Genomic DNA, 56,023 nt, shown 5'->3' on the forward strand with positions numbered 1-56,023 from the left:
CGACGGCTACTACGCGGGCGAGACGCTGACGGTCGTGCGCGGCGCGGACGGTGCCGTGAGCCATCTGGACATCGGCACGTTCGTCTTCACCCGCGAGCCCTACGAGGTCGGGGGCGCCGTGCCCGGTGGCGTCGACACGGGCGGCTGGCGGTAGTCGGATTGTCGGCATGGGTAGGAGGGCGGACGTAGAGTCGACGGGAGATCGGCGGCGCCGGACCACGGCGCGAAACCACCTGGAAGGCACCGTGACCGCGAACACCGCACCGGACCTGCTCGACCTCGCGCCCCTGGGCGCCGCTCAGTTCGCCCGCATCGAGGACAAGGTCGCGGCGCTGATGCGCACCCGCGAGACGGTCGTCGCGATGCAGGGCGAGGCGCTGCTGCCCCTGGAGGCGTGCATCCGCTCGGCCGTCCGGCCCGGCAGCACCGCGCTCAACGTCATCACCGGTCCGTACGGCGAGACGTTCGGCGGCTGGCTGCGTTCCTGCGGCGCCGAAGTGATCACGGTGTCGGCGCCCTTCAGCGGTGCCGTCACCGCGGCGCAGGTGGCCGAGGCGCTCCGGGCGAACCCCGCCATCGACTTCGTCAGCCTCGTCCACGCCGAGGCCGCCACCGGCAACACGAACCCCGTCGCCGAGATCGGCGCCGTCGTCCGCGAGCACGGCGCGCTGCTGATGCTGGACGCGGTCGCCTCGGTGGCCGCGGAGCCGCTGCTGACCGACGAGTGGGGCGTCGACCTGTGCGTCATCGGCGGCCAGAAGGCGATGGCGGGGCCCGCGGGGGTCTCGGCCGTGTCGGTCAGCGCCCGCGCCTGGGAGCGGATCGCCGCCAACGAGCAGGCGCCCCGCCGCTCCTACCTCTCCCTGCTGGACTGGAAGGAGCGCTGGATCGACGGCGGGCGCACGGCGCTGCCGCACGCCCCGGCGCAGCTGGAGATGCTCGCGCTGGAGCAGGCGGTCGACCGCATCGACGCGGACGGCCTGGACAACGTGATCGCCCGTCACCGTGCCGCCGCTGCCGCCACGCGGGCGGGCGTACGGGCCCTGGGCGCCCTCGCTCCCTACGTCGTACGGGACGAGGACGCCGCCCCCGCCGCCACCACCCTGCGCGCGCCCGAGGGCGTCGACGCGCGGGACGTCGTGGCGGCGGCCCTCGCCGCGGACGCCTCCGTGCCGGTCCAGGCGGCGGCCGGGGCGCTCGCCAAGGAGATGATCCGCGTCAACCACTACGGGCTCGACGCGGACCGGGAGACCGTCCTGTCCACGCTGTCGGCGCTGGGAGAGGGACTGCGGGCGCTGGGCGTTCCGGCAGGGGAGGAGAGTGCCGCTCTGGCGGCCGCCGGCGCGGCGTGGGACGCGGTGATTCCCGCCTGACCTCGGTGATTCCGGCCTGACCTCCGGGTAGGGCTGCACGGCAACGGCTTCTTCGGGCCGCCGCCGGCGCTTCTGGCGCCGACGGCGGCCCTTTTCATTGCTTTTCTTCCCTTTAGTCACTTATGAACCGTTATGCCGGTGCAGGCCCTCCGTCATATGCGCGGATAGAATCGGAACCTCCAGCCCGTTTCGTCATCCGGCCCGTGGAGGCCCGCGCGCATGGCACACCGCAGGAATCCGCCCCCGTCCTCGAGGGCCTCCTCACAGTTGCGCGCCGACGCGCGGCGCAACCGGGTGCTGGTCCTGCAGGCGGCCCGATCCGCCTTCGCGGAAGCCGGGTTGGCCGTGCCGCTGGGCGAGATCGCCCGCCGGGCCGGGGTCGGCACCGGCACGGTCTACCGCCATTTCCCCACCAAGGAAGCCCTGTTCAGGGCCACTGTCGTGGACCGGGTACGCCTTTTCACCGATACGGCAAGGGAGTTGACGCAGGCGGAGGACGCCGGTGGGGTGTTCTTCCGCTACCTGGCGGCGGTGGTGCGGCTGTCCGCGCGCAACAAGGGGCTGTGCGACGCGCTGGAGGGCAGTTTCGAGCCCTCTCCCGGGGTGGAGGACGACTTCCGCGCGGCCCTGTCCGTCCTGCTCGCACGGGCCCAACAGGCGGGCGCCGTACGCAAGGACGTGACCATCGGCGATGTGATGGCCCTGCTCGTGGGCTGTCTGTCGATGGAGCAGCGGCGGGGGCCCGGCGTGGCTCCCGGCAGGATGACCGCCCTGGCGTGCGACAGCCTCCGTCCGGGGCGTCGCGTGACGAAACTCCCCCCGAACCCGGCACCAGGCCGTAACGAAACGGGATGCGCCGTGTGCGGCGGGGCGATGCCGTCCGCTCGTACGGGCCGGCCCGCCCGGTACTGCGGCGCGGCCTGCCGGCAGAAGGCGCACCGGGAGCGGGCCCGGGCCCGCGGTGCGTCAGAGGTGGTACGTGAAGCCGAGGTGTGAGGCCTCGAAGCCCAGCCGCTCGTAGAAGCGGTGCGCGTCCACGCGCGTGCCGGGATGCCGGCCGGTGGTTATGGCGCCGGTGCGAGGGACTCCACGGCGGCGACCAGGGGGGCCAGCTCGGCGCGGCCCGAGGCTTCGTCGAGCGCTTCGCGCAGGGCGGTGTCGTTGGTGGGGCGGGCGTCCTCGAGGAGGGCGCGGCCGGCGTCCGTGACGTCGGTGTAGATGCCGCGGCGGTCGGTGAGGCAGAGGTGGCGCGTCAGGAGTCCGCGGTCCTCCAGGCGGTTGACCAGGCGGGTCGTCGCGCTCTGGCTCAGGACGACGGCGTCCGCGACCTCGTTCATGCGCAGGTGGCCGCCCTCGCCGTGGTGCTGGCGGCTCAGAACGTCGAGCACGGAGAACTCACGCACGCTCAGCTCGTGGTGGGCCTGCAGCGCGCGCTCTATGTGCGTCTCGATCCGGCTGTGCAGGGCGGACAGGGCGCACCAGCCCTGCGCGAGCCCGACGGGAGCGGAGTCCGGGGTACGGGACATGGGGGTGTGCCCTCCTTCGCGGTCGTACGCGCGTGTCGTCCGATGCCGTGCGGACGTGCCGTACCAAAAGGATAGCTCTCTTCCGCAATAGCCAGCGCTTGCAAGTAAATGCGTCTGCAATTATTGTGGAGGCCGGTAAAAGTCTGCCGCAAAGACCTGGCCGGACCCCTGTCCCCTGCCCGATCTCCCCTGCCTGAAGGACCCCCGTCATGCCTCTCGCCCTGCTGGCGCTCGCCATCGGCGCCTTCGGTATCGGCACCACCGAATTCGTCACCTCGGGCCTGCTCCCCGAGGTCGCGGACGAGTTCGGCGTGTCCATCCCCACCGCCGGCTACCTGACCACCGGATACGCGCTCGGCGTCGTCGTCGGGGCCCCGATCCTCGCCATCATCGGCAGCCGCGTCCCGCGCAAGCAGATGCTGATGGGCCTGATGGGCCTGTTCATCGTGGGCAACGCCCTCTCCGCCGCCGCCCCCGTCTTCGGGGTGATGCTCGCCGGGCGCATCGTCGCCTCGCTCGCGCACGGCGCGTTCTTCGGGATCGGCGCGATCGTCGCCGCCGGCCTCGTCGCCCCGCAGAAGAAGGCCGGGGCGATAGCCATGATGTTCACGGGCCTGACGGTCGCCAATGTCGTGGGCGTGCCCCTGGGCACCCTCATCGGCCAGAACGTCGGCTGGCGCGTCACCTTCTTCATCATCTCCGGCCTCGGAGTGCTCGCCGTGCTCGGCATCGCCGCGCTCGTACCGCGCCAGCCCCTCCCCGAGCACACCCGCGTCTCCGGCGAGCTGGCCGCCTTCCGCAACCCCCAGGTCCTGCTCGCCATGGCGATGACGGTCCTCGGCTTCGGCGGCGTCTTCACCATGAGCACCTACATCACGCCGATGATGACCGACGTCACCGGCTACGCACCGGGCTCCGTCACCTGGCTCCTCGTCCTCTTCGGCCTCGGCCTGGTCGGCGGCAACCTCATCGGCGGCAAGTACGCCGACCGCGCGCTGATGCCCATGCTCTACACGGGCCTCGGCGGCCTCGCGATCATGCTCGCCCTGCTGCCGCTCGCCGCCCACGACAAGATCGCGGCCGCGATCACCATCCCGCTCATCGGCGCCTTCGGCTTCGCGACCGTGCCGCCGCTGCAGAAGCGGGTCCTCGACCAGACCGCCGACGCCCCCACGCTCGCCTCTGCCGTCAACATCGGCGCCTTCAACCTCGGCAACGCGATAGCGGCCTGGCTCGGCGGCCTGGTGATATCGGCCGGCTTCGGCTACACCGCCCCCAACTGGGTGGGCGCCCTGATGGCCGCGTCGGCGCTGCTGCTCGCACTCCTCTCCGCGCGGCTCGAGCGGCGTACGGGCCGGGCCGGGCGGATCACCGCAACGGGCGTGGCGACCGTGGCCGCCGAGCCGGAGGCCGTACCGGCCGGCCGCTGAGGCACCACCGAAGGGACCCGGGCGCCCGCACCACGCGGGCACCGCGCTACCCAGCCGCCGCACCACTGCACCACCACACCACCTCGCCCTTCGGCGAGTACGCACCACAGCAAGGAGCACCCACCCATGACCGCCAACACCCCGGTCCTTCCGCTCGCCACGGACGAGGCGGACGCCCTCGTCGCCGCCGCCCGCCGCGCCGCCGACGAGCAGGGCATACGGACGGCCGTCACCGTCCTGGACGCGGGCGGCCATCTGCTGGCCTTCCGGCGCGACGACCGGGCGGTGCTGATCGCGGGGGAGACCAGCACGCGCAAGGCGTTCACCGCCCTGCAGCTGGGGACGCCCACCGCCGACCTGGTCGACGCCGTCCAGCCGGGCGCGCTCTTCCACACTCTGCCCACGGCCCTGGACCGGCCGCTGCTGTTCATCGCCGGAGGGGTTCCGCTGCACCGCGACGGCCGGCTCATCGGTGCGGTCGGGATCGGCGGCGGAGCGCCGGAGCAGGACCACGGCATCGCGACGGCGGCCATCGAGGAGGTGCTGGGCGGCTGACGACAGCCGGGGGAGCGGCCGGCCTGGGCGTCCGCACGCGGCGCGTACGCCTAGGCTCGGCGGTCATGAGCAGACTGCACTTGTTTGATCTGGACGGAACGCTGATCCACGGCTCGGCGGCGGCGGTCGAGATATCCCGCCAGCTGGGGCTGGAGCCGGAGATAGGCGAGCTGGAGCGGGCGTTCGCGGCGGGGCAGCTGACGCCGCCCCGGTTCGCCGAGCTGGCGGTGGAACTGTGGAGGGAGCTGACCGAGGCCGAGGTCGCCGCGGCCTTCGAGGGCGCGCCCTGGGTGGCCGGCATCCGCGACGTCTGGGCCGACATCAAGGCGCGCGGCGAGCGGTGCGCCGTGATCTCGCTGTCGCCGGGGTTCTTCGTGGAGCGGCTGCTGGACTGGGGAGCCGACGCCGCCCATGGCTCGCTGTGGCCGTCCGTGCCGTTCCGGGACCCGGTGGATCCGGCGGGCATCCTCGACGCCGCGGCGAAGGTGCGCGTCGCGGACGAGCTCTGCGCCCGCTTCGGACTGACCCGCGCCGACTGCGTGGCGTATGGCGACTCCATGTCGGACGCGCGGCTGTTCGCCATGGTCCCGGTGTCCGTGGCGGTCAACGCGGACCACCATGTGCGGGACCTCGCCTCGCACCACTACACGGGGCTCGATCTCCGCGAGGCCTACGAACTGATCAGCGGGCCAGCCTAGCCCCAACGGGCGTGCTCTCGCACGGACTTCCGGTGAAAACGCGGGCGCCGCGACGAGCGGTGGCATGCTGCGCGTACGGGAACAGCGACGCATCACCAGAGCGGGGAATCGCGGGTACCTTCCGTCTCCTTCGACGGAAGCGCGCGGTCCGACCGAGAGATGTTCGAGGCGAGGCAACGATGAACGCTCCGACCACCCCATCGGCCGATGGAAGTACGCCCGGGGAGGACATCGGGCGCCCCGCCGCCCGGCCCGCGGCCCCGGAGCCCGCGGCCTCCCCCGTGCCCCGCTGGTCCCGTGAGACGCAATGGCCCCCCGGCTCGCGCTGGCAGCCCCTGGCCTACCAGGAGCGTGAGCATCGCCGTACCGCCGAGGACGTGCCGGGCGGGATCGTCCGGCACGACGAGCCGCGGAGCCACGCGGCGGGGCCTCACGAGCCGGGGCATCACCACCCGGGGCACCCCGGGCCATCCACCCCCACCCCCTCCCCCGACGCCCTGCTGATCCGCGCCACCCTGGCCGAGATCGAGCCGATCGCCGACAAGGTCACGTCGTACTTCTACGCGCTGCTGTTCGTCCGCCATCCCGACCTGCGCGCCCTCTTCCCCGCCGCCATGGACGTCCAGCGCGACCGGCTGTTCAAGGCCCTGCTGGCCGCGGCCCAGTACGCCGACGACGCGGCCACGCTCACCGCGTACCTCTCCCAACTGGGCTGCGGCCACCGCAAGTACGGCACGCTGCCCTCCCACTACCCGGCCGTCGGAGAGTGCCTGGTCGACGCGCTCTCCCGCTATGCGCCGCAGACGTGGGGCGAGGAGGCCCAGGCGGCATGGGTGCGGGTGTACACCGCCGTCTCGCAGATCATGATCGATGCCGCGGCCGAGGACGAACGGACCTCGCCCGCCTGGTGGCAGGCCGAAGTCGTGAGCCATGAGCCGCGCACGCCGGACATCGCCATCGTGACCTTGCGGCCCGACCAGCCCTACCCCTTCCTCGCCGGCCAGTACGCGAGCGTGGAGACGCCCTGGTGGCCGCGGGTCTGGCGGAACTACTCCTTCTCCTGCGCCCCGCGCGAGGACGGCCTGCTGTCCTTCCACGTCAAGGCCGTGCCGGCCGGCTGGGTGTCCCGTGCGCTGGTGCACCGCGCCCGCCCCGGCGACGTCATCCGGCTCGGTCCGGCCACGGGCTCGATGACCGTCGACCACAGCAGCGACAACGGGATGCTGTGCCTGGGCGGCGGCACCGGCATCGCCCCCATCAAGGCGCTCGTCGAGGACGTGGCCCGGCACGGCCGCAGCCGTCCCGTCGAGGTCTTCTACGGCGCCCGTCACAACGGCGACCTCTACGACATCGACACCATGCTGCGATTACAGAAGACGCACCCCTGGCTGTCGGTCCGCCCGGTCGTCTCCGACGGCCCGACGCTGGGCCTGAGCGGCCAACTCCCCCAGGTGGTGCGCAAGTACGGGCCCTGGAACGCATACGACGCCTATCTCTCCGGGCCCCCCGGAATGATCCGCAGCGGTGTGGACACCCTGGTCGGTATAGGCATACCGTCCGACCGCATACGACACGACTCGATCGACGAACTGACGGCGTCGGCGACATCGTCGGCGACTGGCTGAGACAAGAGCTGATCCGGACGGGTGGTGGTCTCATGAGGGCCGGCAGCGATGGCGAGCACCGGCTACAGCAGCGGCTCGGCACCTCCGACCGCGCGGCACGGTTCTACGACGACCAGGTGCTCTCCCATGTCAACGCGCGCATGCGCGCGTTCGTGGCCCGGCAGGAGATGTTCTTCCTGGCCACCGCCGACCGGCACGGGGAGTGCGACAACACCTTCCGGGCCGGCCCGCCCGGCTTCCTGCGGGTCCTGGACGAGCGCACCCTCGCCTATCCGGAGTACCGGGGCAACGGCGTCCTCGCCAGCCTCGGCAACATCGAGGAGAACCCGCACGTCGGCATCCTGATGATCGACTTCTTCCGGGACCGGATAGGCCTGCACGTCAATGGTCGGGCCCGGGTGGTCGACGACGCCGCGCTGCGGGCGGCGCACCCCGGACTGCCCGTCGACGAAGTGCCCGGCCGCCGGGCGGTGGTGTGGGTGGAGGTCACGGTCGAGGAGGCCTACATCCACTGCGCCAAGCACATCCCGCACCTGCGGAAGGCGACCCGCGAACCGGGCAGGGAGGGCGACGGCCGTGCCTGGGGCACGGACGACACCCGGCGCAAGGGCGGCGACTTCTTCGGAGCCGCCGCCGGTACGCCCTGAGCACCGGTACGCCCTGAGCGGTGCCGGACCGGGCCGGTGCCGGGTCAGCCGAGGTCGTGGGCGAGCAGGGCTCTGACGCCCTCGATGTTCTCGCGCAGGTACGACCGCAGGGAGGGCGGCACGACCTCCACCGAATCGATTCCCTTGCGGGTGAAGGGGATGCGCACCACGTCGTACGTGCCGACCGGCTCGTCGACCTCCGGACCGTGGCGCAGCGAGAGGTCCATCGAGGCCAGCCGGCAGACGAAGAAGTGCTGCACCTTCACGCCGTGGGCGGCGTGGTGCAGGGAGTGCGAGACGGTGTCGACGAATGCGGGGACCACGTCGACGACCTTCGCCCCGAGCTCTTCGTCGACCTCGCGGTGGAGGGCGGCGACGACGGTGGTGTCCTGCGGTTCGACGCCGCCGCCTGGAGTGATCCAGTACGGGGCCTCGCCGGGCTTGGTGCGTTTGATCAGGATCATGTCGAGCGCGTCGGAGCCGGGCTCGCCGTCGAGCAGGATGGCGCGGGCGGTGCGTTTGACCACGGGCCGTTCGGTCATAGGGGACATCTGCCGCGCAGGCCCCCTGGTGAAACCCCTTGTCACCAGGAAACGGCGGCGCGCAGCAACCACTCGTGCGCCCGCGCCAGATGCGGATGGGCGAGCGTTCCGGCCCGTACGAGCAGGAAGTAGGTGCGCAGGGGAGGCACCGGAGGGTCCAGGAGGGCGACGACCTCGCCGGTGTCCAGGGCGTCTCCGCACAGATAGCGGGGCAGGACGCCGATGCCGGCCCCGGCCGCTATGGAGGCGAGCACGGCGCGCAGATCGGGGACGATGACGGCGCCGGCGGACAGGGGCTTGGCGTCGAAGACGGAGGACCAGTAGCGGGAGACGAGGGGCAGGCTCTCGTGCACCTCGACCACGGGCAGGTGTTCCAGGACCTGGACGCCCTTGTCGCGGACGACGGCCGCGCCGCCGAGGCGGGCCGCCCAGCGCGGGGCGGCGACCAGGACGTGTTCCTCGTCGCACAGCGGGGTGGCGGTCAGCAGGCGGCCGCGGGGGCGTGAGGTGGCGATGGCGAGGTCGTGGTGGCCGGCGGCCAGGCCCTCGAAGAGCTCTTCGGCCATTCCGTGGGACGCGCGCACGGTGAGGCCCTGGGCGATGAGCGGGGTGAGCGCGGGCAGGGCGCGCAGGGCGGTGAACTCGGGCGGGCCGGCCAGGTGCAGGGTGCGGTTGGCCCACTGCTCGTCGAGGTCGGCCTCGGTGATCTCCAGCAGCGCGTCGACGTGCGGGGAGATCTTGTGCGCCAGTTCGTCGCCGATGGTGGTGGGGCGCACCCCGCGGGCCAGGCGGAGGAAGAGGGGGCGGCCCAGCTGGCGCTCCAGCGTCCTGATCTGGCTGGTGACCGCGGGCTGGGACAGGCCCAGGAGTGCGGCGGCACGGGTGAAGGAGCCGGCCCGGTGCACCGTGACGAATGTGCGCAAAAGGGCCAGATCCATGCCATCTCCCCGGGTTCGCCGCCACCCATCGTAGGGGGAACTATAAATAAGTCGATAGGGCGCTGCCGTCGGCGTGATTGGACACTGACGCAGAGTCAACTAGCCTGGGTCGCGCGGTTCTTCGTGCGGCATTCCGCGCCTGGACCGTGACGGCTCGAGCCAAGAGGGGGGAGGCTCGAGCCGTCCTTCGTGTTCCCGTCAGTCGTTCTCGTCCGGCAGGATCACATGCATCGCCCAGGCCACGATCGAGATGATCACGCCGCCGACCAGTGCCGCCCAGAAGCCGTCCACGTGGAAGGCCAGGTCGAGCCGGTCCGCCAGCCATGAGGTCAGCAACAGCATCAGTGCGTTGATCACCAGCGTGATCAGGCCGAGCGTGAGAATGAAGAGCGGGAACGACAGCAGCTTCACGACCGGCTTGACGAGGAAGTTGACCGCGCCGAAGACGAGCGCGACGAGGAAAAGCGTGACCACCTTGCGGGCGGTGTTCTCGCCGGACAGTGTGATGCCCTTGAGCAGCCAGATGGCTACCGCCAGGGCCGCCGCATTGGCGATCGTCTTGACTACGAAATTCTTCATGGTGAGATCGTTGCAGACGCGCGCGTCCGATGAAGATCAGTGCAAAGAGCGCGACCGGCACAGGTGAGGGGTGAACGGCGCATGAAGGCGTTCCGGCTGGATGAGCTGGAAGCGGAGCGGGCCGCGAACGAGGGCGCGTATCTGCAGTTCCTGCGGGAGCGGAACATGTCCGTCGGCCTCTACGCGCTGAACGCCGGGGACACCGATCCCCAGGCGCCGCACGCCGAGGACGAGGTGTACGTGGTGGTGAGCGGCCGGGCGTCGATCACGGTCGGAACGGAGACCACCCAGGTGGGCCGGGGCAGTGTGGTGTACGTCCCCGCCGGGGTGACGCACAGGTTCCACCACATCAGCGAGGACCTCAGGGTCCTGGTCGTCTTCTCTCCGCCCGAGAGCTGAGCCGGACCCCCGGTATCCCGTAGGGGGACGCTCAGGGACGGACGGGGGCTGCGGGGCCCCCGCGGGCCCACCTGCCCGTCCTAGCATCGAGAGCAGGCCGGGGCATTCCGCTCCGGGCGGCCGGTGGCTCATGGCGTCGCATTCGCGCGCCGGGCCGCGGCGGTCGTGATGTGACAAGGCCGCGTGAAAGCACGCACGAAGCGGAGAGCAGGGGTCGAGATGGCTGAGAAGGGGATATTCGAAGGACTGCCGTGGTGGGTGAAGTGGATCGCCGTGCCGGTTCTCGTGCTGGTGGTGTTCGGCAGCCTGATCCTGAGCGTGCTCGGCTTTGTCATCAGCCTGCTCTTCAAGGCGCTGCTGCTGGTGGCTCTCGTCGGTGGTCTGATCTTCGTGGTCAAGAAGTTCACGTCGTCCTCGTCGTCGAGGGGCGACTGGTAGGAACCGGCCGACCCGGGCGAAAGGGGGACCGCCCGGGAACGTCCCACCGGCAGGCCGCGTCGCCCACGCCGTCGGCCGGTGTCCGCTCGGTCAACTCAACGAAGCGGAAGGCCGGGAGTTATCTCTCCCGTCAACTTCTCTCCTCCATCTCGCCGTCAACTTGAACGAGACGCCCGCTGCCCAAACGGTAATCCGTGTGCCCTCGGGCCACTTTGGCCAGTTCTCGGCCGTTCCGTGCCATCAAATCCCACGTTACGACTCCAGCCAGTAGTCGAGTCGCTACGCTCCAGAGTCGGAGAGCTCGTATGCTCACCCTCGGTCTCCATGAGTAACTGGAAAATCACTCCTTGTGATCCACTGGGCGTTCTTGTCAGACTATGGCGTCATTGGGGCCATCAGGCTTCAATCCCTGCCAAACCGACGAAGACGGGGCATTGGGCGATGCGCGACACAGTTCAGGCAGAAGTGGTCATGACCTTCCTCGTCTCCGAGGAGCTGTCCTTCCGGATCCCGGTGGAGCTGGGCTACGACAGCAGCGATCCCTACGCCGTGAAGTTCACCTTTCACCTCCCCGGCGATGCCCCGGTCACCTGGGCCTTCGCGCGGGAGTTGCTGCTGGACGGGCTGAGCCAGCCCTCCGGCGAGGGCGATGTCCACATCGCCCCCGCCTCCGCGCAGCACCTGTCGGACGTGTTCATCCGGCTGCAAGTGGGTGGGGAAGGGGCCCTGTTCCGGGCGGGTGCGGCGCCGCTGGTGGCCTTCCTCGACCGGACCGACCGGGTCGCCCCGCTGGGCGAGGAGCACTCGGTCGCCGACTTCGACTACGACCTGGCCGCGGCGCTGGACAGCATCCTCGCCGGCAACCCCGAGGGTCAGAACGCCGGTTAGCCGGCCGCGGCCGACGGGCGCTTGGGCCCGCTGCCGCCGCCGTCCCCCTCGCCCCCCTCGATCGGCACCCGCTCGGAGCGCGGTGCCGCACCCTGGGCCGCGGGCGCCGGAATCCTCACCCCCGGACCGCTGCCGCCCTGCTCGCCGGTGGCTTTGTCGACACTGTCACCGTTCACGCCCGTGCTCGCCCGGGTGCCCGGCCCGTCGGCCGTGCCCATGGTCGCGAGCAGCTGCCGAGCGAGCCCCAGCCCCGTACCTCCCATCGTCAGCGCCTTCGCGAACAGGTCGGACATACCGTCCGCCCCGTTCAGCAGCACCATGTGGTCCACGTTCCCGAACGCCTGAGCCCCGGCCCGCACGATCTCGGGCCAGTTCTCCGCGAGTTGCTGCGCCACCACCGCGTCCTGGTTCTCGGCCAGTGCCGCGGCCCGGGCCTTGATGGCCTCGGCCTCGGCGAGGCCGTTCGCCCGGGCCGCCTCGGCCGCGGCCAGACCCTTGGCCTGCGCCGCCGCGGCCTCGGCCTCGCCCGTCGCGCGGGTCGCCGCCGCCGCGGCGGTGCCACGTGCCGTGGTGGCCTCCGCCTCGGCGGCGGCCGCCGCCTTGACCCTCGTCGCCTCGGCGGCCGCCGCCAGCTCGGTCTCCTTGGCCTTGGCCTGGGCCGCGGAGATGCGGGCGTCGCGCTCGGCCTCGGCCAGCGTCCGCTTCTCGTACGCCGCGGCGTCCGCGGGCTTGCGCACGTCGGCCTGCAGCTGCTGCTCCCGGCGCTGGGCGGCCAGCTCCGCGACCCGGGTCTCCTGGACCACGACCTCCTGCTGGGCCGCCGCCTCGGCGAGCGGACCGGCCTGGCGGGCCTTGGCGGCGGCGCTGTCCCGCTCGGCCTGATAGCCGGCCTGCAGGATCTCGCTGTCGCGGGTCGCCTGGGACATCCGGGCGGCGGCCTGCTGCTCGGCCTCGGTGGCCAGCCGGTCCGCCTCCGCCTGCGCGATCCGGGCGTCCCGCTGGACCGCGGCGGCGTGCGGGGCGGAGAGGTTCTTGATGTAGCCCGTGGGGTCCTGGATCTCATGGATCTGCAGCGAGTCGATGATCAGGCCCAGCTTCTCCATCTCCGTGCCCGACGCGGCCCGGGTCTCGCCCGTCAGCCGCTCCCGGTCGCGGATCATGTCCTCCACGGTCAATCCGCCCACGATCGAGCGCAGATGACCGGCGAAGACGTTGTGCACCCGCTCCGCCATGAACTTCTGCTGGTCCAGGAAGCGGCGGGCGGCGTTGGCGATGGAGACGAAGTCGTCCCCCACCTTGAAGATGACCACGCCATGCACCTTGAGTGGAATGCCCTGTTTCGTCACGCAATCCACGTTCAAATCGGCCTCGTTGAGGTCGAGTGACAACTTCCGCACCACCTGCACCCCCGGCAGCACGAGCGTTCCCCGCCCCGTGACGATCCGGAAGCCCATGCCCTCCTCCAGGCCCTCCGTGCGGTGCTTGGAACCGGAGATGACCAGGGCCTCGTTCGGCTCCGCGACCCGCCACATGAGTTTGAACAGCCCGAGCAGGATGCCGACCGCGACGAGCGCGACCCCCGCCACGATGCCAATGAACATGCGTAGCCCCCCTTTTTGCGGCCCGTCCCGGGCCGTGTGATCAAGAAGAGTCCGCCCGGGCACACCCGGGCGAAGACGCCCCTACCCCCTCGACTGGATCTTGAACGCCCGGAACCGGCAACACCACGTAAGGAAAACCCGGCATCACCGGGCCATCACCCGGCCGTCGCGCCTCAGCCGTAGGCAGGTGTCACATAGACCGTGCGGGGCGGCAGATACTCCACGACCACGACGACCGTGCCCCGCTCGATGCGCCCGTCTCCCTCGGCCGGATAGGCCAGGAACGCCTCGGCGCCGCCCCGCACCCGCACCATCACCTCGCCGACCAGCCCCGGACCGACCGTCCCCGTCACTCTGCCCAGCGCACCGACCACAGGAAGCCCCCCCGTTTCCTCACTTCGCGCGGCGGCGCCTGCCACCCCGCGACCGCGTTCTCCCCGTGCTCGCATTGTGCCGGTCGGCACTGACAACGAGCGCCGCCAGCAGGGTCGTCACCGGGACCGAGGCCACCAGTCCGATGCTGCCCACCAGCGTGCGGACGATCTCCTCCGCGACGATCTCGCTCGTCGCCACCGTCCCCACCCCACTGTCGGCGATGGTGAACAGCAACAGCAACGGCAGGGACGCGCCGGCGTAGGCGAGCACGAGCGTGTTCACCACCGACGCGATGTGGTCCCGCCCGATGCGCATCGCCGAGCCGTACAGTTTGCGCCAATTCGCGGTCGGATCGGCGTCCTTCAGCTCCCACACCGCCGAGGTCTGGGTGACGGTCACGTCGTCGAGCACGCCCAGCGAGCCGATGATGATGCCGGCCAGCAGCAGGCCGCGGATCTCGATCTGCGGATAGAGCCCGTGCACCAGGCCGGTCTGGTCGTCGGTGTTGCCCGTCAGATGGGCCCACTCGATGAACAGCGACCCCAGCAGGCCGATGACCAGCAGGGACATCAGCGTGCCCAGTACCGCCACCGAGGTCCGGGCCGTGAGCCCATGGCACATGTACAGCGCGATCAGCATGATCGCGCTGCCGCCGATCACGGCGACCAGCAGCGGATTCGAGCCCTGGAGGATCGCCGGCAGGATGAACAGCGTCAGTACCCCGAAGCTGATCACCAGCGCGATCAGTGCGAAGAGCCCGCGCAGCCGCCCCACCACCACGACCGCGAGCGCGAAGACCACGGCGAGCACCACCATCGGGAAGGTCCGGTCCACGTCCGTGACCGAATAGCGCAGATTCTCCGGGGCCTTCGGCGCGTACGCCAGGACCACCTTCTGCCCGACGTCGTAGCGGCGGGAAGCGCTCGGCTGTACGACCTCCGTGAAGGTCTTCCCCTTGTCGGGGCCCGAGGTCACCTCGATCGTGGCTTTCTCGCACGGCCCCTGGTCGGCCGGCGGCGCACCCGGCGGCGCCTGCTGTTGCTGCGGCGGCTGCCCGCCCGACCTGGGGCAGGTGAACTCCTCGATCTTCACCACCCGCCCCGACTCCGTCTTCTGGTCGAGGCCCACACCGGTGTGCTGGTGCGGAGGGGCGCCGCCCGGCCAGAGGACTATGAGGCCGGTCACCACGGCGACCGCGAAGGGGATGAGCACCGCCGCGATCACCTTGCGCAGATGCGCCGAAACGGGTGACGCGGGGCCGTGGCCATGGGAGTGGCCATGCCCGTGGGAATGGCCGTGTGCGTGGGGGGTGTGGGGGCTGGGGTCAGTGGGGGTCACCCCCCGATCATCGCAAGCCCCCCTGGCAGCTCCGCGCCGGAAGGCGCTAGCGTGGTGCCACCTTTGCAATCGCGGGAGCTCGGAGCACCGGGCTGAGAGGGCGCTGACCTCCGTACGGAACACGTACGGACGCCGCTGCGTCGACCGCCGAACCTGTTACCGGGTAATGCCGGCGTAGGGAGACTGGTCTGATGACCTCGCAGGATGCACGCACGTCCGAAACCGGCCGGGAGATCGGCTGGAACAAGGACTACGTGACCGGCTCGCGGCCGGACCTCAGGGTTCCGGTGCGGCGAGTGCACCTCACCAACGGGCAGGACGTACGGCTGTACGACACCTCCGGCCCGTACACCGATCCGGCCGTCGCGACGGACGTCCGGCGCGGCCTCCTCCCGCTCCGGGAGAACTGGATCATCGGCCGCGGCGACACCGAGGAGTACGCGGGGCGCCCCATGCGCCCCGAGGACGACGGCATCAAGCACACCTCGCCCCGCGGCGGCCTGAAGAACCTGGACGCCGTCTTCCCCGGCCGCCCCCGCCAGCCCCGCCGGGGCCGCAGCGGCGCCGCGGTGACCCAGCTCGCGTACGCGCGCCGCGGTGAGATCACCGAGGAGATGGAGTACGTCGCCCTCCGCGAGAACGTCTCCCCCGAGACGGTCCGCGAGGAGATCGCGGCCGGCCGCGCCGTGCTCCCGGCGAACGTGAACCACCCGGAGATCGAGCCGATGATCATCGGCAAGAAGTTCCTGGTCAAGGTGAACGCCAACATCGGCAACTCCGCTGTGACCTCCTCCATCGAGGAGGAGGTGGAGAAGATGACCTGGGCCACCCGCTGGGGTGCCGACACGGTCATGGACCTCTCCACCGGCCGCAACATCCACACCACCCGCGAGTGGGTGCTGCGCAACTCCCCCGTCCCCATCGGCACCGTCCCGCTCTACCAGGCCCTGGAGAAGGTCGACGGCAAGGCCGAGGAGCTGACCTGGGAGATCTACAAGGACACGGTCATCGAGCAGGCCGAACAGGGCGTCGACTACATGACCGTCCACGCCGGCGTGCTGCTGCGCTACGTCCCGCTGACCGCCCGCCGCAAGACCGGCATCGTCTCGCGCGGCGGCTCGATCATGGCCGCGTGGTGCCTGGCGCACCACAAGGAGTCGTTCCTCTACGAGAACTTCGAGGAGCTCTGCGAGATCCTCGCCGCGTACGACGTCACGTACTCCCTGGGCGACGGCCTGCGCCCCGGCTCGATCGCGGACGCGAACGACGAGGCGCAGTTCGCGGAGCTCAGGACGCTCGGCGAGCTCAACACCATCGCCAAGCGCCATAACGTCCAGACGATGATCGAGGGCCCGGGCCATGTCCCGATGCACAAGATCAAGGAGAACATCGACCTCCAGCAGGAGATCTGCGAGGAGGCGCCGTTCTACACGCTCGGCCCCCTGACGACGGACGTCGCACCGGCGTACGACCACATCACCTCGGGGATCGGCGCGGCGATGATCGCCTGGTGGGGCACCGCGATGCTCTGCTACGTCACGCCCAAGGAGCACCTGGGCCTGCCGGACCGCGACGACGTGAAGACCGGCGTCATCACCTACAAGATCGCCGCGCATGCGGCGGATCTCGCCAAGGGCCACCCCGGGGCGCAGGAGTGGGACGACGCCCTCTCCGACGCGCGTTTCGAATTCCGCTGGGAGGACCAGTTCAATCTGGCCCTGGACCCGGAGACGGCCCGCGCCTTCCACGACGAGACGCTTCCGGCCGAGCCGGCGAAGACGGCGCACTTCTGCTCGATGTGCGGACCCAAGTTCTGTTCGATGAAGATCTCCCAGGACATTCGCCGTGAGCACGGGGGAGATCTTGCCGTCGCCGCCGGGGAAGCCGTCGATCCGCAGGCCGGAATGGCGCAGAAGTCCAAGGAGTTCGCGGCCTCGGGCAATCGCGTATATCTGCCGATCGCGGACTGAACCGCCCGGACCGGCCGACCGGTGGACCACCGGCCTATTCGGGCCGGTGGTCCGTGCCGAACTCCGGGCTCGTGAAATCCGGGCTGGTGAAGCCCGCACGGGTGGACGAGGACGGGTCGCTGTCGGGGCTGGAGAAGCCGGGCCGGGAGTAGCCGAGCTGGGGGGTGCGGCCGGGGCCGGAAGGCTGCCTGCGCACGGGGGCGGGGCGTGGCCCCGATCCGTTGGCCAGCGCTTCGCGGAGGAAGGGCAGGATGCCGCGCTCCAGCAGCGCCCGCCGCCAGGCCTCGCGGGCCTGCTCGGCCGCCTCGGAGAGTCCGTCGCCGTGCGGCGCCTCCTGCTGCCGGCCGTTGCGCAGGGCGGTGCGCAGCATGCCGGACATGGCGACCAGCACTCCGGCGACGGTGAAGCCGCCGAACCACCAGCCGACCGTGATCATCTGGCCCGCGACGGGCTCGCTCGAGCCGACCGTCCGCATGACGTAGCCGATCAGCAGGAAGAGGAACGCGGCGATCCCCGCCAGGGCCGGGGCCAGGACGGCCAGGACCGCTCCTGCGCCGGCGCCCTCGTCCTCGGGCACGTCGGCGGGTTCCGTCTCGGGACAGGGCGCGCTGCCGTGGCCGCCCTCGCCGCCGTGCGCCACCGCGCTGGCGACCGGCCGGGGCCGGGCGGCGGCCGACCGGGCGCGCAGTTCCTCGCGTGCGCCGACGAAGTCCTGGTATTCCGTCGCCGCGCACGCGCAGATGGCGGACATGGCGCTGAGTGCCATGGTGCGCAGTTGTTCGGTATTGAGCCGCTGTCCTATCGCGGCGGCCAGTGCGCTGATCTCAGGGTCTCGGTCCGCTGAACGCAACGCCTGGTCGAGAACCCGCTCGAATTCCGGGCGGTCCTCGGCCAACAGGTGCGGAGCGCTGTTCATGTGCATCCCCCGATGCTCCGTAGGGCCTTGATGCCGGCTGTACCACCGGGCAGTGGGCGGAAACGGAGGAGAGCCTGCTACGGATAAGCCGATGGTAGAGCCGCACGGGCGCGGGGTGACAGTGTGTTTCCCGAATTACCCCGCGCCGGTGGAACTCCTCATCTGCCCGTGGAGCGCCCCGCTGAACCCTCAGCCGGCCAGCGGAAGTTGCACGACCAGCAGTTTTCCGGCCATGGTGACGCCGCCGTCCATGGCGAGCGCCAGCCCGTCGGCGTAAAGATGCGGACCGTCCACCACCGGCGCGCCGCCGCCGTCCTCGTCCGCCTCCTCGGTACCGACCTCGCCCAGGAGGTAGGGGATGGGGCTGTGGCCGTGCACGATGCGGGCGCCGCCGTAGGTCTGCAGCAGCTCCCGTACGGCCATCGGGCCCGCGTCCTCGTCGCGGAAGGCGAACCGCTTGGTGAACTTGCGGAACAGGTCCCAGACCTCGTCGGGGTCGTTGCGCTGCAGGGCCTCGGTGATCGCGTCGTTGACGTCCTCGATGGAGTCGCCGAATTCCAGATAGGCGGTGGTGTCGGAGTGCACGAGCAGGTGCCCGTCCTCGCGCGCCATCGCGTCCAGGCGCGACATCCACTGCAGGTGGTGGTCCTCCAGGCGCTCCATGTCGGTGCGCTGGCCGCCGTTGAGGAGCCAGGCCGCCTGGAAGGAGGCGGTGCCGGCGCCGGAGTTGACCGGCGTGTCGGCGAACCGCTTGGCGCCGATGAGCAGCAGCTCGTGGTTGCCCATGAGGGCCTTGCAGTAGCCGCCGGCGGCGGCGGCCTCGGCGGACAGCCGCATGACGAGGTCGATCACGCCGACGCCGTCCGGGCCGCGGTCGGTGAAGTCGCCGAGGAACCACAGGCGGGCGTTGCCGGCGGCCCAGTGCCCCTGGGCGTCGATGAGCCCCTGGGCGGCGAGCGCCTCGTACAGCTCGTCGAGGTAGCCGTGGACGTCGCCCACGACGTACAGCGGGCCCGGGCCGGTGGGCAGGGGCTCGTGCTGGGGAGCGGCCAGGGGGGTCAGCTCGACGGTGGGCACGTCCTGGGGAGGAGCGCTCTGGGCGATGACCGGGAGGTCGCGCGCGGTGGGTGTGTACCCCTCGGGGTACTCCGGGTACTCGGGAGCCGCCTGCGGGGGCGGGACCGCCCGGTCGTAACCGGGCATGGGAGGGGGAGCGGCGTACCCGGGGAAGGGCGGCATCGCCGCCGCGGTCCGTGCCGCAGGTCCCTGACCGGCCCCCTGAGTCATCGACCCCTCCACCATCGCGCCGCCGTGCACCTTGTGGACCTTGCCTGGTCGACGGCGGTCCGTGGTGTCGTGCGCCCATCATAGGAATGACCGTCGCGGGTTGTGACGCACCAGGGGCTGTGAATCGGGGCGGGAGACCGGGATCGCCGGTCATTTCTCCCCAAATGAGCCGTTTGATGAGCCGTTCGCGCCGGTCAGACGGGCTCCGGGCGGCTCCCCGTGGTCGGTGACCCGCTTCCTCGTGCGCCGGACACCGGGTCCACTCCGGTTGACGCGGTCCGGGCGTGGCAGGTCCTGGTGGGTCGCGGCCCGGGGCGCCGGCCGGGTCGCGGTCGGCCGGGGCGGGCAGCTGCGGGTCAGGTCGCGGCGGGTCCGCGCGGCGGGCTGACGGTGGTGCGCGGGTGACGTCGTTCGGAGGAGGTCCGGACGATCAGTTCGGTGGGTATGACCTGTTCCACCGGGCGGCCGGTGTCCAGGCCCTCGATCGCGTCGATCAGGAGCTGGACGACCGCGGTCCCGATGCGGCGCGGCTTGAGCGACAGCGTGGTGATGGGCGGCTCGGTCGTGGCGTAGACGGTGGACTCGCTGCAGCAGACGAGCAGCAGATCGTCGGGTACGCGCAGGCCGTAGCGGCGGGCGGCCGCGAGCAGGTCGGTGCCGTTGGGGTCGAACAGCCCGTACACCGCGTCGGGCCGGTCCGGGCGGGCGAGCAGCCGGTCGGCCGCGACGGCGCCCGCGCAGGGGTCGTGGGCGGGGTACTCCTCGTAGACCGGGTCCTGGCCCACGCGCTCGCACCACCGCAGGTAGGCGGTGGTGGACAGCCGGGTGTAGGTGTCCGTGGTGGTGCCGGTGAGCAGGCCGATCCGGCGGGCGCCGGCGTCGGCGAGGTGGTCGAGGATGCCCAGCACGGCGGCCTCGTGGTCGTTGTCGACCCAGGCGGTGACCGGCAGGGAGCCCGCGGGGCGGCCGTCCGAGACGACGGGGATGCCCTGGCGGACCAGGTCGGAGACGACCGGATCGTGGTCGGAGGGGTCCACGACGACCGTGCCGTCGAGGGCGACGTTGGACCACACGTCGTGCCGGGAGGTGGCCGGGAGGATGACGAGGGCGTAGCCGCGGGCGAGCGCGGCGGAGGTGGCGGCCCTGGCCATCTCGGCGAAGTAGGCGAATTCGGTGAAGGTGAAAGGTTCATCCCCGTAGGTGGTCACGGTCAGGCCGATGAGCCCGGACTTTCCCGTACGGAGGGTGCGGGCCGCGGCGGACGGGCGGTAGCCCAGCCGGTCGGCGACCTCGCGGACATGGCGGCGGGTCGCGTCCGGTAGCCGGCCCTTGCCGTTGAGCGCGTCGGAGACGGTCGTGATCGAAACCCCGGCGGCGGCGGCCACGTCCCGAATGCCCGCCCGCCCCTGCCGACTGCCCCTGCGGGACGGTTCCGCCCGGCTCACCTGATGCTTCCCTGCTGCTGTCATGGCGAGCCGATAGTAGGGCTCGGGTGGTCCTTTGGCAGGGCGTCCTATTTGACTGTTGACAGGCACGTTTCTGCTGTGGCGATTCCCCTCAATGACCATGGAAACGCAGGCAGTTAAGGGTGGGTGTGCGGTGGCGTCGGGGCGTGGCATATCCACGCCTCATGATTGGTCCAGGTCTCGAAGAGGTCTCAACTCACCTTCACGGGGGATGCGCGCCACGGCGCCCGCCACGGCGTGCACCGGAAAGAGGAGCGCTCCCAAAGACCTGGACGCCGCCCGGGGCAATCCTCATAAGGTGTGCAGTATTCATGTCAGTGGTGGTGGAGGAGGATCTACGGTGACCGAGAAGACCCCCAAGCTGCGCGCGGCGCTCGACGGTGTGCCGACCTACAAGCCCGGCAAGCCGGCGGCGCCCGGCGGCCCGGTCGCGTACAAGCTGTCCTCCAACGAGAACCCGTATCCGCCGCTGCCCGGGGTCCTGGAGTCCGCCGTCGGCGCCGCCTCCTCGCTCAACCGCTACCCCGACATGGCCTGCACCGCCCTGATGGCCGAGCTGGCGGAGCACTTCGACGTGCCGCTGACGCACCTGGCCACCGGTACCGGCTCGGTCGGCGTCGCGCAGCAGCTGGTCCAGTCGACGGCGGGCCCGGGCGACGAGGTGATCTACGCCTGGCGCTCCTTCGAGGCGTACCCGATCATCACCCAGGTCTCGGGGGCCACGCCGGTGCCGGTGCCGCTGGCCGAGGGCGATGTGCACGACCTGGACGCCATGCTCGCCGCGATCACTGAGCGGACCCGGTTGATCTTCGTCTGCAACCCCAACAACCCCACGGGTACGGTCGTGCGCCGGGCGGAGCTGGAGTCCTTCCTGGACCGGGTGCCCTCCGACGTGCTGGTGGTCCTGGACGAGGCGTACCTGGAGTTCATCCGCGACGAGACCGTCCCCAACGGCATCGACCTCTACCGCACCCGGCCGAACGTCTGTGTGTTGCGGACCTTCTCCAAGGCGTACGGGCTCGCCGGGCTGCGCATCGGCTTCGCGGTCGCGCACGAGCCGGTCGCGGCGGCGCTGCGCAAGACGGCGGTCCCCTTCGGCGTGAGCCAGGTGGCCCAGGACGCCGCGGTGGCCTCGCTGCGCAGCGCGGAGGCGCTGCGCGAGCGGGTGGACGCGCTGGTGGCCGAGCGGACCCGGGTGGCCGGGGCCCTGGCCGGGCAGGGCTGGACGCTGCCGGAGTCGCAGGCCAACTTCGTCTGGCTGCCGCTGGGGGAGCGTTCCGTGGAGTTCGCGGCCCTGTGCGAGCAGGCGGGCGTGGTCGTACGGCCGTTCCCGGAGGGCGTGCGGGTGACGATCGGCGAGACCGAGGCGAACGACATCTTCCTGCGGACGGCGGAGGAGTTCCGCAAGAAGATGTAGCGAGCGGGCGGGCGGCGCGAGCCGCGGCCTGCCGAGAGCGAGTGGACGCCGTGTGCCCCCGGACGGGGTGCACGGCGTCTTCGCGTTCCTTGGGTCCTCCGGCCCGGCGCCAGGGCCGAAGGGGGTACCCCGCGTGCTTGTCCGAAAAAGCGGTGCGCAATAATGCTTGTGAATGTGAACGCGTTCACAAGCGCTTCCTTTATGCCCCTCTTTATCTGGGCCATACGGGGGCAAAAGCCTGGCGGTATGTGCCGCCGGTGACGCAAGAGGCAAGGAGAGACCCCAGTGGATCTGGCTCTGGCTCCCGAGACACTCGCCCGCTGGCAATTCGGCATCACGACCGTCTACCACTTCCTCTTCGTACCGCTCACGATCAGCCTCGCCGCGATCACGGCGGGCCTCCAGACGGCCTGGGTCCGAACGGGCAAGGACAAGTACTTCCATGCCACGAAGTTCTGGGGAAAGCTCTTCCTGATCAACATCGCGATGGGCGTCGTCACGGGCATCGTCCAGGAGTTCCAGTTCGGCATGAACTGGTCGGACTACTCGCGCTTCGTCGGTGACGTCTTCGGGGCGCCGCTCGCGATGGAGGCGCTGCTGGCCTTCTTCTTCGAGTCCACCTTCATCGGACTGTGGATCTTCGGCTGGGACAAGCTGCCCAAGAAGATCCACTGCGCGTGCATCTGGATCGTGGCGGTCGGCACGGTCCTGTCCTCGTACTTCATCCTGGCCGCGAACTCCTGGATGCAGCACCCGGTCGGCTACACCATCGACAAGGCGACCGGAAAGGCCCAGCTCACCGACATCTGGGCGGTGATGACGCAGAACACCACCCTGGTCGTCGTCTTCCACACCCTCACCGCCGCCTTCCTCACCGGAGGCGCCTTCATCGTCGGCATCGCCTCCCTCCACCTGTGGCGCGCCAAGCGCAAGCAGATCAAGGGCGAGGAGCTGGGCGAGAAGCAGCGGCACCAGATCGGCGCGATGCGGACATCGCTGCGCGTCGGGCTTGTCGTCGCGGTCATCGCCGGGCTCGGCACCGCGATCAGCGGTGACAGCCTCGGCAAGGTGATGTTCGAGCAGCAGCCGATGAAGATGGCCGCCGCCGAGGCGCTGTGGGACACCAAGGCACCGGCGCCGTTCTCGGTCTTCGCGGTCGGCGATGTCTCCAAGGGCCACAACAGCGTCGAGATAGAGATCCCCGGCCTGCTCTCCTTCCTCTCCCACAGTAACTTCACCGACGCGGTCCCCGGCATCAACGACATCGCCGCCCGGGAGGCGGCGGCCTACGGCGGTCAGCCGGAGGACTACATCCCCAGCATCTTCATGACCTTCTGGGGCTTCCGCCTCATGATCGGCTTCGGGATGACGTCGTTCGTGGCCGCGCTCATCGGGCTGTGGACCACGCGCAAGAAGTTCTGGCTCGCGCCGCGGTTCCGCACGGGGGAGAACGAGGTCCCGCGGCTGATGCTGACGCGGACCCGCGAGATGAGCCCGTTCTTCACCACCTGGTCCTGGCGCATCGGCATCCTCACCATGGGCTTCCCGCTGATCGCCAACTCCTTCGGCTGGATCTTCACCGAGATGGGCCGCCAGCCCTGGGCCGTCTACGGGCTGATGAAGACCGGCGACGCGGTCTCGCCCGGCGTCAGCCAGGCCGAAGTCCTCATCTCCATGGGCGTCTTCACGCTGCTGTACGGGATCCTCGCCGTCGTCGAGGTGAAGCTGCTGGTGAAGTACGCCACGGCCGGCCCGGACACGGACGAGAAGCCGCCCACGAAGGACCCGAGGCTGCGGCTCCCCTCGCCGGGGGCCGGCGAGCCCGAGGACGCCGACAAGCCGATGACCTTCGCGTACTGACGCGGCGGAACGGAGACACCGACCATGCACCTCCACGACCTCTGGTTCCTGCTGATCGCCGTCCTGTGGACGGGCTACTTCTTCCTCGAGGGCTTCGACTTCGGCATCGGCGTCCTGACCAAGCTCCTCGCCAGGGACCGCACGGAACGCCGGGTGCTGATCAACACCATCGGACCCGTCTGGGACGGCAACGAGGTCTGGCTGATCACTGCGGCCGGCGCGACCTTCGCCGCCTTCCCCGACTGGTACGCCACCCTCTTCAGCGGCTTCTACCTGCCGTTCCTGCTCATCCTGGTCTGTCTGATCCTGCGCGGCGTCGCCTTCGAGTACCGCCACAAGCGCGCGGGCGAGCGCTGGCAGCTGAACTGGGAGCACGCGATCTTCTGGTGCTCGCTGCTGCCCGCCTTCGTGTGGGGCGTCGTCTTCGCCAACATCGTGCGCGGGGTGCCGATCGGGCGGGACAAGAACTTCGCCGGTGACGTGCTCGACCTGCTGAACCCGTACGCCCTGCTGGGCGGCGCCCTCACGCTCGTGCTCTTCACCTTCCACGGCGCGGTCTTCGCGACGCTGAAGACGGTCGGCGACATCCGCCACCGGGCGCGGTCCCGGGCGACCGTCCTCGGAATGACCTCCGGCGTCCTCGCCGTGACCTTCCTCGGCTGGACGCAGATCGAGTCCGGCAACGGCCGCAGCCTCGTCGCGCTGATCGTCGCCGGGGTGGCCCTGATCGCGGCGCTGGCCATGAACCACTTCGGGCGGGAGGGCTGGACGTTCGCCTTCTCGGGGGTGGCCGTCGCGGCCGTCTTCGCGCTGCTCTTCCTGGCGCTCTTCCCGGACGTCATGCCGTCGTCCCTCGACCCGGACTGGAACCTCACGGCGGCGAACGCAGCCTCCAGCCCCTACACCTTGAAGATCATGTCGTGGGTCGCGGTGCCCATGACGCCGCTGATCATCGGCTACCAGGCGTGGACGTACTGGGTGTTCCGCAAGCGGATCGGCACCCAGCACATCCCGGCCGCCCACTGAGACGGCGGCGACATGAAGCCCGTCGACCCCCGTCTGCTGACCCACGCCTCCGCGACCCGCTTCTTCCTGGCCGCCTCCGTCGGCCTCGGACTGGCCGGGGCCGGCCTGGTCATCGGCCAGGCGATGCTGATCGCCGAGATCGTCACCGGGGCCTTCCAGGACGGGCGGACGGCCGGGGACCTGGGCACGTCCCTGGCGCTGCTGGCCGCCGTCGCCCTGGGCCGGGCGGCGGTGTCCTGGCTCACCGAGCTGGCCGCGCACCGCGCCAGCGCGGCGGTCAAGTCCGAGCTGCGCACGCGGCTGCTCGAAAGCGCCACGCGCAACGGGCCGGGCGGGCGGAGCACCGGCGAGCTGACCGCCCTCGCCACGCGCGGAATCGACGCGCTGGACGGCTACTTCGCCCGCTACCTGCCCCAGCTGGGCCTGGCGGCCGTGGTGCCCGTCGCCGTGCTCGCCCGTATCGTCACCGCCGACTGGCTCTCGGCGCTCGTCATCGTCCTCACCCTCCCCCTCATCCCGCTGTTCATGGCCCTCATCGGCTGGGCCACCCAGAGCCGCATGGACCGGCAGTGGCGGCTGCTGGCCCGGCTCTCCGGGCACTTCCTGGACGTCGTGGCCGGCCTGCCCACGCTCAAGGTCTTCGGCCGCGCCAAGGCGCAGGCCGAGTCGATCCGCGCCATCACCGCCGACTACCGGCGCGCGACGCTGCGGACGCTGCGGCTGGCCTTCCTGTCCTCCTTCGCCCTCGAACTGCTGTCCACCGTGTCGGTGGCGCTGGTGGCGGTCGGCATCGGCATGCGGCTGGTGCACGGCGAACTCGACCTGTACACCGGCCTGATGGTGCTGGTCCTGGCGCCCGAGGCCTATCTGCCGCTGCGCCAGGTGGGGGCGCAGTACCACGCGGCGGCGGAGGGCCTCGCGGCCGCGGACGAGGTCTTCGCGGTGCTGGAGAGCGAGAGTGCCCCCGCCGGCACACTGACGGCCCCGGACGCCCGCGGTGCGGTGCTGACCGTCGACCGGCTCGTGGTGCGCCACCCGGGCCGGCCCGAACCCTCTCTGGCCGAGACGGCGTTCGAGGTGCGGCCGGGCGAGACCGTCGCGGTGACCGGCCCCAGCGGAGCCGGCAAGTCGACCCTGCTGAGGGCGCTGCTGGGCCTCGAGCGGCCCTCGGGCGGGCGCGTCCTCGTGGGCGGTACGGACCTGTCATCGCTCTCCCCCGAAAGCTGGCGGAACCAGGTGGCCTGGGTTCCGCAACGACCCCACCTCTTCGCCGGGACCGTCGCCGAGAACGTACGGCTGGCCCGGCCCGAGGCCACGGACGCGCAGGTGCGGGACGCACTGCGGGCGGCCGGGGCGCTCGAGTTCGTCTCCATGCTGCCGCAGGGCACTGACACCCGCCTCGGCGAGGACGGCGGCGGGCTGTCGGCCGGGCAGCGCCAACGCCTCGCGCTGGCCCGGGCGTTCCTCGCGGACCGGCCGGTGCTGCTGCTCGACGAGCCGACCGCCGCCCTCGACGGCGAGACCGAGGCCGCCGTGGTGGCGGCCGTACGGCGGCTGGCCGTGGGCCGGACCGTGGTGCTGGTCGTGCACCGGCCGGCCCTGCTCGCCGTCGCCGACCGGACGGTACGGCTCCCCGGCGGGGCGTCGGGGCAGGGGCGCGCGCCTGGTCGCTCGTCCGCCGGATCGCTCGGCCTTCCGTCTGCCGGTGCGCCCGTCGGCCCGGCCTCCGGCAAGGTGCCGGAGGCGACCGAGGGGACTCGCGGGGACGGGCAGGCGCACGACGGTCCTGAGGCGCCCCACGGCGTGCGCGGCAGCGGGAACGAGGTCGAGGGCGACCGCGTGCGCGGCGCCCGGGCGCTGGCCCGGGTGCGGGGTGCCGGGCGGCCGTGGACGGGGCGGTTCGTGCTCGCCCTGGCGCTGGGGGCCCTGGCCCTCGGGAGCGCCGTCGGGCTGATGGGGGTCTCCGGATGGCTGATCTCGCGCGCCTCCCAACAGCCGCCCGTGCTCTATCTGATGGTCGCCGTCACCGCCACCCGCGCCTTCGGCATCGGACGGTCCGTCCTCCGGTACGCCGAGCGCCTGGTCTCGCACGACGCCGTCCTGCGCGTCCTGGCCGGGCTTCGGGTCTCGGTCTACCGGCGCCTGGAGCGCCTCGCCCCCGCCGGGCTGCGCGACACCCGGCGCGGGGACCTGCTCTCGCGCCTCGTCGCGGACGTGGACGCGCTGCAGGACTACTTCCTGCGCTGGCTGCTGCCGGTCGGCTCCGCCGTGGTCGTCACAGCGGCCTCCGTCGGCTTCACCGCCTGGCTGCTGCCGGAGGCGGGCGCGGTGCTCGCCGCCGGACTGCTGGCCGCCGGCCTCGCCGTGTCCGCACTGTCGGGGGCGCTCGCCCGGCGCGCCGAGCGGCGGCTGGCGCCCGCGCGCGGGGAGCTGTCCACCCATGTGGTCGAGGTGCTGACCGGGACGGCCGAGCTGACGGTCGCGGGCGCGCTGCCCGGCCGGCTGGAGCGGCTGCGCCGCACCGACGCCGAGCTCACCCGGATCGCGCGCCGGACGGCCGCCGCCACCGCGCTCGGCTCCGGGCTGTCGGCGCTGGCCTGCGGCCTGACCGTGGTCGGCACGGCTTGGGCCGGCGTGAGCGCCGTGCACGACGGACGGCTCGGCGGGGTGTGGCTGGCCGTGGTCGTGCTCATTCCGCTGGCGGCCTTCGAGGCGGTCACCGCGCTGCCGCTCGCGGTGCAGTACCGCCAGCGCGTCCGGCGCTCCGCGGAGCGGGTGTACGAGGTGCTGGACGCGCCCGAGCCCGTACGGGAGGGGACCGGCCGGGCGCCCGCCTCGCCGTTCCCGCTGCGCCTGACGGGGCTGACGGCGCGCCACCGGGGGCAGGACGCGCCCGCGCTGGACGGCTTCGACCTGGAGCTGACGGCGGGCCGCAGGGTCGCCGTGGTGGGGCGCTCGGGTGCGGGCAAGACCACGCTCGCCCAGGTGCTGCTGCGCTTCCTGGACGCGGAGGCGGGCTCGTACAGCCTCGGCGGCCGGGACGCCGCCCTGATGGACGGTGACGGCGTGCGGCGGCTGGTGGGGTTGTGCGCGCAGGACGCGCACCTCTTCGACAGCTCGGTGCGCGAAAACCTCCGCCTCGCCCGCACGGACGCGAGCGACGGCGAGCTGCGCGAGGCGCTGCGACAGGCGCGGCTGCTGGAGTGGGTGGAGACGCTGCCGCAGGGCCTGGACACGTTCGTCGGCGAGCACGGGGCGCGGATGTCGGGCGGTCAGCGGCAGCGGCTGGCGCTGGCCCGCGCGCTGCTCGCGGACTTCCCGGTCCTGGTGCTGGACGAGCCCGCCGAGCATCTCGACCTGGCGACCGCCGACGCTCTGACGGCCGATCTGTTGACGGCCACGCAGGGACGTACGACCGTACTGATCACGCACCGGCTGGCGGGTCTCGCGGCGGTGGACGAGGTGATCGTGCTGGAGGAGGGACGCGTGGCGCAGCGGGGCGCGTACGGGGAGCTGGCGCAGGCGCCGGGGCCGTTCCGGCGGATGCTGGAGCGGGAGGCCGCCGAGGGCGAGGTTCTCCAGGACGCCGCAGACACCAGGCGTAAGGCGCTTTCCCTGGCAAATGGTACTTATTAGGCTCGGCGCATGGCAGCGACCGCATCCCCTTCCGAGCCCCGGGGCGACGCCCCGCGGGACCCCACGTCCGCGCCGGCCCCCGCGGCCTGCCCGGACTCGGTGGACGTCGCCACGGAGGCCGCGCGCAGCCTGCAGGGGCTGTCCGTGGAGCTGACCGGCCGCGTGCCGCAGCTGATGGAGGCCATGCGGGCCGTCGGCACCGGGCTGGAGCTGCACACCACCCTCGACCGGATCGCCAGGACCGCCGCCGAACTCGCCGACGCGCGCTACGCCGCCATCGGCGTCATCGACCCCGGCGGCGAGGGACTGTCCGACTTCGTCACCTACGGGGTCAGCGAGGAGCAGTACGAGCACATCGCCGCCTTCCCCGACGGCCAGCACGCGCTGGGCGTGCCGATCCGCGTCGGGGGCGAGATCTTCGGCAACCTCTATCTGACGGAGAAGCGCGGGGGCGGCGAGTTCGGCATCGCGGACCTGCACATGGTGAAGATCCTCGCGACGGAGGCGGGCATCGCGATCGGCAACGCCCGCGTGTACGACGAGGGCCGTCAGCGCATGCGCTGGATCGACGGTTCGGTGGCCGTCACGACCGCGCTGCTGTCCGGCAGCGACGCCGAGGACGCCCTCTCCGTCGTCGCCGAACAGGCCCGCAGGCTCGCCGATTCGGACGCGGGCATCGTGCTGCTGCCGGACGGCGAGGGCGGCCTGGAGATAGTGGCCGTCTCCGCCGAGGACCCCACCGGACTGCTGGGGACGGTGATACCGCCGCACAGCCCGGTCGTCTCGCAGCTCCTCGCCGGGGAGCCGGTGTTCATCGACGACTCGGCCACCGACCCGCGCATGATCACGGAGGTCGCGCCCCGCTTCGGGCCGAGCATGCTGCTGCCGCTCAAGAGCGGCGACCGCGTGCTCGGCACCCTCGCCACGCCACGCAAGCGCGGCGCCCGCAAGTACACCGCCACCGAGCGCACCCTGGCGGCGCAGTTCGCCGCACAGGCGGCGCTCGCGCTCGTCCTGGCGGAGGCGCAGCGCGACCGGGAGCGGCTGGCCGTCTTCGAGGACCGCGACCGGATCGCCCGCGATCTGCACGACCTCGTCATCCAGCGGCTCTTCGCCACCGGCCTGCTGCTGGAGAGCGCTCAGCGCCTCGCCGTCGTGCCCGAGGTCGGCACGAAGGTCGGCCAGGCGGTCGACGAGCTGGACGTGACCATCCAGGAGATCCGCACCGCCATCTTCGCCCTGCAGCAGGAGCCCACCGAGGCGCCCGCGGGGCTGCGCACGCGCGTCCTGCGGGAGCTGGGCACGGCCGCCGTGCCGCTGGGCTTCCAGCCCTCCGCGGGCTTCGTCGGACCGGTCGACGCGAAGGTCGGCGAGCTCACCGGGAAGAACCTCATCGCGGCCCTGCGCGAAGCGCTCTCCAACGCCTTCCGGCACGCCCGCGCCTCCCGCATCGAGGTCCTCGTCGACGCCACCGTCACCCTGCCCGACGGCCGGGAAGGCGTCCGTCTGACGGTGGCGGACGACGGCGTCGGCATCCCCGAGGGCGGCCGGCGCAGCGGACTGCGCAACCTCGCCAAGCGGGCGGAGTCCCTCGGCGGATCCAGCTCGTACGGGCCGGGGCTCGGCGAGGACGGCGGCGGCACGAAGGTGGTGTGGGAGGCGCCCCTGTAGAGCGAGGGCGCTCTGCGGGGCACAGAGGGGCGCTCTGCGGGGGCGCAAGGGACCGCCCTATGGGCGTACCCGTAGCCCTATAGGTGCGCGCATTCCTCCGAACGCCCTCCTGCGGGCGCGCATGACGACCCATCAGGTCAGGATCGCGGGCATGCTCCATCCTTACCGTTCATATCGTCAGGTCCGTTCCTCCCGCCGCGCCTTGCGGGCCCTGCGGACCCGTCCCGTGCACCGGCAGGGCGGTGCGCTGCTCTGCGCGCTGTGCGTGGCGGTGGCGGCCCTGCCCGCCTCCGCGCAGTCGCGGGCGGCCGACTCCGACCGGCGGGAGCGGCTGGCCCGCATGGTGATCGAGGCCGACAACAGGAACAGGACGCTCGCCGCGAACCAGATGCCGGCATCCCCCTCCTGGCAGGCCCTCGACGCGGACGTCACCCAGGTGCGCATGGAGAAGAAGCTCCTGGAGGAGCGGCTCGCACAGGCGCGCGGCGACCTGAACCGCCTGGCGGACGCGGCCATCCGCAACCAGCGCTGCACCCCGATCGACCTCGACGGCCTCCAGAGCGAGATCCAGGACGGCCGCAACGGCGCGGACCGCGGGGCCGCCGTCTCGCCGAGCGGCTGGACGCGTCCTGTGCTGTCGTACGAGCTCACCGCGGGCTTCGGAGGCGTGGGCGCGCACTGGGCGGGCGGGCACACCGGGCAGGACTTCGCCGTCCCCACTGGTACGACCGTGCGGTCGGTGGGGGCCGGGACGGTGACGTCCATCGGGTGCGGCGGGCCCTACGGCATCAGCATGGTGGTCCGGCACGAGGGCGGCTGGTACTCGCAGTACGCGCACCTGGCGGCCCCGCTGCTGGCGCCGGGGCGGCAGGTGCGCGCGGGTGAGTGGATCGGGCTGTCCGGGACCACCGGGAACTCCACGGGGCCGCATCTGCACTTCGAGATCCGCAGGTCGGCGGGGTCCGGGAGCGCGGTCGAACCCGTGGAGTGGCTGCGTGCGCGCGGAGTCCTGCTGTAGGCGGCTTCCGACGCCCGTCCTTTCACCGGCTACGGCAGCCCGTGCAGGATCTGCTCGATGACCGCCGCGACACCGTCCTCGGTGTTGGCGGCGGTGCGGTGCGTGGTGGCCGCCAGCACCTCGGGGTGGGCGTTGGCCATGGCGTACGAGGTGCCGGCCCAGGTGAGCATCTCCAGGTCGTTGGGCATGTCGCCGAACGCCACGACGTGCTCCGGCCCGATGCCCCGCTCGGCGCAGCACCGGGCCAGGGTGCTGGCCTTGCTCACGCCGGGGCCGCTGATCTCCAGCAGCGCGGTGGGGCTCGAGCGGGTGAACGAACCGTGCTCGCCGGCCGCCATGCGGGCGAGGTCCAGGAACTCGTCCGGGGCCAGTTCCGGGTGGAAGGCGAGCAGCTTGACGATGGGGTTGCCCTGGCCGTCGCCGTCCTCCAGGAGCTCCTCGGCGGAGGCTATCCGCGCGCAGGGGTCCAGCTGGAAGGGCGGGTAGTGCGGCTCGTAGTGGATGCCCGAGGTCCGCTCGACGGCGAAGGAGGCGCCGGGCGCCGCGGCGCGCACCGCGTGGACGATGGCGAGGGCGGCGGCGGCCTCCAGCGGGCGGACGTCGACGAACCGGCCGCCGTCGTGCAGATCGACCACGACGGCCCCGTTGGCGCAGATCGCGAGGCCGTGCCCGTGCACGTGGTCCCTGACCACGCCCATCCAGCGCACCGGGCGGCCGGTGACGAAGAAGACCTCGATGCCCGCCGCCTCCGCGGCGGCCAGCGCCGCGACCGTGCGGTCCGAGACCGTCTTGTCGTCGTGCAGCAGGGTGCCGTCGAGGTCGGTGGCGATCAGCCGGGGAGTGGCTGCTGTCCGGCCGGCTGCCGGGGTCTCGGGCTCGGTAGCTGAAGTCACGCTCTCATTCTCGTCGACAGTCGCACGGTAGGCGTACAAACGTGCGGCCGGTATATGCGCTCCGGCCGGGAGCGGGCCGCCGGGGGCGCCCCGGGAGCCGGTTGTCGGACCCAGCGCCTAGGCTCGGTCCCATGCGACTGAGCACCGTGATCCTTCCCGACCGCCGCTGGTCCGAGGGCGGCCGTGAGACCTGGCAGCGAGCCGAGGAACTGGGCTTCGACACCGCTTACACCTACGACCACCTGTCCTGGCGCACCTTCCGGGACGGCCCGTGGTTCGGCGCGATACCGACCCTGACGGCGGCCGCGGGGGTGACCTCCCGCATGCGCCTGGGCACCCTGGTGACCTCCCCGAACTTCCGGCATCCGGTGACGCTCGCCAAGGAGCTCATCTCCCTGGACGACATCTCCGGCGGCCGCATCACCCTGGGCATCGGCGCCGGGGGCTCCGGATTCGACGCCACGGCGCTGCGCAAGGCCGGCGAGGAGCCGTGGACGCCGCGCGAGCGGGCGGACCGCTTCGGGGAGTTCGTACCGCTGCTGGACCGGCTGCTGAGCGAGCCCGTCGTCTCGTACGAGGGCGAGCACTACTCCGCCCACGAGGTGCGCAACATCCCCGGCTGTGTGCAGCGGCCCCGCCTGCCCTTCGCCGTGGCCGCCACCGGCCCGCGCGGCATGCGGCTCGCCGCGCGCCACGGCCAGGCGTGGGTGACCACCGGCGACCCGAAGCTGTACGAGACGGGCACCCCGGAGCAGTCCCTGGCGGCCATCGCGGGGCAGGTCGAGCGCCTCGGGGAGGTCTGCGCGAAGGCCGGCCGTGAGGTGTCGGAGCTGCGCAAGGTGCTGCTCACGGGCTTCACCCCGGACCGGCCGCTGGAGTCCTTCGACGCCTTCGTCGACTTCGCGGGCGCGCACGCGGAGCTGGGCATCGACGAGATCGTCGTGCACTGGCCGATAGCCGGCTCCATGTTCGAGGCCGACGTCAGCGTCTTCGAGAAGATCGCGACGGAGGGGCTGCGGCAGCTCTCCTGACGGTCACCGACGGCCACCGAGGGCCCCCGGGGGCGGGGGCCGCGGTATCTCCGCCGTCCCCGGCGGCGGAGAGGGAGAATCGGGACAGAGGTACCCGCTCAGGGCACGGTCCGCCGATCCTTGGAGGTACGCCGTGCAAGGCACCCGATTCTCCCCCGACCGGGGGCTGACCACCCGCATGGTCAGCACGATGTTCTTCATCGGGCTGCTCTACGTGGTCTTCGTGGGTGTGCTGATGGCGCTGCTGCGCGGCGCCTGGCCGATCGTGCTGGTCCTGGCGGGCGGCTTGTTCATCGCCCAGTTCTGGTTCAGCGACCGGATCGCGGCGTTCGGCATGGGCGCCCGCGAGGTCACCCCGCAGCAGGCGCCCGAGCTGCACGGGGCCGTCGACCGGCTGTGCGCGCTGGCCGACATGCCCAAGCCCCGGGTGGCGCTCGCCGACAGCGACGTCCCGAACGCCTTCGCCACCGGGCGCAACCGCCGCAACGCCCTGGTGTGCGCGACGACGGGCCTGATGCGCAGGCTGGAGCCCGAGGAGCTCGAGGGCGTGCTCGCGCACGAGCTCTCCCACGTCGCGCACCGCGACGTGGCGGTGATGACCATCGCGTCGTTCCTGGGCGTGCTGGCCGGGGTCGTCACCCGGGTGGGGCTGTGGGGCGGCTTCCGCCGCCTCGGCGGCCGCGACAGCAACACGGCGGTGCTGGTGGTGCTGATTCCGCTGGTCAGCGCGGTCGTCTACGCGATCAGCTTCCTGCTCACCCGGATGCTCTCCCGCTACCGCGAGCTGTCCGCCGACCGCGCGGCCGCGCTGCTGACCGGCCGGCCGTCCGCACTGGCGTCGGCGCTGACCAAGGTCACCGGGCAGATGGCCCGGATCCCCACCCGCGACCTGCGCCAGGCCGAGCCGTTCAACGCCTTCTACTTCGCGCCCGCCCTCTCCCGGGACGGCCTGAGCCGGCTGCTGTCCTCGCACCCGACGCTGGAACAGCGGCTGGAGCAGCTGGGCCGCATCTCGGCCGGCCTGGGCCGCGCCTGACGGCCCCGGCGCCGGCCCTCCGGAAAACGCCGCTGGAAGCACTGGAAGGAATCGTGCCCGTGGGTCTCCTGGACGTCATCCTCGGCCGCAGCAAGCCGGTCCGGCCCGACCTGGACCAGCTCTTCGCCCTGCCGTCCGCGGCCGTCACGCTGCAGGCGGGCGCGGGCTTCCACCCGACCGGGCTGGGCTCGGTGTGCTTCGCGAGCGTCGAGGGCGGCGCCTTCGACCGGCTGCGGGAGGACGTACGGGCCCTGCTGGACGCCGACACGGGACGTGGCGGGGTGCCCGTGGAGTTCAGCCGGGACCCCTACGGCTACACCTGGCTGCTCGCCCGGCACCCGGCGGAGGCCTCCGAGGGCGCCGCCGCCCTCGTCAACGACCTGCACGCGGTGAACACCCTGCTCGAAGACGCCGGTTTCGGCCCGCAGCTGCTCTGCTCGCTGATGGGCTTCCGGGACGCCGGGCAGCGCTCCCTCGCGCTCGTCTACCTCTACAAGCGCGGCACGTTCTACCCGTTCGCGCCCGTGCCCGGCGGTGGCGACAAGCGGGACAACGCGCTGGAGCTGCAGGTGAGCGCGCTGCTGGAGAGCGACCTGCGGATCGAGAAGGACCTGAGCCGCTGGTTCCCGGTCTGGGGCGCCCCGGGGCTGTGAGGGAAGCCCTCACATGTCGCCTCCGTCCGACGCCTCCCGCCCGTCCCGGGGCGCCGCCAGGAGCCCGTCCATGGTGCGGGCCTGGACCTCGCGTTCCGCGGCCGCGGTGATGAACGCCGCCACGTTCTGCGGCCCCACCAGCGCCCGTACCGCCCGTACGGTCGCGGCGGGCAGGGCCACCTGCTCGGCATCGTCCCCGGCCCCGTCCTTCCGGGCGGCGGCCGGTGCGGGTGAGGTGAGGTGGTGGCGGAGGTAGCGGGTGGCCAAGGTGCGCATCGCGCGGGCCAGTTCGGCGTCGACGGTCTGCTGGGCGAGGGGGCGCAGGCGGCGGACGAGGGAGGCGGCCTCGGTGGCCTCCTCGTCGGTGGGGCGGTGGCCGAGGTAGGGGTGGAAGACGTGCTCGGTGGTGAAGTCGAGGAAACGGGCGGCTATGTGCTCGACCTGGGTGCGCAGTTCGCGCAGATGACCGGAGATCGCGGGCAGGGGCACCCCGGCGGCGTGGAGCTCGGCGGCGACGGCCAGCTCCCGGGGGCTGGGCACGAGGAACTCGCCGGGCGAGGACGGCAGCCGTACCAGGACGCCGAGCCGCACCGCGTCCTCGACGGCCGCGTCGTCCCGTGCGCCGCCGAACCGTTCGTCCAGCTCCGCGCGGGTGATCCGGTCCGGCTCCTCGTCCGTCCACGGTCCGTCGACCTCCGTGGCCAGCCCCAGCACCCCGCCGAGCCCGCGGCCCGCGTCCCAGGCCTCCAGCAGCTCCTTGATGCTGGCCAGGGTGTAGCCGCGGTCCAGGAGGCCGGAGATCTGGCCCAGCCGGGCGAGGTGGGCGTCGCCGTAGACGTTGGCCCGGCCGCGCCGCTCGGGCTTGGGCAGCAGCCCGCGGTCCTGGTAGGCGCGGATGGTGCGGACCGTGGCACCGCTGCGGTGGGCCAGGTCCTCGATGCGGTACTCGGCCGGCGGCGGTTGCCCGTGCGGCGGGCCGGAGGGGGCGTCGGACAAGGGCGTCGCTCCTTAAGTCGCTCCTCAGGAGAGGGCCGCGCGGCCGATCGCGCCCGCCGCGGCCCGGGCCGCCGGCGAGGTCGCCAGATAGTCGACGGCCCTGCGCAACGACCCCTCCTGCGAGGGGTGGTACGACCGGCGGAAGTAGCGGGGAACGGCCGAGCCCAGCTCCCGCCACGAGGGCAGCAGGCCCTTGGCGACGGCGCGGTGGTGCTCGCGCGCCGAATAGCGCGTGCGGCCCGCCAGCCGGGGGTCGTGCCGGATCAGATAGGCCGTGCCCCACAGCCACAGGTAGAGCAGCACGGGAGCCGTGACGGCCATGCCCAGCAGGCGGCGGGCGTAGCGCGCGGGGTCCTCGCCGCCGCAGTGCTCGTACATGTCGAAGGCGACCGATCTGTGCTCGACCTCCTCCGCGCCGTGCCAGCGCAGCAGGTCCAGCATCACCGGGTCCGCGTCGGCCCGGTCGAGGCCCTCCGCCCGCAGCACCCAGTCGCCCAGCACGGCCGTGAACTGCTCGGTCGCGGCGATCACCGAGAGGCGGTAGCGCAGCCACTCCCGCTCGCCGACCGGCAGCCCGAACGGGGGTCTGTCGCCGAGCAGCACGTCGAGGAGGAAGTCCACGTGCCGGGTGTACGCGGCGGTGTCCAGGCCCTGCCGGGCGAGGTGGTCCAGTACGTAGGAGTGCTGGACGCTGTGCGTGCCCTCCTGGCCCATGAAGCCCTTGACGTCCCCCAGCAGCGCCTCGTCCCGCACCAGCGGCAGCGCCTCCTTGAAGACCTTGACGAACCACCGCTCGCCCGCCGGGAGCAGCAGATGCAGGACGTTGATGACGTGCGTGGCGGTGGGCTCGTCCGGTATCCAGTGCAGCGGCGTTTCGTGCCAGTCGAAGGACACGCGCCGCGGTGCTATGCGATGGACGTGGCTCGGGCTCTGGCTCATGCGGTGGCTCCTCGCTCGGTGGGGAACGGCCCCCGGCGGCCTACAGCTTGGGGTCGATGCGGGCGACCGCGCGTCCCAGCCGCGGGGTGAAACGGGAGATGAAGTGCAGGCCGTACGCCTCGGGCGTCACGGGCACCACGGCCCGGTCGCGGACCACGGCCCGCAGGATCGCCTCGGCGACCTTCTCCGGCGGGTAGTTGCGCCGCCCGTACAGCCGGCTGATCTTGTCCCGGCGGCGCTGCTGCTCCTTCTCGGAGACGCCGGCGAAGATCGTGGTGCCGGTGATCCCGGTGTTGACGATGCCGGGGCAGATCGCGCTGACCCCGATGCCCTTGCCCGCCAGCTCCGCGCGCAGGCACTCGCTCAGCATGAGCACCGCCGCCTTGGACGTGCTGTACGCGGTGAGGGACTTGGACGGCTGGAAGGCCGCCGCCGAGGCGGTGTTGACGATGTGACCGCCCTGGCCGCGCTCGGCCATCTGCCGGCCGAAGGCCCGGCAGCCGTGGACGACGCCCCCCAGGTTGATGTCGATGACCTTGCGCCAGTCCTCGGAGGTGGTGTCCAGGAAGCTGCCGCTCAGGCCGATGCCGGCGTTGTTGACCAGCACGTCCACCACGCCGTACTCGGCGGCGACCTTGGCGGCCAGCTTGTCCATCGCCCCCTCGTCCGAGACGTCGCAGCACTCGCCCCAGGCGGCCTGCGCCCCGCACAGCCGCGCCAGCTCGGCCGTACGGGCCGCCCCCTCCGCGTCCCGGTCGACCGCGACGACCCGCGCCCCGGCCTCGGCGAAGGCGAACGCCGTGGCCCGCCCGATGCCGCTGGCCGCCCCCGTCACCAGCACCAGGCGGCCGCCGAAGCGCTCCGCGTACGGGCCCGAGCCCACCGCCATCCGGGCGGGCGTGCCCTCCTGCCGCGCGGCCTCCTGCGCCGTGACGAACTCGGTGATCCAGGACGCCAGCTGGTCGGGGCGCGTCCGAGGCACCCAGTGCTTGGCGGCCAGGGTGCGCCGCAGCAGCTGCGGCACCCAGCGCTCCAGGTCGTCGTAGAGCCGCTCGGACAGGAAGGCGTCGCCGGCCGGGGTCACCAGCTGGACGGGCACGTGGGCGTACGCGTCGGTGCGGGGCCGGCGCAGCCTGGCCCGGACGTTGTCGCGGTACAGCCAGGCGCCGTGCGCGGCGTCGCCCGCCAGCGAGGCGGTGGGGTAGCCGCCGGAGGGCGGCCGCTCCGCCCGCTCCAGCATCTTCGGCCACCGCTTGCCCAGCGGTCCGCGCCACGCGGCCTCCGGGAGGGCGGGCATGTGCAGCGCGCCCACGTACCAGGATCTGGCGCCCTGCCCGAGGAGCTGGCCGACCCGGCGCGGGGTGGGCCGGGCCATCCGGTCCTTGATCCAGTGCCCGAAGTGGTCCAGGGACGGGCCCGAGATCGAGGTGAAGGACGCCACGCGGCCCTCGGTCCGTGCGACGGTGACGAACTCCCAGCCCTGCACCGATCCCCAGTCGTGCCCGACCAGATGCACCGGCGCGGCGGGGCTCACCGCGTCCGCGACCGCCAGGAAGTCGTCCGTGAGCTTCTCCAGCGTGAACCCGCCGCGCAGCGGCTCGGGGGCCGTGGAGCGGCCGTGGCCGCGCACGTCGTAGAGCACGACGTGGAAGCGGTCCCGCAGCCGCCGCGCGACCTCGGACCAGACCTCCTTGCTGTCGGGGTAGCCGTGCAGCAGCACCACCGTGGGGTGCGCCGCGTCGCCCAGCTCGGCGACGCACAGCTCGACCCCGCCGGTGCGCACCCGGCGCTCCCGCGCCCCCTCGATCCCCGTGCCGTCCCCGCTCATGCGGCCGCCCTCTCTTCCTGCCAGCGCCGCACGTGCGGCAGATCGTCGTCGAGCCAGAACGCGCTCTCCTGCGGATCCCCGGAGTCGGTGACCACCAGGAGCTCCTCGAACTTCACGCCGACGCCCCGGAAGCCCAGGTGCGGCTCGACCGCCCACAGCCCCGGCCGCGGCGGGTGGTCGGAGAAGCGGTACGGGCTCCACAGCGGTGACCATCCCTCGCGGTGACCGTGCAGGGCGTCCGACGCCAGCCCCTTCAGGGACTGCGTACCGAACCCGAACAGCTGGGGTGACCAGCGACGCTCCCGTACCCGCCCGACCTTGTGCGCTATCACCCCGAAGGGATAGGCGCGGTGCCGGTTGGCGTAGCCCTGGCGGGCCATGAGCCGGTCCACGCTTCCGTAGATCTCCCGCAGCGGCCGGCGCTCGCGCACCTCGCGCAGGATCAGTGCGCGATGGGCCTCGAGGTCGGCCATGAGTCGGTCGTGCAGCGGGTCGGGCCCCAGGCAGCCCGCGTAGCCGACGTCCGCGCTGAAGCCGCGGTGGATGGGGGCGAGGTCCAGGATGAACGGCATCCCCGGCTCCAGCGGCCGGTCGGTGGGGAAGAACTGCAGCGGCACCCGGAAGCCCGTGAAGGCCGTGCGGTCGCCGAACCACGCGAAGGGCAGATGGAACCAGTCCCGCACCCCGCGCTCGCGCAGCCACTCCCGCTGCATGCGCGCCGCCCCGCGCTCGGTCACGCCCGGCACGAGCTGCGCGGCGACCGCCTCCGCGCAGGCGTACGCAAGGCGCTGAACCGCCCGGAACCCGTCCAGATCCCCGTCCGACCGCCCTGCCATGCCGTCCTCCGACCAAGTCCGAAGCCGTGCCCGCAAGTTGACAGCAACGAATGTGACAATGTCCGGCGGCTGCGTCAAGGGCCCCGGCACGCCTGTGGAAAACCCCCGGCGCCCCGCCGGCCCCCGCCCCGGTCCACCTCCTGCCGGGGGCCCACCCCTACGGGGGCGTCAGACCCGAGGACTACGCACAACCAGCCATCTGGTCTGACGACTGCTGTGGCCCGCGCCACTACCGTCGAATGTGTGACTGTGATCGCTACCGAAAGCCTCAGCAAGCGGTTCCCCCGGGTGACCGCTCTTGACCGGCTCTCCGTCGACATCACGCCGGGAGTGACCGGTCTGGTGGGTGCGAACGGGGCCGGCAAGTCCACGCTGATCAAGATCCTGCTCGGGCTCTCCCCGGCCACCGAGGGCCGCGCCGAGGTGCTCGGCCTCGACGTCGCCACCCAGGGCGCCGAGATCCGGGAGCGGGTCGGCTATATGCCCGAGCACGACTGCCTGCCGCCGGACGTGTCGGCGACGGAGTTCGTCGTCCACATGGCGCGGATGTCCGGCCTGCCGCCCACGGCCGCCCGTGAGCGCACCGCCGACACGCTGCGGCACGTGGGCCTGTACGAGGAGCGCTACCGCCCCATGGGCGGCTACTCCACGGGCATGAAGCAGCGGGTCAAGCTCGCCCAGGCCCTCGTCCACGACCCCCGGCTGGTGCTGCTGGACGAGCCGACCAACGGCCTCGACCCGGTCGGCCGGGACGAGATGCTGGGCCTCATCCGGCGCGTCCACACCGACTTCGGCATCTCGGTCCTGGTCACCTCGCACCTGCTCGGCGAGCTGGAGCGCACGTGCGACCACGTCGTCGTCATCGACGGCGGCAAGCTGCTGCGGTCCTCCTCGACGGACGAGTTCACCCAGGCCACGGGCTCCCTCGCCGTGGAGGTCACCGACACCGACGCCCACCCCGACGGCACCGCCGCCCTGCTCGCGGCCCTGTCCGGGGCGGGGCTGACGACCCGGCCCGCGGGCCTGGCCGCCGACGGCTCGCCCTCGTCCGGCCACGTCCTGCTGGTCGACGTCCTCGACGAAGGGACCTACGACATCGTCCGCGACGCCGTCGCCGACCTCGGCCTCGGCCTGGTCCGCATGGAACAGCGCCGCCACCGCATCGCGGAGGTCTTCAAGGACGGCGACGGCGCCGGGAGCGCGGGCGGCACCGGCCGGCCCGCCTGGGGCGCCGACTGGAACCGGAAGTCCGGCGACGAGCGCGAGAAGCAGAACGGAGGCGCCGCAGATGCCGCCTGAGACCCACGCCGTGACGACCGCCGGGCGCCCCGCCGCCCAGGACGTCATCCACAACATCGGCTACCGCAACTACGACGGCCCCCGCCTCGGCCGCGGCTACGCCCGCCGCTCGCTCTTCTCCCAGAGCCTGCGCGGCGCCTACGGCCTGGGCCGCTCGGCGAAGTCCAAGGTGCTGCCGATGACGCTGTTCGCGGTCATGTGCCTGCCCGCCGCCATCGTCGTGGCGGTCGCCGTCACCACGAAGATGAACCGCCTGCCCATGGAGTACACGCGGTACGCGATCTACCTCCAGGCGGTCATCGGCCTCTACATCGCCGCCCAGGCCCCGCAGTCGGTCTCCCGCGACCTGCGGTTCAAGACCGTTCCGCTGTACTTCTCCCGCCCGATCGAACGCGCCGACTACGTCCTGGCCAAGTTCGCCGCCATGGCCTCGGCCCTGTTCGTCCTCACCGCGACGCCCCTGCTGATCCTCTACGCGGGCGCCCTGCTCGCCAAGCTGGACTTCGCCGATCAGACGAAGGGCTTCGCGCAAGGACTGGTCTCCGTGGCTCTGCTCTCGCTGCTCTTCGCCGGCATCGGCCTGGTGGTCGCCGCCCTCACCCCGCGCCGCGGCTTCGGCGTCGCCGCCGTCATCGCCGTGCTGACCATCTCCTACGGCGCGGTCAGCACCCTCCAGGGCATCGCGCTGGACAACGACAACACCGACGCCATCGGCTGGCTGGGCCTGTTCTCCCCGATCACCCTGATCGACGGCGTGCAGACGGCGTTCCTGTCCGCCGGCACCGCCTTCCCCGGCGGCCACGGCCCCGGCACGGGCGCGGGAGCGGTCTACCTCCTCGCCGTCCTCGCCCTGATCGCCGGCTCGTACGGGCTGCTGATGCGCCGCTACCGAAAGGCCGGGCTGTGACCGCCCTCCCGCCGCCCGACCACCACCCCTCAAGGAATGGGCTGCGCCCATGAGCACTGTTCGCATCGACAACGTCTCCCGCTGGTTCGGCAATGTGGTCGCCGTCAACGACGTCTCCATGACCGTGGGCCCCGGCGTCACCGGCCTCCTCGGCCCCAACGGCGCCGGCAAGTCCACCCTCATCAACATGATGGGCGGCTTCCTCGCCCCCTCCACCGGCGCGGTCACCCTCGACGGCGAGACGATCTGGCGCAACGAGCGGATCTACCGCCACATCGGCATCGTCCCCGAGCGCGAGGCGATGTACGACTTCCTCACCGGCCAGGAGTTCGTCCGGGCCAACGCCGAGCTGCACGGACTGGGCGCGGCGGAGGCGCAACGCGCCCTCGCCACCGTCGAGATGGAGTACGCGCAGGACCGCAAGATCGCCACGTACAGCAAGGGCATGCGCCAGCGCGTGAAGATGGCCTCCGCCCTCGTCCACGAGCCGTCGGTGCTGCTGCTCGACGAGCCGTTCAACGGCATGGACCCGCGCCAGCGCATGCAGCTGATGGACCTCCTGCGGACCATGGGCGCCGAGGGCCGCACGGTGCTGTTCTCCTCCCACATCCTGGAGGAGGTCGAACAGCTCGCCGCCCACATCGAGGTCGTCGTCGCCGGCCGGCACGCGGCCTCCGGCGACTTCCGCAAGATCCGCCGGCTGATGACGGACCGGCCGCACCGCTACCTGGTGCGCTCCAGCGACGACCGCGCCCTCGCGGCCGCGCTCATCGCCGACCCGTCGACCGCGGGCATCGAAGTCGACCTCGGCGAGAAGGCGTTGCGCATCCAGGCGGTCGACTTCGGCCGCTTCACCGAACTCCTGCCGCGCGTCGCCCGGGCGCACGGCATCCGGCTCCTGACGGTCTCGCCCTCCGACGAGTCCCTGGAATCGGTCTTCTCCTACCTCGTCGCAGCCTGAAAGGAGGCCACCCATGTCCCTCTACCACCCGACCGTCGCCCGGCTCACCTACCGGGGCCTCCTCGGCCGCCGCCGCGCCCTGATCCTCTTCGCGCTGCCGGCCCTGCTGCTCGTCATCTCGGCCGTCGTGCGCGCCCTGATCGGCGCGGACGACCAGACGGCCACCAACGTCCTGGGGGGCTTCGCGCTCGCCACGATGGTGCCGCTGATCGGCGTCATCGCCGGTACGGGCGCGATCGGCCCGGAGATCGACGACGGCTCGGTCGTCTACCTCCTGGCCAAGCCCGTCAAGCGCCCCACCATCATCTTCACCAAGCTCGTCGTGGCGATCGGCGTCACCGTCGTCTTCTCGGCGGTGCCCACCCTTATCGCCGGCTTCCTGCTGAACGGCAACAGCCAGCAGATCGCCGTGGCCTACGCCCTCGCCGCGGCGGTCGCCTCCGTCGCCTACAGCGCGATCTTCCTCTTCCTGGGCACGGTCACCCGGCACGCGGTCGTCGCGGGCCTGATCTACGCCCTCGTCTGGGAGGCGCTGTTCGGCAGCCTCATCCCCGGCGCGCGCACGCTCAGCGTCCGGCAGTGGGCGCTGGCCCTCGCCCAGAAGGTCGGCGGCGAGGGTGCCATCACGGCGGAGGTGAGCCTCCCGCTGGCGCTGGCGCTGCTGACCGGTGCCACGGTGGCCGCCACGTACTACGCGGGGCGCAAGCTCCGCTCCCTGACGCTCGCCGGAGAGGAGTAGACGCCCCGGCGGGCGTGGGACGGACGGGGAGGCGGCTCAGCGCAGCAGCACGCGCGCGATCGCGATGTGCCTGCGCTGCAGGGCGCGCTCCCCGTCCTCGATGTCCCACAGGGAGTCCTGCAGCACCCGCGCCAGCGTCCAGCACGCCGCCCGCCGCCGGTCCAGGCCCAGGACGTCCGTCATCAGGTCGAACCGGCGGCGTACGGCCCGCTCCACGTCGCCCGTGGCGACCACCTCGTCCCAGCGGTCGCCGATCGCGGGCATCAGGTCGAAGCCGGGGTCGCCGACCAGCGGCTTGGGGTCGATGGCGAGCCAGGGCTCGCGGCCCGAACCCGGCAGCGGGGCCAGCACGTTCTCGTAGTGCAGGTCCCAGTGCAGCAGCCGGTCGCCCGCTTCGCCGACGACGTCGGCGACGGCTGCCGCGCACGAGGCCAGCAGCTGTCGCTCGGCGGCGTCCGCCAGGGCCGGGAGCGCGCCCGGCACGTCGTCGAGCATCCGGCCCGCGACGTCCCCGAGATGGCGCAGTCCGGCCGGAGGGGGCGTCTCCTGCAGGCGCCCCAGCAACGTGGCGAGCGTCAGCAGCGCGGCCTCGGCATCCGGTACGTCCATGAGCGAACGGCCGCCGTCCAGCCGCTCCAGCAGCAGCGTGCCGGACGCGTCGTCCCGGTCGAGGAGGCGGACCGCCCCGTCGCCGCCCCACGCGTGCAAGGCGTGCGGCTCGCCGACGCTCTCCTCGGTGACCGGCTGCAGCTTCAGCGCCGCCGGTGAGCCGTCCTCGCGCAGCACGGGCAGGACGAGCGCCACCGCGCCGTGCGCGCCGGGCCCGTCGGGGCGCAGGTTCCAGCGGTCGAGAAAGCGCGCCGCCAGCTCCGGCAGCGCGGCGATCCACTCAGGGCCGCCCTCGCCCTCGGACATGTCGTCGTGGTTGTCGACCAGGCCGGCCGGGACCGTGATCCGGGGGGCTGTGTGCATGGCGGCGGGCTCCTCCTGTGACGGGGGTGACGTCCTCATGGAGCCCAACGCCTCAGATCTTCCGATCGCGCCCGGCGCCCAGTCCCAGAAAGAGCAGCGCCGCACAGGCGACGAGCAGCAGGGCTATGGGCAGCGTCCAGCCGTCCGTCGCCTGGTGCACGGCGCCGATCGCGAACGGGCCGACGGAGGCCAGCAGATAGCCCCAGGTCTGCGCCATGCCCGACAGCCGTGCCGCTGTGTGGGCGTCGCGCGTGCGCAGCACCATCAGCGTCAGCGCGAGGCCGAGGAGACCGCCCTGGGCCACGCCCATGAGCGTTGCCCAGACCCAGGCGCCGGCCACGGGAGCGGTCAGCAGGCCGGTGACGCCGGCCGCCATGAGGGCGACGACGGCGACCGCCAGCTTCCGCTGGTCGCGCATCCGCCCGGAGAGCAGCGGGACGACGAACGAACCGGCCATCTGCACGAGCGTGTAGAAGGCGTAGATGATGCCGGCCTGGCCCTTGCTCATGCCGTGGTCGGTGAAGATCGTCGGCATCCAGGCGATGCACACGTAGGCGATCAGCGACTGGGTGCCCATCATCAGCGTGACCTGCCAGGCCAGCGGAGACCGCGTCAGGCTCGGCTCGCCGGCGCCGCTCTTCCGAGTGGCCGTGGCGGCCGTGGCCGCCTTGCCGGCCGTGTCGGCGGTCCGGGCTCCCCGGCGGCCGAGAACGGCCTGCGGGAGCCAGACGAGGGCCGCGACGGCCGCGAGCAGCGCCCAGGAGGCGAGGGAGCCCTGCCAGCCGCCGAGGGCGTTTTCCAGCGGTACGGACGAGGCGGCCGCGCCGGTGGCGCCGAGGATCAGCGTGGTGGAGTAGAGCGCCGTCATGCTCGCGGCCCGGTCCGGGAAGTCCCGCTTGACCAGGCCGGGCATCAGCACGTTGAGCAGGGCTATCGCGGTGCCGACGAGCGCGCAGCCGACGAAGAGGGCCACGACCGGGGGCGCGACGCGCAGCAGGATGCCGGCGGCCAGCAGGACGAGCGCGCCGCACAGCACGGCCTCGGTGCCCCAGCGCCGGGCGAGCCGGGGCGCGACGATCGAGCCCAGGCCCATGAAGACCAGCGGAATCGTGGTCACCAGGCTGCTCGCGGCCGCCGCGAGGTGGAAGTGGTCGCCGATCTCGCCCATCAGGGGCGAGACGCCGGCGAGCGCGGCCCGCATGTTGAGCGAGGCGAGGACGATGCCGAGCATCACGAGCGCGGGGTGGGCACGGGCGACGCGCGGTCCGGCGGAACGCGCCGCCGGCGCGGGCGTGGGCGGCAGGGCCTCTTCCGCGTCGATCAGTGGTGTCTGCGGCCTCGATTCCGACATGGGGGTGCCTCTCCAGGGGTGGTGCCGGGTGGTGCGGGGGTGAAGGTGTGCCGGCCGGTGTCCGCGAGCGCCGTGGGGCGCCCGCGGGGCCGTGCCGTCAGCGCTCGGTGAGCAGCGACTCGACCGCCTGCTTGGGCCGCTCCAGCAGCGCCCGGGCGGCCCGCCCGGCCGCTTCCGGGTCGCCGGAGGCGATGGCCTCCATGAGGGCGTGGTGGTCGCCGTGGATGATGCGCGGCATGTCGTGGTCGCCCAGCGCGGTGACCAGCGCCTCGCGGACCGAGCCGGCGAACCAGGCGTAGGTCGCGGTCAGCGCGGTGTTGTGCGCGGCCTCCACGACGGCCCGGTGGAACTCGACGTCGTGGTCGGCGTACAGCTCGAGGTTTCCGGAGTCGGGCTGGCCCTCGGCGTCCTCGAACGCCGTCTGCGCGTCCAGCGCGGCGCGCATCCGCTCCAGGTCGGCGGGCTCGTGCCGCAGCGCCGCCAGCCGGGCGGCCTCGGCCTCCAGGGCGATGCGCAGCTCCAGGACGTCGCGTACTCCGGCGCGCTGCAGGCCGCGCATGATCTCGCCCGGGTCGGCCGTGGAGACCACGAAGGTGCCCTCGCCCTGCCGGGAGCGCAGCATGCCGGCGTGGACGAGCACGCGAACGGCCTCGCGGACGGTGTTGCGGCCCACCTGCAGCTGCTCGGCGAGGGCGTGCTCGGTCGGGATGCGCTCGCCGACCGCCCATTCGCCGGCGGTGACCTGGGTGCGCAGCTGTTCCACGACGGTGTCCACGAGGGACTGGCGTCCCGCCGCTCGCAGTGCCATTTCTCCTCCGGACGGTGAGGCCGATTCAACCGGTTGCCCAGTCATCCTACAACTGCGGCATCCGGCGTCCCGGGCTACCGTCGAAGGGTGACAGTCGACGGGATCCGCGCCTGGGTCCGATCCTCGCCCGGCACTCACATCTGGCTGCTGATCATCGGGATCACCAGCCTCGTCATCGCGTCGGCGAGCGAAGGACTGGAGAGCTTCCTCCTCCACCGCAGCAGCAGCAACATCCACGAGCTCAACAGGCACCCGCTGCAGTCGCTGCTCGTCAGCGGCTTCTGGATCGCGGACCCGTCCTCGTTCCTGCTCTACGCCGCCCTCTTCGAGCTGATCCACGCCAACGTGGAGCGCTGGCTCGGCACCCTGCGCTGGCTGGTGACGGTCGCCGTCGCGCACATCGCGGCGACGCTGATCAGCCAGGAGGTCCTGCTGATGGCGATCGAGAGCCACTCGGCGCCCCGCTCGATGAAGCACGTCGTCGACATAGGGGTCTCCTACGGGCTCGCCGGGGCGTCCGGCGTCCTGACCTACCGCGTGCCCCGGCCCTGGCGCTGGCCCTATCTGGTGGGGGCCGTGCTCTTCTTCGCCGTGCCGCTGACGACGGGCGGCACGTTCACCGACATCGGGCACGCGATCGCGCTGGCGCTGGGGCTCGCGTGCTGGCCGCTGACGCGCGGACTGCCGACGTGGGCCCCGGAGGAGGCCCGGATCCCGGTGCCGGTGACCGTCCCCGAGGCCGTCGGGCAGCGCCTCAGCGGTAGAGACGCTCCAGGACGACGGCGATGCCGTCCTCGTCGTGAGAACTCGTCACCTCGTCCGCCACGGCCTTGAGCTCGTCGTGCGCGTTGGCCATGGCCACGCCGTGCGCCGCCCAGCCGAACATCGGCACGTCGTTGGGCATGTCGCCGAAGGCGATCGTCTCGGCCGCCTTGATCCCCAGGCGGCGGGCCGCCAGCGACAGGCCCGTGGCCTTGCTCAGGCCCAGCGGCAGCAGCTCGACTATGCCGGAACCCGCCATCGTCACGCCCACCAGGCCGCCGGCGACCGTGCGCGCGACCTCCGCCAGGGCGTCGTCGTCGAGCTCCGGGTGCTGGAGGTAGAGCTTGTTCAGGGGCGCCGACCAGATCTCGCCCGGGTCCGTGATCGGCACCGCCGGCAGCGGCCCTTCCTGGACGCGGTAGCCGGGGCCGATCAGGACGTCGCCGTCCATGCCGTCACGGCTGGCGGCGAGGAACAGCGGGCCGACCTCGGCCTCGATCTTGGCGAGGGCGAGCCCGGCGAGCTGCCGGTCGAGCGTCACGGACGTCAGCAGTCTGTGCTCGCCCGCGTGGTAAACCTGCGCGCCCTGCCCGCAGACCGCCAGTCCCTGATAGTCCAGCGATTCCAGGATGTGCCGGGTCCAGGCGACGGTCCGCCCGGTGACGACGATGTGCGCGGCACCCGCCGCCGTGGCCAGCTTCAGGGCGGCGCGGGTGCGCTCCGAGACGGTGTCGTCGGAGCGCAGCAGCGTGCCGTCGAGATCGGTCGCGACGAGCCGGTAGGGCAGCGGGGAGCTGGGACTCACTTGGCGAGGGGCTCCAGCAGCTCACGGCCGCCCAGGTACGGGCGGAGCACCTCGGGCACCCGCACCGTGCCGTCGGCCTGCTGGTGGTTCTCCAGCAGCGCCACGATCGTGCGCGGCACCGCGCACAGCGTGCCGTTGAGGGTCGCCAGCGGCTTGACGTTCTTGCCCTCGCGCATGCGGACGGACAGGCGGCGGGCCTGGAACTCGTTGCAGTTGGAGGTGGAGGTGAGCTCGCGGTACTTGCCCTGGGTGGGGATCCACGCCTCGCAGTCGAACTTGCGGGAGGCGGAGGAGCCCAGGTCGCCCGTGGCGGTGTCGATGACCTGGAAGGGCAGCTCGAGGCTGGTCAGCCACTGCTTCTCCCACTCCAGCAGGCGCGCGTGCTCCGCGTCGGCGTCCTCCGGCGCGATGTAGGAGAACATCTCCACCTTGTCGAACTGGTGGACGCGGAAGATGCCGCGGGTGTCCTTGCCGTACGTACCGGCCTCGCGGCGGAAGCACGGGGAGAAGCCCGCATAGCGCAGCGGCAGCTGGTCCGCCTCGATGATCTCGTCCATGTGGTACGCGGCGAGCGGGACCTCGGACGTGCCGACGAGGTAGAGGTCGTCGTTGTCGAGGTGGTAGACGTCCTGCGCGGCCTGGCCGAGGAAGCCGGTGCCCTCCATGGCGCGCGGCTTGACCAGCGCGGGGGTGAGCATCGGGGTGAAGCCGGCGGCGGTGGCCTGGGCGATGGCGGCGTTGACGAGGGCGAGCTCCAGCAGCGCGCCGATACCCGTCAGGTAGTAGAAGCGCGAGCCGGAGACCTTGGCGCCGCGCTCGACGTCGATCGCGCCGAGGGTCTGGCCGAGCTCGAGGTGGTCCTTGGGCTCGAAGCCCTCCGCGGCGAAGTCGCGCGGGGTGCCCACGGTCTCCAGGACGACGAAGTCGTCCTCGCCGCCGCGCGGCACGTCGGGGTGGACGAGGTTGCCGATCCGCAACAGCAGGCGCTGGGCCTCCTCGGCGGCCTCGTCCTGCTCGGCGTCGGCGGCCTTGACGGCGGCGGACAGCTCGCCGGCCTTCTTCAGCAGCGCGGCCTTCTCGTCGCCGGTGGCCTTGGGGATGAGCTTGCCGAGCGTCTTCTGCTCGGAGCGGAGCTCGTCGAAGCGGACGCTGGACGACCTGCGCCGCTCATCGGCGGAGAGCAGTGCGTCGACGACGTCGACGTCCTCTCCACGGGCGCGCTGGGACGCGCGCACACGGTCGGGGTCCTCACGGAGCAGGCGAAGGTCAATCACCCCTCCAGGCTACCGTCGTGCACTGCCGTTGCTCGACGCGATATTCCTTTACGTGGCGATTTGCCCCGCTCTGGGGCTGCCGAAAAGGCGGCGCGACGTCAGGGCCGGCGCGTACCGGAATTTCCGGAAAACCAGAACAAGGGGGACACGGGAGGCGGAAAGAGCCCGTGTTCGTCGGCGATCATCCTTGTGGAGGGCGGGAGTTGAAGGCGCTCGTTGTCCACAGGAATCAATCGTTCCGGTTCTTTGTCCACAGGGTGTGCGCGAAATCTGTGGATGCCGGAATCCCGGCTTCCGCCTCTTCTGTCATTCGTCAGAGTTTCTCCCGGCAAACATCGCCCGGACACTCTTTGGGGTGGGATTCACTCCCCCTAATGGGTTGTTCGAGGCTTTTCGGTAGACGGGCAGGGCAGGGGACCGCAGGCGCGGGCCTGTGGACGGTTTCCGGGGCGGGCGGGAGCGATATGTCGACCTTGACCGTTTCGCCGTACTTCTCGACAGCTCAATGTGTCGACTTATCCCCAGGTCGAGAGCTGCCTGTGGATAACTCTGTGGGTAAGTTCACGCGGCCCGTTTCCCGGGTCCGCCTCCACAGGCCTCCACAGGCCTCCGCACGGGCCCCTCGCCAGGGGCGTTCCTCAGGCCCGGCCGTCCTGGCAGCGCGCCAGCCAGTCCGCCGCCGCCACGAAGTCGCCGTCCGACGTCCCCGGCCGCACCACGCCCGGGACACCCGACCGGTCGTCCGGGTCAACACCCGCACGCGGATACGAACCCAGGAACCGCACCTTCGCGCAGGTCCGCTTGAGCCCCATCAGCGCCTCGCCCACCCGGCGGTCGGTGATGTGCCCCTCGCAGTCGACGGAGAAGCAGTAGCGCCCCATGCCCTCGCCCGTCGGCCGCGACTCGATCCTCATGAGGTTGACGCCCCGGATCGCGAACTCCTGCAAGTACTCCAGCAGGGCGCCCGGGTGGTCGTCGCGCTGCCACATCACCAGGGACGTCCGGTCCGCGCCCGTACGGGCCGCCGGCCGCGCCGGCCGGCCGGCCAGGACGAAGCGGGTCTGCGCGTTCTGCGCGTCGTGGATGTCGGTGACCAGCGGCTGCAGTCCGTACGTCGCCGCCGCGAACTCGCCCGCGAACGCGGCGTCGTAGCGGCCCTCGCGCACCAGTCGCGCACCGTCGGCGTTCGACGCCGACGACTCCCACACCGCGTCCGGCAGGTTCGCCGCGAGCCAGTTGCGCACCTGCGGCTGGGCGACCGGGTGCCCGGTCACCGTCTTGACGTCCTCCATCCGCGTGCCCGGCCGCACGAGCAGCGCGAAGGCGATCGGCAGCAGCACCTCGCGGTAGATCATCAACGGCTCGCCGGTGGCCAGTTCGTCGAGCGTCGCCGTGACGCCGCCCTCCACGGAGTTCTCGATCGGCACGAGCGCCGCGGCGGCTTCCCCGCCGCGCACGGCGTCGAGGGCGGCCGGTACGGAGACCATGGGAACGAGCTCGCGGGTGGCCGCCTCCGGGAGCGTCCGCAGGGCGGCCTCGGTGAACGTGCCCTCGGGGCCGAGGTAGGTGTAGCGGCTGGCCGACGACATCACGCGCGTTCCTCCGGATCGATCACCATGGGCTTCGCCACCCTACCCATGGTGATGCGCAGGTGTTCGCGGATGCGTTCCCCGGCGACGGGTCGCTGGAGGGCCTACCCCTCCAGCAACTTCTGCCCCACGTACTCGCCTTCCGCGCATCCGCCCGGTACCGCGAACAGGCCGCTGGCCTCGTGGCGCAGGAAGCGGGACAGGCCGTCGCCGCGGTCGAGCTTGCGCTGGACCGGGACGAAGCCGTTCATCGGGTCGGCCTGCCAGGCGATGAACAGCAGGCCCGCGTCCGGGGCGCCGTCGTCGCGGAAGCCGTCGTGGTAGGAGAAGGCGCGCCGCAGCATCGCCGCCCCGCGGTTGCTCGCGGGCGAGGCGACGCGCACGTGCGCGTCGCCCGCGATCGCCAGGGCGCCGTCGGGGCCGATCTTCTCGAGGTCCGCCCGGGTCTTCTCCGTACCGCCGGACAGCGGTGAGCCGTCCGACTTCCGGCGCCCGATGACCTTCTCCTGCTGGGCGACCGTCAGGTTGTCCCAGCTGTCGAGCAGCATCCGGATGCGCCGGAAGACGACGTACGAGCCGCCCGCCATCCACGCGTCGGCGCCGGTGCGGTCGTCGGGGACGAAGATGCGCTGGTTGAAGTTTCCGTCCGACGGCTTGGGGTTGTTCGTGCCGTCGATCTGGCCCATCAGATTGCGGCCGGTCATCGGCTGGTCCGTGGCGCCCGGCGTGCGGTTGAAGCCGTTCATCTGCCAGCGCAGCCGGGCCGTTCCCGCCGCCTGCTTCTGCAGCAGCCGCAGCGCGTTGAAGGCGACGAGCGCGTCGTCGGCGCCGATCTGCACCCACAGGTCGCCCTCGCTGCGCTTGGCGTCGAGCGCGTCGGCGCTGAAGGCGGGCAGCGGCTCGAGCGCGGCGGGCCGCTTGGCCACGAGCCCGGTCCGGTCGAAGAAGGTGCGGCCGAAGCCGAAGGTGACCGTCAGGGACGACGGCCCCGCGTCCAGCGCGATGCCCAGGTCGCCGCCCTGGGGCGTGGCGCCCGCCGCCATGGCCGCCGCCGTCTCCGACCAGCGGCGCATCAGGGCCGCCGCTGCCTTCCGGTCGGCGCCGGGCGCGAGGTCGAAGGCGACGAGATGGCCGTGCGCCTGCGAGGGCTGGATGATGCCCGCCTGATGGGCCCCGTGGAACGGCACGACGGCCGCGCCGACGGAGGAGAGGGGCTCGGGTTTGCCGCCCACGGCCGAGGCGCCGGCCGCGCCGGCGACGCCGCCCACGACGAGCGCGGCCGCGCCGGCGGCACCGGCGGTGCCCAGCAGCCGTCGTCTGGAGACGGTGGTGACGCCCTCGGGGGCGGAAGCGGTGCCGGCCTTCTCGGCGGGCTCGGTGTCAGTCTTGTCAGCCATCAATTGATCTTCACGTTTTCGATCTCGGTGACCTGGTCGATGTCCGAGGTCCGTACGGTCAGGGACAGCTGCCAGTCGCCTGCCATGGGCACCTGGAAACCGGTGGCCTGCCAATGGCCGGCGGACTGACGCTCCAGCGCGGCCCGCAGAGGACCGATCTGTTTGTTCTTCTCGGTCAAGGACAGTGTCAGCTCAGGTACGTCCACAGGGCGGCCGGAGGGGTCCGAGAGAGTGACGGAGAGGGTGTTGGCGCCCGTACGCGCCGGGTCGACGGTGACGCGGGCCGTGCCGCGCCCGTTCGTGCCGCCCGTGTCGTAGGCGATCCGCACCTCGGCCGGTCCGGCGGCCGGTGCGGCCGGGGCCCCGGCGCGCTTCTGCCCGGCCTCCGCGCGGCCGGGCTGGGTGCCGGTGAGCAGGGTGGTGACGGCCAGCAGGACGACGGCGATCGCCGCCTCGGCGAGGACGGAGCGCCGCAGTCCGCCGCGGTTGCCGTCCGCGTCGCGCTCCCGCCTGCCGGCGGCCTTGTCCAGCGCCGCCTGCTGGCGCGCGAGCTGGGCCGCCCGCACGGGATCCTTCGGGGCGGGCCTGCCGACGGGGCCCTTGGCCTTCTTCGCGGTCGCCGCCCCGCGGTCGGCCGTGCCCGGCGGCCGCCCGGTGGCGGCGGACCCGGCGATCCGGGCCGTCCACCGGCGCGAGAAGAAGGCGGCGCCCAGCATGGCGGCCACCAGGGCCACCTTGAGCAGCAGCCAGCGCCCGTACTCCGTGCCCGTCAGCGTGCTCCACGAGAGGCCGACCTGACGCCAGGACTGGTAGAGGCCGGTGACCACCAGCACGCACACCGACGCGAACGCCGTGCGCGAGAAGCGCTCCACCGCCGTCCGCGGCACGGTCCCGCCCGCGAAGAGCGAGGCCAGCAGCGCGGCCAGGCCGCCCAGCCAGAGGGCCGCGGCCAGCAGGTGGGCCACGTCGAGGGGCATGGCGAGCCAGGGCTGGATCCCGGCCGAGGCGTGCTCGGCCATCGCCCAGGTCGCGGCCAGCCCGGCCGCGACGACGAAGCCGCCGATCCCGAGCCCGTACGCGAGGTTGCGGCGCTCGCCCGGGGACGCATCGTGGTCCTCCCGGGCGTACGAACCGAACAGCACCGCCAGGAAGACGGCCGCCGCGCTCAGCAGGAGCAGCCGGGACAGCAGCGCCGCGCCCGGCTTGGTGGCCAGCGCGTCGCCGAGCAGCGTCAGGTCGGGCACGGCGCCCAGCCCCTTGCCGCTCGTATAGGCGCCCCGCAGCAGCAACAGCGCCACCGTCGAGACGAACAGCGCGACCCAGCCGGCCACCGCGACCCGCTGCACGGGCCGCGACGAGCGGCACACGCCCGCGAAGGCGCAGCCGCCCACGAGCAGGATGAAGCCCCCGTACGCCGCGTAGCGGCCGATGCCGTAGAAGGTGCCGACGGCCGGGTCGATCGCGGTGGCCGCCGACCGCACGGTCACCGTCGTCTTCGACGGCGCGCCGATCGAGAAGGTGAAGGCCCCGGCCACCGGGTGGCTGTCCGCCGAGACCGCCTGCCAGGCCACCGTGTAGGTGCCGTCGGCGATCCCGCCGCGCAGCGCGACCGCCGCCGTCTGCGACTTGCCGTCGACGTGCTCCGGCCTGCCCTCGTCGACGCGCTCGCCGCGCGGGTCCAGGACCCGCACCGAGTCGGCGCTGAGCAGCACCCCTTCGGAGAAGGTCAGCCGGACCTGCCGGGGCGCGGCGGGCACCACCGACCCGTCGGCGGGGTCGGTGGAGGTGAGCGCCGCGTGGGCCGACGCGGTGCCCGCGCCGAGGGTCAGCGAGCACAGCAGTGCGGCGAGCAGCGTGCCCAGCAGCGCCGCCAGTCGCCCGGCGGTCCGGGGCGGCCCGGTGAACGGGGTCTTCATCGCACGTCAGTCCTTGGGACGGTAGGTCGCGCTCTCGACGGGCACCTTGATCTTGATGGGTGCCGAGGTGGCGAAGTGCAGCGTGAACTCGACCTTCTCGCCGGTCTTCGGCTTGTGGCCGAGCTTGCCCAGCATCAGGTGGGTGCCGCCGCGCGTGAGCGCCAGCTTGCCCTTGGCGGGCACCTCCAGCTGCGGCGCGTGCTTCATCTGCGAGCCCTCGGTGGTGTGCAGGGTGACGTCCGGCGAGAGCGGGCTGGTGACCTTGGTCAGCCGGTCGGGCTCGCCGCCGTCGTTGGTGACGGTGAAGTAGGCGGCGGCCATGTCGGTCATCGCCGGCTGCGGCAGGTAGGCGCCGCTGACGGACAGCGCGGGCTTGCCGGGGGAGAGGGCGTTCTTCTCCGACTGGCAGCCGGTGGTCAGCAGCAGGCCGCCGGCGACGACGAGCGGCAGGACGGCGGCGGTGGCGACGGTGGTCTTCTTCATCTTCCTGGCGTTCATCTTCTGGGCGCGCATCACGGGTTCTCCCCCTTGACGATCTTCGGGAGATCCTTGGCGTACTGCTCGGACGTGGTGGACGTGGTGTAGATCCAGTGGCCGGCGTCGTCCTTCGGCGAGAAGCCGACGACCTCCGCGCCGTGGCTGACGGTGACGGAGCCGTCCTTCTCCTTCTTCGGCGGCTCGACGAGGATGCCGAGCGGCTTGGCGGCCGCCTGGATCGTGGCGAAGTCACCGGTCAGACCGACTATGTCCTGGCCGCCCTGGGCGTCCAGCCACTCGCGCATCCGCTTGGGGGTGTCGCGCTCGGGGTCGGTCGTGACGAAGACGACCTGGAGCTTGTCCTGCTCGGCCTTGGGCAGCTTCTTCTCGGCGGCCGCGACGTCGGAGACGACCGTCGAGCAGACGTCGGGGCAGTAGGTGTAGCCGAAGTAGAGCAGGACCGGCCGGCCCTTGGTCTCCTTGACCAGTTCGTAGGTCTTCTCGGAGGTGTCCTTCAGGACCAGGTCGGGCTTGGCCTTGGGGGAGTCCAGGACGATCGCCCCGGCCTTCGTGGGCTCGGCCGAGACGTCGGCCGCGGGCTTGTCGCCCGAGTCGCCCGAGCCGTCGCAGGCGGTCAGGGCGAGCGCGGAGGCCATGGCCAGGGCCGCGCCCAGGATCTTGGTGCGCATGGAGTGCTTCTTCTCCAGTGAGTGGGGTCGTTGCTGCCGGGCCGGCGGGCGTGCGGACGCCCGCCGGCCCGGCCTTACGGGCCTGCCGGAGCGGTACGGCCTCAGGCCGCGGAGCGGCGGCGGCCGACGACCACGCCGAACGCCGCACCGGCCACGCCGAGGACGATGCCGACGACGCCGAGGACGCGCGCGGTGGTGTCGGAGCCCGTGGACTCCGTCTTCTCGGCGGCCGCCTCGGCCTTGGCGTCCTTGCCGTCCGTCTTGCCGTCCGTCTTGCCGGCCGGAGCGGCCGGGCCGGTGGAGCCCTTGGCGACGAGCTTGAGGACCGGGGCCGGGTGCTCGGCCTCGTGACCGCCCGGCGTGGAGGCGTCGATCCAGCGGACGACGTCGTCGTCGGAGTAGGTCTGCAGGGCCTTGAAGACCAGCTCGTCGGCGTCGGTGGGCAGCTTGCCGACCGACAGCGGGAACTGCTGGAACTGCCCCGGCTCGATCTTGCCGCCGGTCCAGGTGACCTTGCTGACGGCCTCGTTGATCTCCTTGCCGTGCATCTGCACCGGCTTGTCGAGCTTGGTCTTCTCGACCTTGACCTCCCAGCCCGGCACCGCCTGCGGCATCACGGAGACCAGCGGGTGCTTGGGGTCGAGGC

General features: G+C 72.1%; 51 protein-coding genes, 2 pseudogenes and 1 riboswitch (2 of these 54 only partly in view). Of the genes and pseudogenes, 26 read left to right on the forward strand and 27 right to left on the reverse strand.

All coding sequences use genetic code 11. The annotated features are described in order from the left end of the window. From AB0G59_RS13580 to AB0G59_RS13590, 3 genes are all read left to right on the forward strand, one after another. Nucleotides 1-154: the 3' portion of a serine hydrolase domain-containing protein gene (locus AB0G59_RS13580; RefSeq protein ID WP_360911118.1), read on the forward strand. Its footprint begins 1,256 nt before the window's first position; only the last 154 of its 1,410 coding nucleotides appear in the window; the start codon falls outside the window, past its left edge; the stop codon is at nt 152-154. 91 nt (nt 155-245) lie between these two features. Continuing rightward, nucleotides 246-1,373 carry an aminotransferase class V-fold PLP-dependent enzyme gene (locus AB0G59_RS13585; protein WP_360911120.1) on the forward strand — a complete coding sequence of 376 codons (1,128 nt, stop codon included), beginning with the start codon at nt 246-248 and terminating at the stop codon, nt 1,371-1,373. Between the two features lie 219 nt (nt 1,374-1,592). After that, nucleotides 1,593-2,369, forward strand: coding sequence for a helix-turn-helix domain-containing protein (locus AB0G59_RS13590; RefSeq protein ID WP_360911122.1), 777 nt, complete (start codon nt 1,593-1,595; stop codon nt 2,367-2,369). On the opposite strand, the pseudogene AB0G59_RS13595 reads toward AB0G59_RS13590, so the two are convergent. Together AB0G59_RS13595 and AB0G59_RS13600 are read right to left on the reverse strand one after the other, a co-directional pair. Further along, a pseudogene (locus AB0G59_RS13595) lies at nt 2,340-2,417 on the reverse strand (GNAT family N-acetyltransferase); the annotation flags it as partial. The gene AB0G59_RS13590 and the pseudogene AB0G59_RS13595 sit on opposite strands and share 30 nt — an antisense overlap. 20 nt (nt 2,418-2,437) lie before the next feature. Next, nucleotides 2,438-2,899: a MarR family transcriptional regulator gene (locus AB0G59_RS13600; protein ID WP_360911124.1), complete on the reverse strand. Its 462-nt coding sequence runs from the start codon at nt 2,897-2,899 to the stop codon at nt 2,438-2,440. A gap of 209 nt (nt 2,900-3,108) precedes the next feature. Between AB0G59_RS13600 and AB0G59_RS13605 the strand changes: the two genes are divergently transcribed. The 5 genes and pseudogenes from AB0G59_RS13605 to AB0G59_RS13625 form a co-directional block, all read left to right on the forward strand. Beyond that, a complete protein-coding gene (locus tag AB0G59_RS13605) occupies nt 3,109-4,329 on the forward strand; it encodes an MFS transporter (RefSeq protein ID WP_360911126.1) in 1,221 nt (406 codons plus the stop codon). Nucleotides 4,330-4,455: 126 nt separating this feature from the next. Further along, the gene (locus AB0G59_RS13610; protein ID WP_360911128.1) at nt 4,456-4,884 is read left to right on the forward strand and encodes a heme-binding protein; all 429 of its coding nucleotides are present in this window, start codon (nt 4,456-4,458) and stop codon (nt 4,882-4,884) included. Between the two features lie 65 nt (nt 4,885-4,949). Continuing rightward, on the forward strand, nt 4,950-5,582 hold the full coding sequence (locus AB0G59_RS13615; protein WP_360911130.1) for a haloacid dehalogenase-like hydrolase: 633 nt from the start codon (nt 4,950-4,952) through the stop codon (nt 5,580-5,582). Nucleotides 5,583-5,761: 179 nt separating this feature from the next. Continuing rightward, nucleotides 5,762-7,207, forward strand: coding sequence for a globin domain-containing protein (locus AB0G59_RS13620; protein ID WP_360911132.1), 1,446 nt, complete (start codon nt 5,762-5,764; stop codon nt 7,205-7,207). 32 nt (nt 7,208-7,239) lie between these two features. After that, nucleotides 7,240-7,842: pseudogene (locus AB0G59_RS13625) on the forward strand (pyridoxamine 5'-phosphate oxidase family protein); the annotation flags it as partial. Between the two features lie 56 nt (nt 7,843-7,898). On the opposite strand, the gene AB0G59_RS13630 reads toward AB0G59_RS13625, so the two are convergent. From AB0G59_RS13630 to AB0G59_RS13640, 3 genes are all read right to left on the reverse strand, one after another. After that, entirely contained in the window at nt 7,899-8,396 is a 498-nt protein-coding gene (locus AB0G59_RS13630) for an NUDIX domain-containing protein (RefSeq protein ID WP_360911134.1), read from the reverse strand. 41 nt (nt 8,397-8,437) lie between these two features. After that, nucleotides 8,438-9,334, reverse strand: coding sequence for a LysR family transcriptional regulator (locus AB0G59_RS13635; RefSeq protein ID WP_360911136.1), 897 nt, complete (start codon nt 9,332-9,334; stop codon nt 8,438-8,440). Between the two features lie 198 nt (nt 9,335-9,532). Next, nucleotides 9,533-9,913, reverse strand: coding sequence for a phage holin family protein (locus AB0G59_RS13640; RefSeq protein WP_360911138.1), 381 nt, complete (start codon nt 9,911-9,913; stop codon nt 9,533-9,535). Nucleotides 9,914-9,994: 81 nt separating this feature from the next. Between AB0G59_RS13640 and AB0G59_RS13645 the strand changes: the two genes are divergently transcribed. The 3 genes from AB0G59_RS13645 (at nt 9,995) to AB0G59_RS13655 (ending at nt 11,638) form a co-directional block, all read left to right on the forward strand. Then, nucleotides 9,995-10,312: a cupin domain-containing protein gene (locus AB0G59_RS13645; protein WP_071966099.1), complete on the forward strand. Its 318-nt coding sequence runs from the start codon at nt 9,995-9,997 to the stop codon at nt 10,310-10,312. A gap of 219 nt (nt 10,313-10,531) precedes the next feature. Beyond that, nucleotides 10,532-10,750, forward strand: coding sequence for a DUF5326 family protein (locus tag AB0G59_RS13650; RefSeq protein WP_071966097.1), 219 nt, complete (start codon nt 10,532-10,534; stop codon nt 10,748-10,750). 441 nt (nt 10,751-11,191) lie between these two features. Then, entirely contained in the window at nt 11,192-11,638 is a 447-nt protein-coding gene (locus tag AB0G59_RS13655) for an SsgA family sporulation/cell division regulator (RefSeq protein ID WP_071966095.1), read from the forward strand. Here AB0G59_RS13655 and AB0G59_RS13660 read toward each other — a convergent pair. From AB0G59_RS13660 to AB0G59_RS13670, 3 genes are all read right to left on the reverse strand, one after another. Continuing rightward, complete coding sequence (locus AB0G59_RS13660; protein ID WP_360911141.1) at nt 11,635-13,239, reverse strand: SPFH domain-containing protein; 1,605 nt, start codon at nt 13,237-13,239, stop codon at nt 11,635-11,637. The genes AB0G59_RS13655 and AB0G59_RS13660 overlap by 4 nt on opposite strands. A gap of 173 nt (nt 13,240-13,412) precedes the next feature. Continuing rightward, on the reverse strand, nt 13,413-13,613 hold the full coding sequence (locus tag AB0G59_RS13665) for a hypothetical protein (protein WP_071966092.1): 201 nt from the start codon (nt 13,611-13,613) through the stop codon (nt 13,413-13,415). Between the two features lie 19 nt (nt 13,614-13,632). Further along, the gene (locus AB0G59_RS13670) at nt 13,633-14,952 is read right to left on the reverse strand and encodes a YibE/F family protein (RefSeq protein WP_360911143.1); all 1,320 of its coding nucleotides are present in this window, start codon (nt 14,950-14,952) and stop codon (nt 13,633-13,635) included. 61 nt (nt 14,953-15,013) lie between these two features. Next, a riboswitch (TPP riboswitch) is annotated at nt 15,014-15,150 on the forward strand. Between AB0G59_RS13670 and thiC the strand changes: the two genes are divergently transcribed. Beyond that, nucleotides 15,144-16,922 (forward strand): phosphomethylpyrimidine synthase ThiC, encoded by a 1,779-nt coding sequence (gene thiC, locus AB0G59_RS13675; protein ID WP_360911145.1) that lies wholly within the window; start codon nt 15,144-15,146, stop codon nt 16,920-16,922. Its footprint overlaps the riboswitch before it by 7 nt. 34 nt (nt 16,923-16,956) lie before the next feature. On the opposite strand, the gene AB0G59_RS13680 is transcribed toward thiC, so the two are convergent. The 3 genes from AB0G59_RS13680 to AB0G59_RS13690 form a co-directional block, all read right to left on the reverse strand. Further along, complete coding sequence (locus AB0G59_RS13680; RefSeq protein WP_360911146.1) at nt 16,957-17,838, reverse strand: hypothetical protein; 882 nt, start codon at nt 17,836-17,838, stop codon at nt 16,957-16,959. A 189-nt stretch (nt 17,839-18,027) separates the two neighbouring features. Beyond that, on the reverse strand, nt 18,028-19,140 hold the full coding sequence (locus AB0G59_RS13685) for a metallophosphoesterase (RefSeq protein WP_071966170.1): 1,113 nt from the start codon (nt 19,138-19,140) through the stop codon (nt 18,028-18,030). 341 nt (nt 19,141-19,481) lie between these two features. Further along, the gene (locus AB0G59_RS13690; RefSeq protein ID WP_071966079.1) at nt 19,482-20,594 is read right to left on the reverse strand and encodes a LacI family DNA-binding transcriptional regulator; all 1,113 of its coding nucleotides are present in this window, start codon (nt 20,592-20,594) and stop codon (nt 19,482-19,484) included. Nucleotides 20,595-20,931: 337 nt separating this feature from the next. Here AB0G59_RS13690 and hisC point away from each other — a divergent pair, with 337 nt between their 5' ends. The 6 genes from hisC (at nt 20,932) to AB0G59_RS13720 (ending at nt 31,219) form a co-directional block, all read left to right on the forward strand. Continuing rightward, nucleotides 20,932-22,008 (forward strand): histidinol-phosphate transaminase, encoded by a 1,077-nt coding sequence (gene hisC, locus AB0G59_RS13695; RefSeq protein WP_360911149.1) that lies wholly within the window; start codon nt 20,932-20,934, stop codon nt 22,006-22,008. Nucleotides 22,009-22,293: 285 nt separating this feature from the next. Then, nucleotides 22,294-23,868 (forward strand): cytochrome ubiquinol oxidase subunit I, encoded by a 1,575-nt coding sequence (locus AB0G59_RS13700; RefSeq protein WP_360911151.1) that lies wholly within the window; start codon nt 22,294-22,296, stop codon nt 23,866-23,868. Between the two features lie 24 nt (nt 23,869-23,892). Continuing rightward, on the forward strand, nt 23,893-24,894 hold the full coding sequence (cydB, locus tag AB0G59_RS13705) for a cytochrome d ubiquinol oxidase subunit II (protein ID WP_360911153.1): 1,002 nt from the start codon (nt 23,893-23,895) through the stop codon (nt 24,892-24,894). 12 nt (nt 24,895-24,906) lie between these two features. Further along, complete coding sequence (cydD, locus tag AB0G59_RS13710; protein WP_360911155.1) at nt 24,907-28,530, forward strand: thiol reductant ABC exporter subunit CydD; 3,624 nt, start codon at nt 24,907-24,909, stop codon at nt 28,528-28,530. A gap of 9 nt (nt 28,531-28,539) precedes the next feature. Beyond that, on the forward strand, nt 28,540-30,201 hold the full coding sequence (locus AB0G59_RS13715) for a GAF domain-containing protein (protein ID WP_360911156.1): 1,662 nt from the start codon (nt 28,540-28,542) through the stop codon (nt 30,199-30,201). A gap of 151 nt (nt 30,202-30,352) precedes the next feature. Further along, nucleotides 30,353-31,219 (forward strand): M23 family metallopeptidase, encoded by an 867-nt coding sequence (locus tag AB0G59_RS13720; RefSeq protein ID WP_360911158.1) that lies wholly within the window; start codon nt 30,353-30,355, stop codon nt 31,217-31,219. A 29-nt stretch (nt 31,220-31,248) separates the two neighbouring features. Here the strand turns inward: AB0G59_RS13720 and AB0G59_RS13725 are convergent, their stop codons facing one another. Further along, on the reverse strand, nt 31,249-32,112 hold the full coding sequence (locus tag AB0G59_RS13725; RefSeq protein ID WP_360911161.1) for a Cof-type HAD-IIB family hydrolase: 864 nt from the start codon (nt 32,110-32,112) through the stop codon (nt 31,249-31,251). Between the two features lie 131 nt (nt 32,113-32,243). Here AB0G59_RS13725 and AB0G59_RS13730 point away from each other — a divergent pair, with 131 nt between their 5' ends. The 3 genes from AB0G59_RS13730 to AB0G59_RS13740 all read left to right on the forward strand — a co-directional run bounded on the left by AB0G59_RS13730 (nt 32,244) and on the right by AB0G59_RS13740 (nt 34,832). Continuing rightward, nucleotides 32,244-33,143 carry an LLM class flavin-dependent oxidoreductase gene (locus tag AB0G59_RS13730; protein WP_360911163.1) on the forward strand — a complete coding sequence of 300 codons (900 nt, stop codon included), beginning with the start codon at nt 32,244-32,246 and terminating at the stop codon, nt 33,141-33,143. A 133-nt stretch (nt 33,144-33,276) separates the two neighbouring features. Next, nucleotides 33,277-34,179: a zinc metalloprotease HtpX gene (gene htpX / locus AB0G59_RS13735; protein ID WP_360911165.1), complete on the forward strand. Its 903-nt coding sequence runs from the start codon at nt 33,277-33,279 to the stop codon at nt 34,177-34,179. Between the two features lie 59 nt (nt 34,180-34,238). After that, entirely contained in the window at nt 34,239-34,832 is a 594-nt protein-coding gene (locus AB0G59_RS13740; RefSeq protein WP_360911167.1) for a hypothetical protein, read from the forward strand. Nucleotides 34,833-34,841: 9 nt separating this feature from the next. Here the strand turns inward: AB0G59_RS13740 and AB0G59_RS13745 are convergent, their stop codons facing one another. From AB0G59_RS13745 to AB0G59_RS13760, 4 genes are read right to left on the reverse strand one after another with little or no spacing between them, the layout of a single operon-like run. Next, complete coding sequence (locus tag AB0G59_RS13745) at nt 34,842-35,828, reverse strand: MerR family transcriptional regulator (RefSeq protein ID WP_360911169.1); 987 nt, start codon at nt 35,826-35,828, stop codon at nt 34,842-34,844. Nucleotides 35,829-35,852: 24 nt separating this feature from the next. Continuing rightward, nucleotides 35,853-36,767 carry a metal-dependent hydrolase gene (locus AB0G59_RS13750; protein WP_360911171.1) on the reverse strand — a complete coding sequence of 305 codons (915 nt, stop codon included), beginning with the start codon at nt 36,765-36,767 and terminating at the stop codon, nt 35,853-35,855. Nucleotides 36,768-36,807: 40 nt separating this feature from the next. Beyond that, nucleotides 36,808-38,595, reverse strand: coding sequence for an SDR family oxidoreductase (locus AB0G59_RS13755; protein ID WP_360911173.1), 1,788 nt, complete (start codon nt 38,593-38,595; stop codon nt 36,808-36,810). Beyond that, on the reverse strand, nt 38,592-39,431 hold the full coding sequence (locus tag AB0G59_RS13760; RefSeq protein ID WP_360911175.1) for a M24 family metallopeptidase: 840 nt from the start codon (nt 39,429-39,431) through the stop codon (nt 38,592-38,594). The genes AB0G59_RS13755 and AB0G59_RS13760 overlap by 4 nt, the downstream gene beginning before the upstream one ends. A gap of 249 nt (nt 39,432-39,680) precedes the next feature. On the opposite strand from AB0G59_RS13760, the gene AB0G59_RS13765 reads away from it, so the two are divergent. From AB0G59_RS13765 to AB0G59_RS13780, 4 genes are read left to right on the forward strand one after another with little or no spacing between them, the layout of a single operon-like run. Beyond that, on the forward strand, nt 39,681-40,730 hold the full coding sequence (locus AB0G59_RS13765; protein WP_071966068.1) for an ABC transporter ATP-binding protein: 1,050 nt from the start codon (nt 39,681-39,683) through the stop codon (nt 40,728-40,730). After that, on the forward strand, nt 40,720-41,637 hold the full coding sequence (locus tag AB0G59_RS13770) for an ABC transporter permease subunit (RefSeq protein WP_360911177.1): 918 nt from the start codon (nt 40,720-40,722) through the stop codon (nt 41,635-41,637). The genes AB0G59_RS13765 and AB0G59_RS13770 overlap by 11 nt, the downstream gene beginning before the upstream one ends. Before the next feature lie 49 nt (nt 41,638-41,686). Then, nucleotides 41,687-42,598: an ABC transporter ATP-binding protein gene (locus tag AB0G59_RS13775; protein ID WP_360911179.1), complete on the forward strand. Its 912-nt coding sequence runs from the start codon at nt 41,687-41,689 to the stop codon at nt 42,596-42,598. Between the two features lie 13 nt (nt 42,599-42,611). Further along, nucleotides 42,612-43,337 (forward strand): ABC transporter permease subunit, encoded by a 726-nt coding sequence (locus AB0G59_RS13780; protein ID WP_360911181.1) that lies wholly within the window; start codon nt 42,612-42,614, stop codon nt 43,335-43,337. Between the two features lie 36 nt (nt 43,338-43,373). Here the strand turns inward: AB0G59_RS13780 and AB0G59_RS13785 are convergent, their stop codons facing one another. From AB0G59_RS13785 to AB0G59_RS13795, 3 genes are all read right to left on the reverse strand, one after another. Continuing rightward, nucleotides 43,374-44,309, reverse strand: coding sequence for an aminoglycoside phosphotransferase family protein (locus AB0G59_RS13785; RefSeq protein ID WP_360911183.1), 936 nt, complete (start codon nt 44,307-44,309; stop codon nt 43,374-43,376). A gap of 52 nt (nt 44,310-44,361) precedes the next feature. After that, nucleotides 44,362-45,660 carry an MFS transporter gene (locus AB0G59_RS13790; RefSeq protein ID WP_360911185.1) on the reverse strand — a complete coding sequence of 433 codons (1,299 nt, stop codon included), beginning with the start codon at nt 45,658-45,660 and terminating at the stop codon, nt 44,362-44,364. 97 nt (nt 45,661-45,757) lie between these two features. Continuing rightward, the gene (locus AB0G59_RS13795) at nt 45,758-46,468 is read right to left on the reverse strand and encodes an FCD domain-containing protein (protein WP_360911187.1); all 711 of its coding nucleotides are present in this window, start codon (nt 46,466-46,468) and stop codon (nt 45,758-45,760) included. A gap of 87 nt (nt 46,469-46,555) precedes the next feature. Here AB0G59_RS13795 and AB0G59_RS13800 point away from each other — a divergent pair, with 87 nt between their 5' ends. Continuing rightward, on the forward strand, nt 46,556-47,302 hold the full coding sequence (locus tag AB0G59_RS13800) for a rhomboid-like protein (protein ID WP_360911188.1): 747 nt from the start codon (nt 46,556-46,558) through the stop codon (nt 47,300-47,302). Here AB0G59_RS13800 and AB0G59_RS13805 read toward each other — a convergent pair. The 8 genes from AB0G59_RS13805 to AB0G59_RS13840 all read right to left on the reverse strand — a co-directional run. Beyond that, nucleotides 47,223-48,035: an HAD family hydrolase gene (locus AB0G59_RS13805; protein ID WP_360911190.1), complete on the reverse strand. Its 813-nt coding sequence runs from the start codon at nt 48,033-48,035 to the stop codon at nt 47,223-47,225. The genes AB0G59_RS13800 and AB0G59_RS13805 overlap by 80 nt on opposite strands. Next, on the reverse strand, nt 48,032-49,309 hold the full coding sequence (serS, locus tag AB0G59_RS13810; protein WP_360911192.1) for a serine--tRNA ligase: 1,278 nt from the start codon (nt 49,307-49,309) through the stop codon (nt 48,032-48,034). Before serS ends, AB0G59_RS13805 begins: the two co-directional genes overlap by 4 nt. A gap of 638 nt (nt 49,310-49,947) precedes the next feature. Continuing rightward, on the reverse strand, nt 49,948-50,898 hold the full coding sequence (gene pheA, locus AB0G59_RS13815) for a prephenate dehydratase (RefSeq protein WP_360911194.1): 951 nt from the start codon (nt 50,896-50,898) through the stop codon (nt 49,948-49,950). A 104-nt stretch (nt 50,899-51,002) separates the two neighbouring features. Next, on the reverse strand, nt 51,003-52,295 hold the full coding sequence (gene efeB / locus AB0G59_RS13820; protein WP_360911196.1) for an iron uptake transporter deferrochelatase/peroxidase subunit: 1,293 nt from the start codon (nt 52,293-52,295) through the stop codon (nt 51,003-51,005). Next, on the reverse strand, nt 52,295-54,211 hold the full coding sequence (locus AB0G59_RS13825; RefSeq protein ID WP_360911198.1) for a FixH family protein: 1,917 nt from the start codon (nt 54,209-54,211) through the stop codon (nt 52,295-52,297). Before AB0G59_RS13825 ends, efeB begins: the two co-directional genes overlap by 1 nt. A 6-nt stretch (nt 54,212-54,217) precedes the next feature. Then, nucleotides 54,218-54,724, reverse strand: a complete 507-nt coding sequence (locus tag AB0G59_RS13830; RefSeq protein ID WP_360911200.1) for a copper chaperone PCu(A)C — start codon at nt 54,722-54,724, stop codon at nt 54,218-54,220. Then, a complete protein-coding gene (locus tag AB0G59_RS13835) occupies nt 54,724-55,377 on the reverse strand; it encodes an SCO family protein (protein ID WP_071966055.1) in 654 nt (217 codons plus the stop codon). The genes AB0G59_RS13830 and AB0G59_RS13835 overlap by 1 nt, the downstream gene beginning before the upstream one ends. A gap of 101 nt (nt 55,378-55,478) precedes the next feature. Next, on the reverse strand, nt 55,479-56,023 hold the 3' portion of the coding sequence (locus AB0G59_RS13840) for a YcnI family protein (protein WP_360911202.1). 199 nt of this gene lie beyond the right edge of the window; the window shows 545 of its 744 coding nt (coding positions 200-744); its start codon lies off the right edge, out of view — the gene reads right to left on this strand; its stop codon occupies nt 55,479-55,481.

Origin of the sequence: Streptomyces sp. NPDC021096 (assembly GCF_040641275.1) — a bacterium.
GTDB lineage: Bacteria > Actinomycetota > Actinomycetes > Streptomycetales > Streptomycetaceae > Streptomyces.

Bases quoted from the DNA above. Each gene is read 5' to 3' on its own strand.
- AB0G59_RS13590 (WP_360911122.1), top strand. From the start codon at position 1,593: ATGGCACACCGCAGGAATCCGCCCCCGTCCTCGAGGGCCTCCTCACAG.
- AB0G59_RS13600 (WP_360911124.1), bottom strand. From the start codon at position 2,899: ATGTCCCGTACCCCGGACTCCGCTCCCGTCGGGCTCGCGCAGGGCTGG.
- AB0G59_RS13605 (WP_360911126.1), top strand. From the start codon at position 3,109: ATGCCTCTCGCCCTGCTGGCGCTCGCCATCGGCGCCTTCGGTATCGGC.
- AB0G59_RS13610 (WP_360911128.1), top strand. From the start codon at position 4,456: ATGACCGCCAACACCCCGGTCCTTCCGCTCGCCACGGACGAGGCGGAC.
- AB0G59_RS13615 (WP_360911130.1), top strand. From the start codon at position 4,950: ATGAGCAGACTGCACTTGTTTGATCTGGACGGAACGCTGATCCACGGC.
- AB0G59_RS13620 (WP_360911132.1), top strand. From the start codon at position 5,762: ATGAACGCTCCGACCACCCCATCGGCCGATGGAAGTACGCCCGGGGAG.
- AB0G59_RS13630 (WP_360911134.1), bottom strand. From the start codon at position 8,396: ATGACCGAACGGCCCGTGGTCAAACGCACCGCCCGCGCCATCCTGCTC.
- AB0G59_RS13635 (WP_360911136.1), bottom strand. From the start codon at position 9,334: ATGGATCTGGCCCTTTTGCGCACATTCGTCACGGTGCACCGGGCCGGC.
- AB0G59_RS13640 (WP_360911138.1), bottom strand. From the start codon at position 9,913: ATGAAGAATTTCGTAGTCAAGACGATCGCCAATGCGGCGGCCCTGGCG.
- AB0G59_RS13645 (WP_071966099.1), top strand. From the start codon at position 9,995: ATGAAGGCGTTCCGGCTGGATGAGCTGGAAGCGGAGCGGGCCGCGAAC.
- AB0G59_RS13650 (WP_071966097.1), top strand. From the start codon at position 10,532: ATGGCTGAGAAGGGGATATTCGAAGGACTGCCGTGGTGGGTGAAGTGG.
- AB0G59_RS13655 (WP_071966095.1), top strand. From the start codon at position 11,192: ATGCGCGACACAGTTCAGGCAGAAGTGGTCATGACCTTCCTCGTCTCC.
- AB0G59_RS13660 (WP_360911141.1), bottom strand. From the start codon at position 13,239: ATGTTCATTGGCATCGTGGCGGGGGTCGCGCTCGTCGCGGTCGGCATC.
- thiC (WP_360911145.1), top strand. From the start codon at position 15,144: ATGACCTCGCAGGATGCACGCACGTCCGAAACCGGCCGGGAGATCGGC.
- AB0G59_RS13680 (WP_360911146.1), bottom strand. From the start codon at position 17,838: ATGAACAGCGCTCCGCACCTGTTGGCCGAGGACCGCCCGGAATTCGAG.
- AB0G59_RS13685 (WP_071966170.1), bottom strand. From the start codon at position 19,140: ATGGTGGAGGGGTCGATGACTCAGGGGGCCGGTCAGGGACCTGCGGCA.
- AB0G59_RS13690 (WP_071966079.1), bottom strand. From the start codon at position 20,594: ATGACAGCAGCAGGGAAGCATCAGGTGAGCCGGGCGGAACCGTCCCGC.
- cydB (WP_360911153.1), top strand. From the start codon at position 23,893: ATGCACCTCCACGACCTCTGGTTCCTGCTGATCGCCGTCCTGTGGACG.
- cydD (WP_360911155.1), top strand. From the start codon at position 24,907: ATGAAGCCCGTCGACCCCCGTCTGCTGACCCACGCCTCCGCGACCCGC.
- AB0G59_RS13715 (WP_360911156.1), top strand. From the start codon at position 28,540: ATGGCAGCGACCGCATCCCCTTCCGAGCCCCGGGGCGACGCCCCGCGG.
- AB0G59_RS13720 (WP_360911158.1), top strand. From the start codon at position 30,353: ATGCTCCATCCTTACCGTTCATATCGTCAGGTCCGTTCCTCCCGCCGC.
- AB0G59_RS13730 (WP_360911163.1), top strand. From the start codon at position 32,244: ATGCGACTGAGCACCGTGATCCTTCCCGACCGCCGCTGGTCCGAGGGC.
- AB0G59_RS13750 (WP_360911171.1), bottom strand. From the start codon at position 36,767: ATGAGCCAGAGCCCGAGCCACGTCCATCGCATAGCACCGCGGCGCGTG.
- AB0G59_RS13755 (WP_360911173.1), bottom strand. From the start codon at position 38,595: ATGAGCGGGGACGGCACGGGGATCGAGGGGGCGCGGGAGCGCCGGGTG.
- AB0G59_RS13760 (WP_360911175.1), bottom strand. From the start codon at position 39,431: ATGGCAGGGCGGTCGGACGGGGATCTGGACGGGTTCCGGGCGGTTCAG.
- AB0G59_RS13770 (WP_360911177.1), top strand. From the start codon at position 40,720: ATGCCGCCTGAGACCCACGCCGTGACGACCGCCGGGCGCCCCGCCGCC.
- AB0G59_RS13775 (WP_360911179.1), top strand. From the start codon at position 41,687: ATGAGCACTGTTCGCATCGACAACGTCTCCCGCTGGTTCGGCAATGTG.
- AB0G59_RS13780 (WP_360911181.1), top strand. From the start codon at position 42,612: ATGTCCCTCTACCACCCGACCGTCGCCCGGCTCACCTACCGGGGCCTC.
- AB0G59_RS13785 (WP_360911183.1), bottom strand. From the start codon at position 44,309: ATGCACACAGCCCCCCGGATCACGGTCCCGGCCGGCCTGGTCGACAAC.
- AB0G59_RS13790 (WP_360911185.1), bottom strand. From the start codon at position 45,660: ATGTCGGAATCGAGGCCGCAGACACCACTGATCGACGCGGAAGAGGCC.
- AB0G59_RS13795 (WP_360911187.1), bottom strand. From the start codon at position 46,468: ATGGCACTGCGAGCGGCGGGACGCCAGTCCCTCGTGGACACCGTCGTG.
- pheA (WP_360911194.1), bottom strand. From the start codon at position 50,898: ATGTCGTCGGCCAGCCGCTACACCTACCTCGGCCCCGAGGGCACGTTC.
- efeB (WP_360911196.1), bottom strand. From the start codon at position 52,295: ATGGCTGACAAGACTGACACCGAGCCCGCCGAGAAGGCCGGCACCGCT.
- AB0G59_RS13825 (WP_360911198.1), bottom strand. From the start codon at position 54,211: ATGAAGACCCCGTTCACCGGGCCGCCCCGGACCGCCGGGCGACTGGCG.
- AB0G59_RS13830 (WP_360911200.1), bottom strand. From the start codon at position 54,724: ATGCGCGCCCAGAAGATGAACGCCAGGAAGATGAAGAAGACCACCGTC.
- AB0G59_RS13835 (WP_071966055.1), bottom strand. From the start codon at position 55,377: ATGCGCACCAAGATCCTGGGCGCGGCCCTGGCCATGGCCTCCGCGCTC.